The organism is Burkholderia theae, assembly GCF_048565265.1.
Lineage (GTDB): Bacteria > Pseudomonadota > Gammaproteobacteria > Burkholderiales > Burkholderiaceae > Burkholderia > Burkholderia theae.
In genome coordinates, this window is the sequence record NZ_CP183461.1 from 2771840 (window position 1) to 2828437 (window position 56598).

Consider the following 56598-nt stretch of genomic DNA (forward strand, 5'->3'; position numbering starts at 1 on the left):
CCACCACCGACACCACAAGGTTCACGATCAGCGACCACACGGCCGCGTAGCCGGGAATCGCGAGGCCGAACAGGTGGATCGTGAAGATCGAGCTCGCGAGCTTCAGCGAGATCGCCATCCACGTGCCGCACACGATGCCGGCCGCCCAACCGACCAGCAGGCCGCGATGGTCGAGCACGCGCGTGTACAGGCCGAGCACGATCGCGGGCAGCGTCTGGATGATCCAGATTCCGCCGAGCAGCTGCAGCTGGATCGCGTAGGTCAACGGCAGCCCGAGGATGAACGCGACCGCGCCGACCTTCACGATCAGCGACACGAGCTTCGCGACGTGCGTCTCCTGCTCGTGCGACATGTTGCGGTTCACGAACTCGCGGTGGATGTTGCGCGTGTACAGGTTCGCGGCCGCGATCGACATGATCGCCGCCGGCACCAGCGCGCCGATGCCGATCGCCGCGAACGCGACGCCGACGAACCACGACGGGAAATACTCGAGGAACAGCGCGGGCACCGCGAAGTTCGGACCGAACGCCTTGAAGTACGGCGCGTACTGCGGCATGTCCTTCACGCCGGACGCGAGCGCCATGTAGCCGAGCAGCGCCAGCAGGCCGAGCACGAACGAGTACGCGGGCAGCATCGCCATGTTGCGGCGGATCGAGTTGCCCGACGACGACGACAGGATCGCCGTGACCGAGTGCGGATACAGGAACAGCGCGAGTGCCGAGCCGATCGCGAGTGTCGCGTACGCACTGTAGCCGTTCAGGCTCATTGCGTCCGGCGCCTTCAGCAGCAGCTTCGCGGGCGGCACGCTCGCGAAGATGTGCCCGAAGCCGCCGAGCTTCGCGGGGATCACGACGACCGCCGCGGCGATCGTGATGTAGATCAGGACGTCCTTCACGATCGCGATCATCGCGGGCGCGCGCAGCCCCGACGTGTACGTGTACGCGGCGAGAATCGCGAATGCGATGATCAGCGGCAGGTCGCCGACGAAACCGGTCGTGTCGAAACCGAGCGCGCCGATCACCACTTCGATACCGACGAGCTGCAGCGCGATGTACGGCATCGTCGCGACGATGCCCGTCACCGCGATCGCCAGCGCGAGCATCCGGCTGCCGTAGCGCGCGTTGACGAAGTCGGCGGCCGTTACGTAGCCGTGCCGCTTCGCGATGCTCCACAGCTTCGGGAACACGACGAACGCAAACGGATAGATCAGGATCGTGTACGGCAGCGCGAAGAAGCCCATTGCGCCGGCGCCGAACACGAGTGCGGGCACCGCGACGAACGTGTACGCCGTGTAGAGGTCGCCGCCGAGCAGGAACCACGTGACGATCGTGCCGAAGCGGCGTCCGCCGAGGCCCCATTCGTCGAGATGCGCGAGATCGCCGCGACGCCAGTTCGCGGCCAGGAAACCGATGATCGTGACACCGATGAACAGCAGGACGAAGACGAAGGTTGCGCCAAGATTCATTGCGCACCTCCTTGCGGACCGCTCGCCTTCCACGCGTTCTTGGTCTTGAAATACACGAACGCGGTAATCACCGCGCTAATGAAGACCCAAAGCAGCTGGTACCAGTAGAAAAACGGAAAACCCAACCATTGCGGTTCGATCTTGCTGTACGACGGTACCCAGACCATCGCGATCAGCGGCAGTACCAGCAGCCAGAGCCAGCGCTTGGCGGCCCGGTTGGCGTCGGCATCGTGAGCCATGACGTCTCCTCATCTTTCCCGGTTATCGATCTTGTTGAGCGGGTACGGCGGCGAGAGGAGCGGCAAAACGGGTAAGCTGCGGCCCCCCTGGCTTCGCGCCAGTATAGGAGCCGCGGGCACGCGGTCAAGCGGGGGCGAACCCGAGGTGATCCGCCCCTTGTCACACGGTTGCACCGGCATGTCGCCGGTGCATGAAGCGTCAGATCGCGAACGCGGTGTCGCGTGCTCCGACCGTTTCTTTCAAAGCTTTCACCCACTTGCGTGCGGGCAGCTTCAGCGTGTCCTCGATCAGCTTCGCGCGCGCGTCGAGCTGCGCGAACGGCACGTCGAGCGCGGGGCCCGAGAACGCGATCGCGATCCGGTTGCCGTCGTGCACTTCGGGCAGCGCGATCACGCGGTGATCGAACGCCGCGTTCAGGTGCTTCATGTTGCGCACGAAGCTCGGATGATCGCCGAACAGGTTGATCGTCGCGATGCCCGCATCGGCGAGGCAGCCGCGCACCGCACGGTAGAACGCGACGCTGTCGAGCACGGGGCCGCGCGCGGTCGCATCGTACAGGTCGATCTGGATCGCGCCCGTCGTGCCGCGGTTGGCCGGGTCGTTGACGAAATCCCATGCGTCGGCTTCGTGCACGGCGAGGCGCGCGTCGTCGGGCGGCAGCGCGAACATCGTGCGCGCGGCAACGATCACGGCCGGGTTCAGCTCGACGGCCTCGACCTTCGCGTGCGGCAGGAAGCGGTGCGAGAACTTGGTCAGCGCGCCGGTGCCGAGCCCGAGCTGGACGATCCGCTCGGGCGTTTCGAGGAACAGCAGCCACGCCATCATCTGCTGCGCGTATTCGAGCTCGATATGCAGCGGCTTCGAGATCCGCATCGCGCCCTGCACCCATTCGGTACCGAAGTGCAGGAAGCGCACGCCGCCCTCTTCGGAGAACGTGACGGGCGCGAAGCGCGGCTTGCGCGGTGCCTCGAGCACCGGCACGTCGTCGTGTTCGTCGATTTCCGGGCGGCGCTTCACGCGCGGCGGGTGGAGTTTTTCGGAGCCGTTGTAGGCGGACGCCTTGCCATTCTTGAACGCACGTGCCTCGGCGGACGCGCGCTTGATCAGTCGGGTCATGATTGAATCTCGCTGGGTGATGCTGGATGAGCGGACGAGAGGATAGCATTGGTCACGTCTCACGGCGGGCCAACCGCCCCCCGTACGCGTTATCCAGAACGCGCAGCAAGCCCTCTCTGCACCCAATTCAATTACGACTTGGGCAAATACTTCGACGCTCACGTTGTTTCACGCAACCGCTTCATCAGCACCCTCGGTCGAATCGCTATTTCACTCGTGTTGGCCGAGGAAACAGCCACTGATCCACTTTCCACATCGAGTTATATATTGATTGCCAACAACTGAACGCCACTTCGGACGCCAATACTCGTTGCTGGTCACTCGACATTCCGTGCTGCTGCACAACCGCCGACAGCGCACCGTCTACAACATCAGTAAGACCTCTCATTCTCGCATTCTGTCGCTTGTAGGTCCGCACGCACCCCACCAAGAACACTCCGATCGACACAAACACTATCGATAAAAATATCAGGTATGCACCGTATTTATCAAACCAAGAACGCTTAGCCTGCTCAAGATCACTATAGTGAATATATTCAAATGATCGCCCCTCAAATCCGCCACCATTTACAGTAACACTAAGATTTGGCATCGACACACTTGAGAAATACAACGAAATTGCCCGCCCGGGCTCAAGAGAATTTTTTCTATTAAATCTAGAAATTTTAAATTCAAGAGAAAGAGTATCACCATTAACACGCTGGACGACAGTTTCTTCCGAGCCAAAATCCTCCACAGCCCCGTTGGCCACTCGAAACCCGAGAAGCACCGGCGGCTTCCCGCTAGTTCCAACAGCATCGATCTGAACGTGCAAATCGGTCGTATCACGGTCAGAGAAATTATACAAGTTCACTCGCGCACCGCTAATATTGTCAATCCTCTTTCCCGCTTTATCCGTATATGAGAACTGAACGCCTGGAACTGGAGATTTTGGACTCCAAGACGCCTCGGGGAAAGTTTGATAGTCAATATATCGCGTAGCAAACTCAGCATCCGTAGCCGATACCTGTGCGTTACGCGTGGAATAATATGTAACGACAAACGTTATCATGGCGCTCAACAGCGCCGTACAAACATAACCAAGGATTTTTACGATTCCAGATTTCATACCATCAACCTCAATGACGATACACTTCATAACGGCACGAATCAGCGAACCTTTAGCCCCATCCGCACTGCTACACAATCTAAAACGGCCGTCATTCAACCCGCTGGCACAATCGTGTTACGCCATCACAGGAAATTCTTACGAAATCCAACAAGAAAATCTGGTTTCCGGCCACGCACCACGGATGGGGATGGGGGTGTGGCAGGGCTGGGTCGTGATGCTGTTCGTAATCGCGGTCATCGCGAGCGTGTGGCTGGTGTCTCCGCATCAATCGCCATTCGCGTCCAGTGCGTGCATCGCGGTGTTGGTCGCGCTGCTAACCGCCGTGTGATGGATCAAGGGCGAGAAGCCCGGGTGGAGATGACGCAAGGACGAGTGAGTTCATCCGAATGCATCGCGATATGACACGGACCGTTTGCAAACGGCCAATTTGACAGGGAGCGGCAATCACCGCACGGTAGTAACGAGACGCGCGCTACTCCATCCTTCCGGCGAGATACTGCCATCCAGTCTTTCGTGATTGCACGAGCAAACTTCGGGTAGAAACCTGCCAAAGGCGAATCTTTACTGATCTCGACCCTATCGCCGCTTTTGGACGGTTCGCCGCAGCTTTACCCGATGTCCACGTAGCAGCGCCTTGCGCGCGAGGAGCCTAGCCCTCAGCGAATCTCCTGAGATGTTCTTTTTTGTTTCCTCGATCTGCTCGCGGATCTCGTTTGCACAGTTATGAACGACCATGCTCATTGCGAGCAAATCAGCACTTTCTACGTCCAGACAGAGTTCTGCAACCATCATCGATAGAGATGCTGTCACGTACGTTATGGCCACCTCGCACCCATAAGCCGGTGGAACATCCGTGCCATCGATCGACTCTGGTCCAAGGCTGATCCTGGTAAGCGTTGCGAGAGCCCCACCGTGAACCGTACTATTCGCCCGCTGATATCCACGCCGTAACGTTTCCAACCCGACATGCGCCTCGATGTCTCGAAATGTCGTTTTGGCTCGACCAAGCTCAACAGACGCCCATCCGTAGTCGCTAACAAATGCTTTCCCGAACGTGTTGACCAACGCAGCCTTCTGGGCGCGAAGATCGCGGATACGGCGATCATTATGTGTGTCTCTGACTCCTGCGGTACCGCTAGCCTTGTCGATTTCAAGTAGCCGGAGCTCTTCAACCTTGTGATGTGCAAGATACATCTGCGCGCAACTGTCTGATCGTCTAGCCAAAAACATGGCAATAACGCCGACTTCATGGAGCGACCGCCACCTTGCCAGTGCGCCATCGGCATAACCAGCTCTTGCCAGGGCAATAATCTCACCTACGACTTCGTACGCTCGAACAACAAGCCTGTCTAATGCGAATGAAGAGTTGGGATTGGCATATGCGCCCTGGCGGTACCCTAGTGCATCGCGATTCCACTCCCATACGAGATGCCTCAGGATATCCAATTGATCAAGCGCATCGCCCCATATGCGCCGAACTGTTTCAACGCGGTTTGAATGCACTTTCCTCAGATGAAGTGCATGTTCGAGCGCCTGTTGTGAAATATGATTGCCAACGATTTCAGCCGCCACCCCCAATGCGTCAGGGATGGCTCGTGACATAGCTTCTGCTAGGTCTTCTTGCACAGCAACCGCAGATGCCTCGAACTCGTCGAGGAGTCCTTGCACCGTCGCCTGAATTTCCCTCTCAGTCTCCCCCAAAGCGCAAGGTGGATCTAGATCGAGACAAATTGAGTTTCCGTTTGCGTTGAGGAGTGCAGTCGCCAACCGCTGTATTTCCAATTCTGAGAGATTGAGATTTCGCCGCTTTGCGGCTTTGGCAAGAACCCGTGGAAGCAGTTTCTCCTGCGAGGTAACTTCCGCTAGAGAGCGATCGAGTGCATTCTGTACCACGCTTTGCTTCTTCACTAGAAGGACTCCAAGCCAAATGCAGTACCGCGCAAACTCAATCGGATGATCGCTTGCTGAAAGGAACTGAAGCGCTAAGCGACAATGCAGGCGCACTATCGTTTTTCCGATAACGGCCAGTGAGCATCAATAGGAAATCTGCTGCCAAATAGCCAGCTTCTGCTCGAACGACAGCATCGCATTCGCCGGACTCGATGAAGGCAGCACGAGCGTTTCATACCCGGCCCTGCCGATCACGTCGGCAAACCGCCCTGCCGTCTTGCCGTTGAAGCACACGCGCTTCAGCAACGGCGCATGTTCCCTCAACGAATCGAAATCGTTCGGCTCCGCGTTGCGGATCGCCGAATCGAGGCTGCCCTCGCGATGGCACGCAGCCAGCACATCCCAGATACCGATCCCATGCGTCAGCACGCGCTCGAGCCGCGCGTCGTACGCCAGCTCGTGCAACCCGTGCTCGCCGAGCACCGTGCCGAGCAGCCGCCAGAACTGGTTACGCGGATGCGCGTAATACTGCGCGGCGTCGAGCGACGCCTCGCCCGGAAAGCTGCCGAGGATCATCGTATGCGTATTCGGCCCGACCACCGGCCCGAAACCCTGCAGCATCACGCGCCTCCGCCCGGACTGCCCGAACGCAGCCCGTCGCTGTGCGCGTCGAGATGACGCCACAGCGCCGGCAGCATGCACTCGGTGACCATCAGCGGTTTGCCGTGACGCTGGAACACCGAGCGCCGCGCGACGAACGCGTGCGGTGCTCGCGCGCCCTGCAGCGCATGAGTCGCGAGCGCGTACAGCGGATGCCCGGCGATCACGCGCCGGCTGACGAGCGCCGAGCGCTCGACCTGCGGATCGCTGTACAGCAGCTCCGCCAGCGGCCGCGTGCGCAGCCGCCGCATCGCCTGCCACACGCCCTTGCTGGCGGCGAGCGGCGCGATGCTGTGCGCGGCGACGTACGGCGTACCATCGACCGACAGGATCACCTCGCGCACCCACATCGGTGCGCGCGGCGCACTGGCGACCGCATCGGGCTCGTCGAACCACGGGCAGTCGACGGCCTCCCGCGTCACGCGCACGTTCACGCGGCCGAGCCGCGCGAGATGCGCGGTCAGCGATCCGCCGCGCGTCAGCCAGTCGCGCTGGTCGAGCGTGCAGCCAGGCCGCGGCGTCTCGCGCCAGCCGGCCTGCCCGCCGTCGAATCGCATGCGTGCGTTCACGCGGCGCGCGACAGCAGCAGCGCGTTGGTCCGCTTCACGAAGCTCGCCGGATCGTCGAGCATGCCGCCCTCGGCCAGCAGCGCCTGATCGAACAGCAGATGGCACCAGTCGCCGAAATCGGCGCTGTCGGCCTTCAACTGCTTCACGAGCGCGTGCTCGGGATTGATCTCGAGGATCGGCTGCATCGCCGGCGCGTTCTGGCCGGCCGCCTTCAGCATCCGCTGCAGGTAGCCGCTCATGTCGTTGTCGTCCGCGACGAGGCACGACGGCGAATCGGTCAGGCGGAACGTGACGCGCACTTCCTTCACCCTGTCGCCGAGCGCTTCCTTCATTTTGTCGACGACCGGCTTGATCGCTTCGCCCGCTTGCTCCTGCGCCTTCTTCTCTTCGTCGTTCAGCTCGCCGAGATCGAGGTCGCCGCGCGCCACGCTCGCGAGCGGCTTGCCGTCGAATTCCTGCAGGAACGACAGCATCCATTCGTCGACGCGGTCGGTCAGCAGCAGCACCTCGACGCCCTTCTTGCGGAACACCTCGAGATGCGGGCTGTTCTTCGCGGCCTGCCATGCGTCGGCCGTCACGTAGTAGATCTTGCTCTGCTCGGGCTTCATGCGCGACACGTAGTCGGCGAGCGACACGTCCTGCGCGTCGGTGTCGCCGTGCGTCGACGCGAAGCGCAGCAGCTTCGCGATGCGCTCGCGGTTCGCGTGATCCTCGCCGAGACCTTCCTTCAGCACCTGGCCGAACGCGCCCCAGAACGTCTTGTACTTCTCCTTGCCGGCATCCTCTTCCGCGTTCGCAAGCTCTTCGAGCATCGACAGCGCACGCTTCGTCACGCCTTCGCGGATCGCCTTCACGTCACGGCTTTCCTGCAGGATCTCGCGCGACACGTTCAGCGGCAGGTCGGCCGAATCGACGACCCCCTTCACGAAGCGCAGGTATTGCGGCAGCAACTGCTCGGCGTCGTCCATGATGAACACGCGCTTCACGTACAGCTTCAGGCCGCCGCGATAGTCGCGGTTCCACATGTCAAACGGCGCGTGCGCCGGCACGAACAGCAGTTGCGTGTATTCGCTGCGACCCTCGACGCGGTTGTGGGTCCACGTGAGCGGATCCTGGTGGTCGTGCGCGATGTGCTGGTAGAACTGCGTGTACTGCTCGTCGGTGACGTCGCTCTTCGAACGCGTCCACAGCGCGCTCGCCTGGTTGACGGTCTCGTCCTCGTCCTTCAGGACCATCTCGCCCTTTTCCTGGTCCCACTCTTCCTTCTGCATCAGGATCGGCAGCGCGATGTGATCGGAGTACTTCTGGACGATCGACTGCAGGCGGTGCGACGACAGCAGCTCGTCCTCGCCTTCGCGCAGGTGCAGCGTGATCGTCGTGCCGCGCTGCGCGCGCTCGATCGCGTCGATCGTGAAATCGCCCTCGCCCGCGCTTTCCCAGCGCACGGCTTCGTTCGCCGGCAGGCCCGCGCGACGCGTCTCGACGGTGATCCTGTCCGCGACGATGAAGCCCGAGTAGAAGCCGACGCCGAACTGGCCGATCAACGCCGCATCCTTCTGCTGGTCGCCGGACAGTTTCGTGAAGAATTCCTTGGTGCCCGAACGCGCGATCGTGCCGAGGTTCGCGATCGCCTCGTCACGGCTCATGCCGATGCCGTTGTCGTCGATCGTGATCGTGCGCGCGGCCTTGTCGTAGCCGATGCGGATGCGCAGGTTCGGATCGTTCTCGTACAGCGCGTTGTCCGCGAGCCCCTCGAAGCGCAGCTTGTCGGCCGCGTCGGACGCGTTCGACACCAGTTCGCGCAGGAAGATTTCCTTGTTGCTGTAGAGCGAATGAATCATCAGGTGGAGGAGTTGCTTGACCTCTGCCTGAAAGCTCATCGTTTCGTGTGCCATGGATGCTGTTTCCTCTTACTTGAACTTGAATGGTGTGGCGCAGGCGCCCGGCGCGCGATGCCGGCCAGCCCGGGACGGACGACCGCCTGGCGCAAGCGGTTTGCGCGCGTATCTGGGGACCGCGCGCGCGATTTCAAGGGCCGGCATGCCGCGCCGCGTCACGACGCGCGCCGCACGGCCGAGTCGATGTAGCGCGCGAGAAACCCCGGCAGCGCCGGATCGCCGCAGTTCGCGACGTTGAAGCGCGTCCACGTCGACGACGACTGCTGCGGCGAAAACAGGCTGCCGGGCGTCAGCAGGAACCCCTGCTCGTGCGCGGCGGCCGCGAGCGCATCCGAATCGACGCCGGTGTCGGCCCACAGGAACATCCCGGCCGCCGGCATCGTGAACAGCCCGAGCCCCGTGCGCTCGAGCATCCGCGCGGTCTTGTCGCGCACGCCGTCGAGCCGCGCGCGCAGCCGCTCGACGTGGCGCCGGTAATGCCCTTCGGTCAGGATCTTGTAAAGGACGCGCTCGTTGAGCTCGGGCGTCGTCATCCCGACCAGCATCTTCTGGTCGGTGATCGCCTTCGCGATCTCCGGCGCGCACGCGACGTAGCCAACCCGCAGGTTCGCCGCGAGCGTCTTCGAATAGCTGCCGAGGTAGATCACGCGCTTCAACTGGTCGAGGCTCGCGAGGCGCGTGGCCGGATAGCTCGGCGGGCACAGGTCACCGTACACGTCGTCCTCGACGACGAGGAAGTCGTACGCCTCCGCGAGCTTCAGGATCCGGAACGCCTGCGCGGCCGACAGCGACGTGCCGGTCGGGTTCTGCAACACCGAGTTGATCACGAGCATCTTCGGCCGCCACATCTGCACGAGCGTCTCGAGCGCGTCGAGATCGGGGCCGTCGGGCGTGTAAGGCATCCCGATGAGCTGCGCGCCCTGCGACGCGAAGCGGCCGAACATCTGGAACCAGGCCGGATCGCCAACGATCACCGCGTCGCCGGGCCGCACGTAGATCCGCGAGATCAGGTCGATTGCCTGCGTGATTCCCGATACCAGCACGAGCTGGTCGGGCGTCGCGCCGATCTCGACCTCGGCCAGGCGCGTCTGCAGCTGCTGGCGCAGCGGCAGGAAACCCTGCGCGGTGCCAAAGCCGAGCATCTGCGCGCCGGACTGGCGCCCGAGCGCACGCAGCGCGCCGGTGATCAGCTCGCCGTCGAGCCAGCGGCCCGGCAAGTAGCCGAGACCGGGCCCCTTTTCCGGGCTGACGGTGTGCAGCATGTTGCGCAGCAGCCAGACGACGTCGATCGTGTTGTGCACGGGCGCGGCCTCGGACACGCGCGCCACCTTGTCGGTCGGCTGCGGGCCGGCCGTGCGCTCGCGCACGTAGAAGCCCGACCCGCGCCGCGAGTCGAGGTAACCCTGCGCGACGAGGCGCTCGTACGCCTCGACGACGGTGAAGCGCGACACGCTCTTGTCGAGCGCGAGCTTGCGGATCGACGGCATCCGCATGCCGGGACGGAACACGCGTTCGTCGATGCGCCGCCGTGCCCACTGGACAAGCTGGTCGACGAGCGTAAGCGTGGCCGTGTCGTGCGGCACGGGAATCTGGGCGAGTGGAACGGTGGACATGGGCGGCAGCTCCAACTGTACCGAAGGCTATCGCGCCGATTGTACCGTTACTGTGCCGGTATCGACGATTACAGTTGACCGGAATGGCGACCGTGCGGCCGCCGTTCCGGCCCCGCCGCACCTGGCGCCACGCCGGCCGGCCTGCGTCGCGGCTCGTGCGCCGGCCGGTCTGGCAACCGCCCGGCGCATCACCCGCCCACCATGACACTTTCGCTTCCCGACCGACGTTCATGCCAGTCCGCTCCCTGACACTCGACCATCTCGTGATCGCCGCGCGCACGCTCGACGACGGCGTACGCCATGTCGCCGACGCGCTCGGCATCGAACCGGCCGGCGGCGGCCGGCACCCGCTGATGCGGACCCACAATGCGCTGTTCGGCGCGTGGGGCGGGCTCTACCTGGAAGTGATCGCGATCGACCCCGATGCTGCCGACCCGGAAGATACCGATACGCCGCCGCGCGCGCGGCTGTTCGCGCTCGACGATCCGGCGATGCACGCGCGGCTCGCGCAGGGCCCGTTTCTCGCGCACTGGGTCGCGCGCGTCGACCGCCCGCGCCAGCTCGCGCTGTGGCAGAGCCAGTACCCGGCCCGCATCCCGCCCGTCGTACAGATGCGGCGCGGCGAGCTGACCTGGGGCCTCACGGTGCCCGACGACGGCGCGTTTCCCGCGTGGCAGGGTTCGGGTGACGGCCTCGTGCCGTCGCTGATCCAGTGGGACAGCCCGCGCCACCCGGCTGAATCACTGCCGCACGACGGCGTCGCGCTGAAGTCGCTCAAGGGCACCCACCCGCGTGCGGACGCGATCCGCGAGCAACTCGACTGGCTCGGCGCCGCGCATCTGCTCGACCTCGAATCCGCCGACGGCCCGCCCGCGCTGGTCGCCGAATTCGATACCCCGCAAGGCGCGCGCACGCTGCGCTGAACGCCCCTCGATTACAACCACCCTGCAAGACGGAGACACCCACGACATGAATTCGCGCGAAACCCGGGGCATGCTGCTCGGCCTGATCGGCGTGATGATCTTCAGCCTGACGCTGCCGATGACGCGTATCGTCGTGTCCGAACTCAATCCGCTGCTCAACGGGCTCGGCCGCGCGCTCGCCGCCTCGGTGCCGGCCGGGCTGCTGCTGTGGTGGCGCCGCGAGGCGCTGCCGACCCGCGCGCATCTGAAAAGCCTCGCGATCACGTCGGCCGGCGTGATCATCGCGTATCCGGTGTTCTCCGCATGGGCGATGAAATCGGTGCCCGCGTCGCACGGCGCGGTCGTCAACGGGCTGCAGCCGCTGTTCGTCGCGCTGTACGCCGCGTGGCTGTCGCACGAGCGGCCGTCGAAGGCATTCTGGGCCAGCGCGGTGGCGGGCAGCGCGCTCGTGATCGCGTTCGCGCTGCGCGACGGCGGCGGCACCGTGCAGGCCGGCGATGCGCTGATGCTCGTCGCGGTCGGCATCGGCGCGCTCGGTTATGCGGAAGGCGCGCGCCTCGCGCGCCAGATCGGCGGCTGGCAGGTGATCTGCTGGGCGCTCGTCGTGTCCGCGCCGTTCCTCGTGCTGCCGGTCGGCTGGCTCGCGTGGATGCAGCATGCCGCGCATCCGGGCCCGCTCGCGCTGCGCACGTGGCTCGCGTTCGGCTACGTGACCCTCTTTTCGCAATTCATCGGCTTTTTCGCGTGGTATGCGGGGCTCGCCATGGGCGGCATCGCACGCGTCGGCCAGGTGCAGCTGCTGCAGATTTTCTTCACGATCGCATTTTCCGCGCTGCTGTTCGGTGAAACGGTGACGTCGACGACGTGGCTGTTCGCGGCCGCCGTGATCGCCACCGTGGTGCTCGGGCGCCGCTCGGCGGTCGCCACCGCCGCGCGACCGGCTCGCGCCGGCTGAACAGGTGCGCCATAATGGCTGTTTTGCCTGATCGGTTTGCCCACCCGGCCGCGAAGGCTCGCCCGCGCTCGCGCCTGCCCACCCGGCAGCGTCGAGGCGATCGGCCCGAACGACCTTTCTTGACTGACCACGATATCCGAACGAGGAGACTATGAATCCGAGCGACCTGCATCCGCCGCACTGGCAACTTTCCGAACGCGCCCGCAAGCTGACGAGCTCTGCGATCCGCGAGATCCTGAAGGTCACGGAGCGCCCCGAGGTCATCTCGTTCGCCGGCGGCCTGCCCGCTCCCTCGACGTTCCCGGCCGAGCGCATGCGCGACGCCGCCGACCGCGTGCTGCGCGACGCACCGGCCGCCGCGCTCCAGTACAGCGCGACCGAAGGCTACCTGCCGCTGCGCGAATGGATCGCCGAGCGCTACAGCGTGCGCGTGTCGCAGGTGCTGATCACGACCGGCTCGCAGCAGGCGCTCGACCTGCTCGGCAAGGCGCTCGTCGATCCGGGCAGCCCGATCCTCGTCGAAACCCCGACCTACCTCGGCGCGCTGCAATCGTTCTCGCTGTACGAGCCGCGCTACGTGCAGGTGCCGACCGACGAGCAAGGCCTGCTGCCGGAAGGCCTCACGCCCGAACTCACCCAAGGCGCGCGCCTGCTGTACGCGCAGCCGAACTTCCAGAACCCGACCGGCCGCCGCCTGCCCGTCGAGCGCCGCCGCGCGCTCGCCGCGTTCGCGCAGACGAGCCCGTTCCCGGTGCTGGAAGACGACCCGTACGGCGCGCTGAACTACCGCGGCGAACCGCTGCCGACGATGCTGTCGATGGCGCCCGACCACGTCGTGCACCTCGGCACGTTCTCGAAGGTGCTCGCACCGGGCCTGCGGATCGGCTACATCATTGCGCCCGAAGAACTCCACTTCAAGCTGGTGCAGGCCAAGCAGGCCACCGACCTGCACACGCCGACGCTCACGCAGCGCATCGCGCACGAAGTGATCAAGGACGGTTTCCTCGACGAGCACATTCCGACGATCCGCGAGCTGTACAGCGCGCAATGCGACGCGATGCTCGCCTCGCTCGCGCGCCACATGCCGGAAGGCGTCACGTGGAACCGCCCGGAAGGCGGGATGTTCATCTGGGTGAACCTGCCCGCGCAGATCGACAGCATGAAGCTGCTCGCCGCGGCCGTCGACAACCACGTCGCCTTCGTGCCGGGCGCGCCGTTCTTCGCGGACGACGCACAGCAGAACACGCTGCGCCTGTCGTTCGTGACGGTGCCGCCCGAGAAGATCGAGGAAGGTGTCGCGCGGCTCGGCAAGCTGCTGCGCGAACGCCTCTGATCCCCTTTTTCCTGTCACGACTCTCTACGAGGAATCGAACACATGGCTAACGTCTACGACAAACTGAAGTCGCTCGGCATCGAGCTCCCGACCGCCGGCGCACCGGCCGCCGCCTACGTGATGAGCGCGCAAAGCGGCAACACGGTCTACCTGTCGGGCCACATCGCGAAGAAGGACGGCAAGGTCTGGGCCGGCAAGCTCGGCGCGGATCTGCAGACGGAAGACGGCAAGGCGGCCGCACGCTCGATCGCGATCGACCTGCTGGCGACGCTGCACGCGCACACGGGCGACCTGAACAAGGTCACGCGCATCGTCAAGCTGATGAGCCTCGTCAACTCGACGCTCGACTTCACCGAACAGCACGTCGTGACGAACGGCGCGTCGGAACTGATCGCCGAAGTGTTCGGCGACGCGGGCAAGCACGCGCGTTCGGCCTTCGGCGTCGCGCAGATCCCGCTCGGCGCGTGCGTCGAGATCGAGCTGATCGCCGAAGTCGCGTAACCGGCGCAGCGCGATGCCGGGCCGTCTCGTCCGTTTCAAGCAGGTCGACGTGTTCACGTCGGTGCCGTTCAAGGGCAACCCGCTCGCCGTGATCTTCGACGCCGATTCGCTCGGCGACGACGACATGCTCGCGATCGCTCGCTGGACCAACCTGTCGGAAACGACGTTCGTCTGCACGCCGACCGATCCGGAAGCCGACTATCGCGTCCGGATCTTCACGCCGTGCGGCGAACTGCCGTTCGCCGGCCACCCGACGCTCGGCACCGCGCACGCGTTCCTGGAAAGCGGCGCCCGGCCGCGCACGCCGGGCCGGCTGATCCAGCAATGCGGGGTCGGACGGGTCGCGCTGCGCGAGCAGGCCGACGGCTGGGCGTTCGCCGCGCCGCCGGCCCGCGTCACGCCGCTCGACCGTTCAGACTACGCGGCGCTGGCCGCCGCGTTGCGCAGCGACGCGATCGATCTGGATGCGGAACCGTGCGCGGTCGACAACGGCGCGCCGTGGCTCGTCGTGCGGCTGACGTCGGCCGACGCCTGTATCGGCCTGTCGCCCGATCCGGCCGCGCTGGAGGCGATCACACACCGCTACGGCACGGACGGCCTCGCGGCCTACGCGCCGCATGCCGAAGGCGGCCCCGCGACGTTCGAAATCCGCTGCCTGATGACGGGCGGCAAGTTCGGCGTCGGCGAAGATCCCGTTACGGGCAGCGCAAATGCCGCGCTGGCCGGGCTGCTGACGCGCCAGGCGCGCCGCCCGGGCCCGTCTTACACGGCCCGCCAGGGCACGGCGATCGACCGCGACGGCCGCATCTTCGTCAGCTACGACGAAGACGGCACGACCTGGATCGGCGGCCACGCCGTCACGGTCGTCGACGGCACTTTCCGGTCACCTGTCTGACATTTCGCGATGTGCGATGGCGCCGGCCCGTCCGGCGCCCCTACGATTCGCCCAACTATCGCAAAAACCTTCCAGCCAGTAATATCGGGCCTAATCCGTCGTTTCGGAGGTCTGTCGCTGGTTGCGCATCCCGCGAACGAACAGACGCCGGGGCGACTCCAACCATAGCCCGCCATCCCGAAGGATGGCGCACGCGAGCAGGACGCCACCCTCTTCGATGAGCTCCGCCCGGTCCAACCACACGCCGCCGACCCGGCCGCTACGCGCGCCGCGCAAATCGCGCCGGCGTGCGCTGTTCGCGATCCCGCTGCTCGGGATGCTGGCGCTCGCGCTGCTGTGGGCCGTGATCATCGCTCGACTGTCGGTGGAAAAGGACAGCGCGTACAAGGAAGCCGCGGCGTCCGCGGCGATCCTGTCCTCCGCGCTCGAACAGCACACGGTCAAGGCGATCCACCAGGTCGACCAGATCACCCGCTTCGTCAAGTTCGAGTTCGAGAAGTCGCCCGCGCGCTTCAACCTCGCGAGCGCCGTCGAAAAAGGCGTCGTACCGAGCGACACGCTGATCCAGGTGTCGCTCGTCAACGCGAAGGGCATCCTGTTCGCGAACACCGCCGAACTCCATCCGCAGCCGATCAACCTGTCCGATCGCGAGCACTTCAAGGTTCACCTCGCGAACAACGACGACCGCCTCTTCATCAGCAAACCCGTGCTCGGCCGCGTCTCGAGCCACTGGACGCTGCAGATGACACGGCGCCTGAACAACCCGGACGGCAGCTTCGCGGGCATCGTCGTCGTATCGGAAGACCCGAGCTACTTCACGAACGACTTCTACAACAACGCGGCGATCGGCAAGGAAGGCGTGATCGCGGTGGTATCCGACACGGGCACGGTGCTTGCGCGGCGCACGGGCTCGGTCAGCAACGCGCCGGGCGCGTTTTCGGCATCGGGTGTTTACCCGATCGCCGAGCGCGTGACGGGCACGATCATCGACCCGATCGACGGCGTGACGCGCATCGTGTCGTACCGCCACCTCGACGGCTACCCGCTCGCGGTGATGGTCGGACTGTCGCAATCGGAAGAGTTCGCGGACTACTACCACACGCGCAACGTCTACCTGCTGATGACGAGCTTCATCACGCTCGCGATGCTTGCGTTCTTCGGCGTCGCGACGGGCCTGATCGGCAAGCTGCTCGGCCGCGAGCGCGAGATGACGCAGCTCGCGGAGTACGACCTGCTCACCGGCCTCGCGAATCGTTATGCGACGCTGCGCGGGCTGCGCAACGACGTGTCGATGCCCACGAGCCTGTCGCGGCTCGGCCTGCTGTTCATCGATCTCGACAACTTCAAGACCGTCAACGACACGCTCGGCCACAACGCCGGCGACATCGTGCTGCAGATGACCGCGTCGCGCCTGTCCGATGCGGTCGGCGACGAAGGCTCGCTCGCGCGCATCGGCGGCGACGAGTTCGTCGTCGTGATGAAGGGCGACGACGTCGAGCGGCGCGCGGTGCGGCTCGCGGAAGCGATCATCCGGATGTTCGGCGAACCCTTCGACGTGCGCGGCAGTTCGTTCGTGCTGCATGCGAGCATCGGCATCGCGCTGCACAGCGTGGCGAACGAAAGCGAGATCGACCTGCTGAAGAAGGCCGACCTCGCGATGTACAGCGCGAAGGACGCCGGCAAGAACTGCTACCAGTTCTATGCGCCGCACCTGTCGCACCGTGCCGACCACCTGATGCGCTGGGAACAGCAATTGCGCGTCGCGCTCGCCGAGGGGCAGCTGTTCCTCGCGTACCAGCCGAAGATCGACCTCGCGCACCGCTACATCACCGGCTTCGAGGCGCTCGCGCGCTGGGATCACCCCGAGCACGGGATCATCTCCGCGAACGAATTCATTTCGATCGCCGAATCGACGGGCCTGATCGTGCCGATCGGCGACTTCGTGATCCGCACCGCGTGCGAGCAGATCGCGCGCTGGCGCGACGACGGCCACGACACGCTGACGCTCGCGGTCAACATCTCGCCCGTGCAGTTCTGGCGCGGCGACCTGATCGAGACGATCTCGCGCACGCTGCAGGAGACCGGCATCGACGCGAACCGGCTCGAACTCGAGATCACCGAAACCGCGATGATGGAATACCCGGAGCTCGTGTCCGAGAAGATCGTCGCGCTGAAGAAGCTCGGCATCCGGATCGCGCTCGACGATTTCGGCACCGGCTATTCGTCGCTGTCGTACCTGCACCGCTTCTCCGTCGACACGCTGAAGGTCGACCGCTCGTTCGTGCAGGCAATCCCGAACGATCGCAGCGTGTGCGTGATGGTGTCGTCGATCGTGCATCTCGCGCGCTCGCTCGGCCTGACCGTCGTCGTCGAAGGCACGGAAACGGAAGAGCAGATCACGTGGTTGTCCGCGCTCGGCGAGATCGAGGCGCAGGGCTTCCTGTTCTCGCGCCCGGTGCCGGCCGACGCGATTCCCGCGCTGATCGCGCGCTTCGGCGTGCGCGGCGACCATCCGAACGTCATCGCGCATCGCGCCACCGGCAGCACCGGCGCCTGAGCGCATCGGGGCCGCAACGCGCGTTGCGCGCCGCCGCAATTGTTTCGTTTTCCGATCCGATTGTTTATTCCATTAACTAGCGTTTTCGCGCATGGCAGTGTCATCGTGCGCGGCGGACAATCGGGAGGGCCAACGTGTCGGCGGGCCGCCGGCATGTCCACACATGAGAGATCAGGCCCTGCGCCGACAGCACCACCATGACAACCGTAGAAGTCGAAGCGACCGCTCCTATCGAACAGGCACAGGCCTCCCTGTGGGCCTTGTTCAAGGTCGTCGCCGGCATTTCGGCGGTCTCGTGGGGCGGGCTTTCGATGATGGCGCAGCTCGAACGCCACTACGTGGAACGGCTGCAGCGCATCGAGCCGCACGTGTTCGGCGATCTCGTCGCGCTCGCCTGGCTCGTGCCGGGCCCCGTCGGCTGCAATGTCGCGGTGCAGGTCGGCCAGACGCTGCACGGCCGCGCCGGCGCATGGGTCGCCGGTATCGCGAGCGTGCTGCCATTCTCCATACTGATGACGCTGTTCGCGATGTTCTATCGCACGCCGCTCGTGCGCTCGCTGGCCGATCCGATCCTGATCAATCACTTCGGGATGGTGCTCGCGGCGCTGATCGGCGTCACGTGGGTCAGGCAGTTGCGCTCGCTCGCGCGCACCCGGCTCGAACAGGTAATCGCCGCACTATCGACGATTCTGCTCGCTTTCGCGCATAGTCCGGCCGCTTTCGTCGGAATTCTTTTCGCCGCGTTTGCAGCGGGCTGGCTGACGGGGCCGCCGCAACGCAACGCGGTCGACTTCACGCTGTCGACCCGCGACCGCAACCTGCTCGTGCTGCTCGGCGTACTCGTCACACTGTTCGCGGTCCCGTTGCCCGGCGATTACCAGGCGCAGTTGCTGTGGCCGCGCCTCGCGGGCGCCGGCATGACATTGTTCGGCGGCGGGTTTTCCGCGCTGCCCGTGCTCAAGACGCTGTTCGTCACGCCGGCCACCGGCATCTCGGATCACGACTTCACGCTAGCGTTCGCGCTGTCGCCCGTGGCGCCGGGGCCGCTGCTCAATGTCGTGCCGTTTCTCGGCTACCTGACCGACGGCTGGGCCGGCGCGCTGCTCGCCACGGCCGCACTGTTCATTCCGTCGGGCTGCCTCGTCGTGTTTGCGCAAAACCACCTGTTCCGCCTCAAGCGTCATTCGCGCTTCGAGCACGGGATGCGCCTGCTGCGCGCGGCGACGACGGGCTTTCTCGTCGTCGCCGTCGTGAAGATCCTGCATCGCGAACCGGCCGACCCGATTTACTGGCTGACGGGCGCGTTCGCGACGCTGTGCTTCGCGCGCTTCAAGGTGCCCGTTTATGCCGTCTACGGCGCGGTCGCGGTTGCCTGCGGCGTGTGGCTGTGGGCCGCCGCGCGCTGAAGAGCGGCGGCCGCCCCACCTGGCTCAACCGGCATCAACCAACCTCAACCCGCCTGTACCGCGACCCGGCGTGCCATCCAGCGGGCGCGCAGCGCGTCGTACGCGAGGTTGAAGCAGAACGTGTAGGGCAGGAAGAACAGCACGATGCCGAGGTCGAGCAGCAGCGCTTCGACGAGGCTCACGTTCAGCCACCACGCGGCCACCGGCACCACCATCGCGACGAGACCCAGCTCGAACAGGCCCGCGTGCGCGATCCGCATGCCGAGCGTGCGCGACAGCCCCGCGCGCCGCTCGAAGCGATCGAACAGCGTATTGAAGGCCATGTTCCAGGCCATCGCGATCAGCGACACCATCACCGTCAGCACGCCGACGTGCGACACCGGCATGTCGAGCAGCCACGCGCCGATCGGCGCGCACAGCGCGATCGCGACCAGCTCGAACGTCAGCGCATGCAGCAGCCGTTCCGTCACCGTTTTGTTCATCTGTTTCATGATTCCCTCCGATTCGTGTCCTTCATTCATGCCGACCATTCTGATCGGCATAACCGTATGAATCCAGTTTGATATCATCGGTTTTACCGATATAACGCCATCAGGAGTGCCGCATGCGCCACGCCCCCGAAGCCCTGCTCGCGTTCGCCGAAGCCGCGCTGCTCGGCTCGTTCACGGCGGCCGCGCGCAAGCTCGGCAAGCGCCAGTCGACCGTGTCCGAGGCGATCGCAAACCTCGAGATCGATCTAGGCGTGCAGTTATTCGATCGCTCGACGCGCGCGCCGACGCTGACCGACGCCGGGCGCGCGCTGCTGCCGCAGGTGCAGCGCGCGCTCGAGGCCGGCGCGGCGATCGACCGCACGGCCGCACGGCTCGCCGGCGGCGAAGAAGCGCGGCTGACGCTCGTCGTGTCCGATACGTACCAGTCGAAGCGCTACGAGGAAACCTTGATGGCGCTCGAGCGGCGCTTTCCGGCGCTCGAGCTCGAATGCCAGATCGCCGAGCACGAAGACGTGCTCGACCTGATCCAGCAAGGCCGCGCGCAGCTCGGGCTGATGGCCGCGCGCGCGGCCTACCCGGCCGATATCGGCGCGGCGACGGTGGCGGAGGAATCGGAGATCGGGCTGTTCGTCGGCCGCACGCACGCGCTCGCGGCGTACGGCGAGACGGAAGTGCCGCACGCGGCGCTGCGCGACGTGCGCGAACTGCGCCTCAACACCTATGTGAAGACGGAAGGCCGCGGCACCGACGACCGCATCGTCGTCGGCACGCAGCACTGGCTGGCGCCGAGCTACCTGATGCTGCTGGAGATGGCCGTGCTGGGGTTCGGCTGGGCCGAGCTGCCGCGCTGGATGGTCGAGCACTTCGCGCGCGATCGCCTGTGCGAACTGCGTGCGCGCGGCTGGCCACGCCGCGTCCGGGTGGATGCCGTCTGGTCGCGCAACCGGCCGCTCGGCCCGGCCGGCTCATGGCTGCTCGACGCGATGCTGGCGGCGTAGCGGCGCATGCTGCTGCATCCACGGTTGGCGCCTGACGGCGCCGGAAGATCAGAAGCCGCGCGACAGTACGGCCGCGCCGACCGTGACGACGCCGAGCACGAGGTTCACGACGACGAGCAAGCGCACCGCGTTCACCGCGCGCGCACCGTCCGGCCAGTTCTGCGCCTGCACCGCACGGCGGATGCGCGGGAACAGCGCGAACCGGATGTGCCCGAAGATCAGCATCATCACGACGCCGAGCCCGGCCATCGCGTGCAGCGACCACGTCGCGTGCGCGCCGCCGAATTCCACGAGCAGGAAGCCGCCGGACAGCAGGATCACGATCACCGAACCCGCCACCCAGTTGAAGAAGCGGCCGAACACGCCTTCGATCAGCGGCAGCCGAAGCTGCGGCGACAGGTCGGACAGCGCCGGACGCAGGCAGAAGTTCGCGAAGACCATCCCGCCCACCCACACGGCGACGGCCAGCAGATGAAGAAACAGCGCGACGGCAACAGCGTGGGACATGAGGGCAATCCTGTGATGGGTTGGGTGCGGCGAACGGCCGCGTCGCACGCGGCATCGAACATCGTTCGACCCGCTTGGCGCCATGCGGTTCAGACCCCGAACGGGATTTCACAATATTTTGCAAGTTCCGCGTGACGGCGCCACGCTTGCTTACCCGAATCCCGAGGCCAAAAGAAAAGGCCGCACACCCGCCGAAGCGGACGTGCGGCCTTCGATCGCGGCCGAACCGGACGAGCTTGCCCGGCGTCAGCCGAGCAGCGGACGCAGCTCGCTGACGACCTTGAGCTTCGTATCCGGCGCGCGGCCCTTGCGTGCACGCTTGCCGATGTGCGGCGCGAGCCCCGCGTACGACAGCGTGTCGTCCTGCGCCTTGCCGCCGCGGCCGGTGCCGATCAGCACGACGCCCGCCGGATCGATCGCAAGCGCCTGCACGAGCGTTTCCTTGTCGTCGAGCGCCATCAGGATCACGCCGCGACCGCCGCCGGACAGCGTCTTCATCTCGTCCATGCCGAACACCAGCAACCGCCCGCCGCTCGACAGGCACGCGATCTGCGTCGCATTCGGCAACACGGGCATCGGCGCGAGCGGCACCGCGCCCGCATCGATCGTCATGAACGCCTTGCCAGCCTTCACGCGGCTCACCATGTCGCCGACCTTCGCGAGGAAACCGAAGCCGTTGCTCGACGCGAGCAACAGCTGCTGGTCTGCCGGCGCCGCGTAGTAGTGCATCAGGTGCGAGCCCGATTCGAGCTCGATCAGCGACGTGACCGGCACGCCGTCACCGCGCCCGCCCGGCAGCACCGACACGTCGACCGAGTACACGCGGCCGCTGCTGCCCCACGCGATCAGCCGGTCCGGCGTGCGGCACTGGAACGCCGCGTACAGGTGATCGCCGGCCTTGAACGTGAAGCCGGCCGGGTCGAGCCCGTGGCCCTTCAGCGCGCGCACCCAGCCCTTCTGCGACACGACGACCGTCACCGGTTCGTCGACCACCTTCGCCTCGAACGTCGCGCGCTTCTCCTGCTGGATCAGCGTGCGGCGCTCGTCGCCGTACTGCTTCGCATCGGCCTCGATCTCCTTGATCATCAGCCGCTTCATCGCGCTTTCGTTCGCGAGCAGTTCCTCGAGCTTCGCCTTCTCGTCGCGCAACGCTTCGAGTTCCTTCTCGATCTTGATCTTCTCGAGCCGCGCGAGCTGGCGCAGCCGGATTTCAAGGATGTCCTCGGCCTGCCGGTCGGAGAGGCCGAACGCGCTCATCAGCGCGGCCTTCGGCTCGTCCGATTCGCGGATGATGCGGATCACCTCGTCGATGTTCAGGAAGACGATCATCCGCCCTTCGAGGATGTGGATCCGATCGTCGACCTTGCCGAGACGGTGGCGCGTGCGCCGCGTCATCGTCAGCTGGCGGAACTTCACCCACTCGTCGAGGATCGTCAGTAGCCCCTTCTGGCCCGGCCGGCCATCGGCGCCGATCATCACGAGGTTCAGCGTCGCGTTCGATTCGAGGCTCGTGTACGCGAGCAGCGTGTTCACGAATTCCGTCTGGTCGATCGTGCGCGACTTCGGTTCGAACACGAGCCGCACCGCCGCTTCCTTGCCCGACTCGTCGCGCACCGCGTCGAGCAGGTCGAGCATCGCCTTCTTCGTGTTGAGCTGTTCCGGCGTCAGCGTCTTCTTGCCGAGCTTGAGCTTCGGGTTGGTCAGCTCCTCGATTTCCTCGAGCACCTTCTGGCCCGACGTGCTCGGCGGCAACTCGGTGACGACCAGTTGCCACTGGCCGCGCGCGAGATCCTCGATCTTCCAGCGCGCGCGCACCTTCAGGCTGCCGCGGCCCGTTTCGTAGGCCGCCGCGATTTCCGTGTCGCTCGAGATGATCTGCCCGCCGCCCGGGAAATCCGGGCCCGGGATCAGGTTCATCAGCTCCGCGTGCGTGAGCTTCGGATTGCGGATCAGCGACACCGCCGCGGCCGCGACTTCGCGCAGGTTGTGCGACGGGATCTCCGTCGCGAGGCCGACCGCGATGCCCGACGCGCCGTTCAGCAGCACGAACGGCATGCGGCTCGGCAGCGTCTTCGGTTCCTCGAACGAGCCGTCGTAGTTCGGCATGAAGTCGACCGTGCCCTGGTCGATTTCGTCGAGCAGCAGTTTCGCGATCGGCGTGAGGCGCGCTTCCGTGTAACGCATCGCCGCCGCGCCGTCGCCGTCGCGCGAGCCGAAGTTGCCCTGCCCGTCGATCAGCGGGTAACGCAGCGAGAAATCCTGCGCGAGACGCACGAGCGCGTCGTATGCCGACTGGTCGCCGTGCGGGTGGTATTTACCGAGCACGTCGCCGACGACGCGCGCCGACTTCACCGGCTTCGCGTCCGGGCCGAGGCCCATTTCGTTCATCGCGTAGAGAATCCGGCGCTGCACCGGCTTCTGGCCGTCGCACACGTCGGGCAGCGCGCGGCTCTTCACGACGCTGACCGCGTAGCTGAGATACGCCTGCTCCGCGTAGTTGCCGAGCGTCAGCGCTTCGGCATCCGGTGCGTCGGGCGCGGCGAAGAGATCGGAAGTATTGTCGTCCATCTGAATTCCGTATTCGTAAGTGGCGTAAGGCCGGGCCGGGCATCCTGCCCGGCCGCGCTCGGGGCGCTTATCGAGTCAAGCCTAGATATCCGCTTCGACGTCGTTGCCCTTTTCCTCGAGCCAGCCGCGCCGCGCGGCTGCCTCGCCCTTGCCCATCAACATCGTCATGCGCGCAACGGTCGCCTCGTAGTCGAGCTCGCCGAGCTTCACGGGCATCAGGCGACGCGTGTCGGGGTTCATCGTCGTGTCCCACAGCTGCTCGGCGCTCATTTCGCCGAGACCCTTGAAGCGGCTGATGCTCCATTGGGTCTCGCGCACGCCGTCCTTGCGCAGCTTGTCGAGGATCGCTTCCAGTTCGCCATCGTCGAGCGCATAGAGCTTCTGCGCGGCCTTCTTGCCGCGCGCGGGCGCGTCGACGCGGAACAGCGGCGGTCGTGCGACGCACACGTGGCCGCGCTCGATCAGTTGCGGGAAATGCTTGAAGAACAACGTGAGCAGCAGCACCTGGATGTGCGAGCCGTCGACGTCCGCGTCCGACAGGATGCAGATCTTGCCGTAGCGCAGGTTCGACAGGTCGACGCTGTCGTCCGGGCTGTGCGGATCGACGCCGATCGCGACCGAGATGTCGTGCACCTCGTTGTTCGCGAACAGCCGGTCGCGCTCGGTTTCCCACGTGTTCAGCACCTTGCCGCGCAGCGGCAGGATCGCCTGGTATTCCTTGTCGCGGCCCATCTTCGCGGAGCCGCCTGCCGAGTCGCCCTCGACGAGGAACAGTTCGTTGCGCGCGATGTCCTCGGTCTCGCAGTCGGTCAGCTTGCCGGGCAGCACCGCGACGCCCGAGCTCTTGCGCTTCTCGACCTTCTGGCCCGCGCGCGTGCGCGCCTGCGCCTGCTTGATCACGAGTTCGGCGAGCTTCTTGCCGTGCTCGACGTGCTGGTTCAGCCACAGTTCGAGCGCGGGGCGCGAGAACGACGACACGAGCTTCACCGCGTCGCGGCTGTTCAGGCGTTCCTTGATCTGCCCCTGGAACTGCGGATCGAGCACCTTCGCCGACAGCACGAACGACACGCGGGCGAACACGTCTTCCGCGAGCAGCTTCACGCCCTTCGGCTGCAGGTTGTGCAGCTCGACGAAGCTCTTCACGGCCTGATACAGGCCGTCGCGCAAGCCCGACTCGTGCGTACCGCCGGCCGGCGTCGGGATCAGGTTCACGTACGACTCGCGCACCAGCGAGCCTTCCTCGCTCCATGCGACGACCCACGATGCGCCCTCGCCTTCGGCGAAGGTATCGTCGCCCGAGCGCGAATCGGCGAAACGCTCGCCCTCGAACAGCGGGATCAGCAGTTCGCTGCCGTTCATTTCGTCGAGCAGGTAGCCGCGCAGGCCGTCTTCGTATTTCCAGGTCTGGCGCTCGCCCGTCTTTTCGTTGACGAGCACGACCTCGACACCCGGCAGCAGCACGGCCTTCGAGCGCAGCAGGCGCTGCAGCTCGCCGAGCGGCAGGTTCGGCGAATCGAAATACTTCGGATTCGGCCACACCTGCACGCGCGTGCCGGATTTCTTCTCGCCGCGACCCGCGCCTTGCGTCGTGAGCGGCTTCACCACGTCGCCGTCGGCGAAGCCGAGCTCGGCGATCTTGCCTTCGCGCCAGACCGTCACGTCGAGGCGCGTCGCAAGGGCGTTCGTCACCGACACGCCGACGCCGTGCAGGCCGCCCGAGAACGTGTAGGCGCCGCCCGCGGCCTTGTCGAACTTGCCGCCCGCGTGCAGACGCGTGAACACGATCTCGACGACCGGCACGCCCTCCTCGGGATGCATGCCGAACGGGATGCCGCGGCCGTCGTCGTCGACCGATACCGACTGGTCGGCGTGCAGCGTGACGACGATCTGCTTGCCGTAACCGCCGAGCGCCTCGTCGGACGCGTTGTCGATGACTTCCTGGATGATGTGCAGCGGATTCTCGGTACGGGTGTACATGCCGGGCCGCTGCTTGACCGGCTCGAGACCCTTGAGCACCTTGATCGATGCTTCGCTATAGGCCGCGCTGGGTTTCTTCGTTGACATAGGCGCTGAATTTCGTCATTCATCGGGACGTTGTCCACACCTCGTGTGGATAACGTCGTGGACAAAACGTTGAGTTCCGTAAAAAAGCGAATCGAAACAACGGTGTGCTTGGACTGCTCCGAAAGCGGGCGCGCGGCATGCGCTGCGCGGCCCGGGACGCGCGGTATTCTACTGGTTCCGCGTGGCGCGCCAATCGCGAGATGGGTGCACGGCCGCCGCCGGCCGCGCGACGCGTCACGCCGGCTTGCGCTTCGCCTCGAGCGTTTCCCACCGTTCGAGCGCCTCGAGCAATTCGTCGTCGATCGCCGCGAACCGCTCGGTCAGGCGCGTGCCTTCCTGCGGGTCCTTCGCAAAAATCGAACCGTCCTCGAGCTGTGCGTTGATCGTCTTTTGCTCCTCTTCGAGCGAGGCGATCTTCTCCGGCAATGAATCCAGTTCGCGCTGCTCGTTGAACGACAGCTTCACCGTGCGCTGCGCGTTGCGGCCCGCGGCGCTCTTCGCCGACTCGTCCTTGACGGGCGCCGCTTCCTTGACCGCGCGCTTCGCGGCTTCCTGCTGCGCGAGTTGCTGCGAGCGCTCGCTCTGGATCTGCCAGTCGGAGAAGCCGCCGACATATTCGCGCCACTTGCCGTCGCCTTCGGCCGCGATCACCGACGTCGCGACGTTGTCGAGGAACGCGCGATCGTGGCTGACGAGCAGCACCGTGCCGTCATAGTCGGCCAGCAGCTCTTCGAGCAGCTCGAGCGTCGGGATGTCGAGGTCGTTGGTCGGTTCGTCGAGCACCAGCACGTTGGCCGGGCGCGCGAACAGGCGCGCGAGCAGCAGCCGGTTGCGCTCGCCGCCCGACAGCGACTTCACCGGCGAGCGCGCGCGTTCCGGCGCGAACAGGAAATCGCCGAGATAGCTCATCACGTGCTTGCGCACGCCGCCGATCTCGACCCATTCGCTGCCGGGGCTGATCGTATCCGCGAGGCTCTTCTCCTGGTCGAGCTGCGCACGCATCTGGTCGAAATACGCGACCTGCAGGTTCGTGCCGGTTCGCACCGTGCCTTCGTCGGGCTTCAGCTCGCCGAGAATCAGCTTGAGCAGCGTGGTCTTGCCCGCGCCGTTCGGGCCGACGAAGCCGATCTTGTCGCCGCGCATCACCGTTGTCGAGAAGCAGTCGACGACCGTGCGGCCGCCGTAGCGCTTCGTCACGTCGGTCAGCTCCGCGACGATCTTGCCGGACTTCTCGCCCTGCGCGACGTCGAGCCTCACGTTGCCCTGCGAATTGCGGCGCTCCGCGCGCTCGTGACGCATCTGCTCGAGCCGCGCGATGCGGCCGACGCTGCGCGTGCGGCGCGCTTCGACGCCCTTGCGGATCCACACTTCTTCCTGCGCGAGCAGCTTGTCGAACTTGTCGTTTTCCACGCGCTCGACCTCGAGCTGCTGCGCCTTGCGCGTTTGGTATGCGGAGAAATTGCCCGGGTACGACAGCAGCCGGCCGCGATCGAGTTCGACGATGCGCGTCGCGACGCGGTCGAGGAACGCACGATCGTGGGTAATGAACAGCAGGCCCGCGCGCTGCGCGACGAGCAATTCTTCCAGCCAGCGGATGCCGTCGAAGTCGAGGTGGTTGGTCGGTTCGTCGAGCAGCAGCACGTCGGGCTGCAGCACCAGCGCACGCGCCAGCGCGACGCGCTTCTGCATCCCGCCCGACAGCGCGTCGACGCTCGCATCGCCGTCCGTCAGACCGATCTGCGCGAGCGTCATCGACACGCGCGTACGCCAGCTCCACGCGTCGTGCGCGTCGAGCGACGACTGCAGTGCATTCATCCGCGCGAGCAGCGCATCGTGCTCGGCGCCTTCGGGCGTATCCGCGAGGCGGTGCGCGATCGAATCGTATTCCTCGAGCAGTTCGCGCGTGTGCGCGAGCCCCGACGCGACCGCGTCGAATACCGTCGCGCCCGGCTCGAATTCGGGCTCCTGCGGCACATAGACGGTCACGAGTTCCTGCTGGCGCGTGACCAGCCCGTCGTCGGGCTTCGCAAGGTCAGCGACGATCTTCAGCAGCGACGACTTGCCCGCGCCGTTGCGGCCGATCAGGCCGACGCGCTCGCCTGCTTCCAGCGAGAAATCCGCGTGATCGAGCAACGCGACGTGACCGAACGCGAGCTGCGCGCCGGTAATGGAGTAGAGCGACATGGGGAGACGGCGGAGAGAGGAATCGGAAGCGCCCATTGTACCGGTCGCGGACGCCGCCACCGGCATGGCCAGATGGATAATGCCGCAAGACCGGCCGCGACGGCCGGTGGGCGGCCGCCGCGCGCGGGTCGCAGGCACCCGGCAGCGGGCGGGCGCGTCCCCGTTGCAGGGATGGCCGGGACGCCCGCGCGGGTGTGACCGCTTATTTGACGTTGACGCTGATGGTCTGGCTCAGTTCGGGGCCGTACGACCGATGAATGCCGTCGCCGAACTGCAGCGTCAGCGTGTGCTGGCCCGGCGGCAGCTTGATGTCGGTTTCGGTCTGTGCCTTGCCGAAGTGCAGTGAACGTTCGCTCGCGGGAATCACGTCGCCCTTCGGGATCGGCCGGCCGTCGATCAGCAAGTGGTGATGGCCGGAGTTCGGCGTCATGTCGCCGGCCGGCCGAAGCTCCATGCCTTCCAGACCGAACTTCACGTGCACCGGGTTCGACACCGTCGCGCCGTCCGACGGCTCGACGAAAAACACGCGCGCCTCGGCCCGCGCGACCGTCGACACGGCCATCGCCGCCACGCACATCGCACCCGCGATCCACTTTCTGTTCAGCATCGCATTCTCCTTATGATTGGACAGCCCGGGAAGCATACACCGCACACACGGCATGCGTGTTTCGGTTGCCTTGTTCGCGATGCGTACGTTTAAAACGACGTTGCGCAGGCGTTCGGCGAAATTCCGGTACCATTGCGCCTTTCGTCCGCCGGCGAGGCTGCGGACGGCATCACCGAGTTTCCAATATCCCGAGCACCACATGAGTGAAGTCACCGAATACCAGAGCTGGGTCTGCCTGATTTGCGGGTGGGTCTACAACGAAGCGGAAGGACTGCCCGACGAGGGCATCGCAGCCGGCACCCGTTTCGCCGACATTCCCGCCGACTGGCGGTGCCCGCTGTGCGACGTGGGCAAGGAAGATTTCGTCGTCGTCGATTTCTGATCGCGGCTGACCGCGCGACAAGCGCGTCGGCGCACTGTCCACATCGCCGTCCGGTTCGCGATTTTTCGCGCGATCATCCGGACATGGCTCTCCCCGTAGTTCAGGGGATGGAATGAGAGGTGGAAGCTTTATCCGGCACGCCTCTCGCCCCATGCCGCAGCAAATTCGTGGCAAAAAAAACCGCTCACGGCGGTAATGCCGTTCAGTTAAGGCACCTTGAGGTGCCGTCTCGGGCGCACATCATTTCGTTGGTGTCATAGGCACCGAAGTTGATATCAGCCACCAGATGCGTCGGGATGGCGGTCAGTGTGACAGCCCGCACCTGCGGGTAGCTGGCCGCCTTGCCACTGGCATAACGTTTCGCCCCAAAGTGCTCACGATTGGCCTGGCTGTCAGCCGTGCGCAGCGTGCGTCCATCGCCCGCAGTGCTGACGAAGGAAGCGGTTTCGTTGGGCAGCGATCAGGCAGCATCGCACCAAAAGCTGACACCTCAGCGCTGCGTTTACAACCACGCCTCCTCCAAAACAAAAATGCCGTTCAGTTGCTTAACTGAACGGCATTACGTTCAAGGCAGGCTTTGTTATTTCTGAGCGCCCGTCATATGGTTAACCCGTGGCGAGCTCGTTTGGGTGACAAACATTGAGACCTCGCATACCTCTAGCTACTACTTGGCCTGGCCTCACTGCTCACACCAGTTGACAAAGGGACAGCGCTTTCTGAAATGGCTCGAGGACCAAACCAAAATATTCACCGATGAGCCCTCGTACTGAAACCGGAACGTCAATCTTGTGGCGCACCATTACAGACACTTGGCTGATGCAGGCAGGTCGCGAGATGTGTGGCGCACGATTTTTCCGAATTCCGAAGTCACCCCTGATATCCTGATCGCACGCCTTTGACATGCATGCGAAGCTGGTAGGGTAATCCCGCCCCCTAAGGCGACGGCGCACGGTCACTCCACGACGCCCTTGAATCAGTGGAGCATCGGTGCATTAGAGACTTTCTTGCAACGGAAAGCATAATGAACGGCCATTTCAAAGATGAGGTTCAAGCAACAGACGCTATATTGCATGCTGACAATGCCAATACCAGGCGACATGGAAACATGTTTGTGCTCGAATTTGACTCATGCGATCGTTTCACACGACCCGTTAGCCGCGGCGAGCGCTTCACCTTCATACAAAGCGGCTCGCAAATATCGGAAAAGGTAGTTTTGCTCGATTCAGGGCAAAATGTGACTACCAGCGTCGTTTCCATTTCGCAAGAGCATGTTCTGGTGCTGGAGTTTTTTTTGCTCACCCCGTTGGATCGAGCCAAAGATGCGGTTATCGAAGTGTACTCACGCACGGGGAAATTCAGTTCCTCATTGTTGACCACCTTCCATTTGCTGGCGTGCAAGGTGCGTCACCGTCAGACGATTCATTTAGGGTTGTCCCAGTTTTCAGGAGCCGCGCTATCGTTCGAGCTTGCTTTCGTCTCGCCGAACCGGAGATGCTCAACGATAGGAATTTCCCGCTTCGTTGTTGGAAACCAAAACGAACTATCCCGCATCAACGCTCTATCGAACTATGAATCCCGGTTGGAGAACGAGGTGTCGCATTTTTCCGGCGCAGCCTACACACACTCGATGTACGGCACCCAAAGCGGCAGGGCTAAAAAAGTCAACCTGGAAAAGAGCAGCGCCACTCAATCTCGCTCCCCTTCCGGTTTCCGTTACATGCAGGAGACTGAACTGCGGCGAGCTATCTCTCAGATACAGCCTGACCCAGGTGAGCCCGTGTTTGGTTTCGCGCAGCGCTGTCTCGGCAGCATACTTCCACTGACCCCACCGAACTTCTACGCGCGTGCCACTGACCTCAGCCGAGGTCGCTCGCTCCGGGTTTTGTCGCTCTGCGCCGGCGCAGCACGAATCGAGGAAGAGATCGCGAAACATTGCCTTTCCCCGATTGATCTTACCCTGCTCGATGCCAGTGAAGACCTGATCCAGCGTGCGGCAGCCCGGTTTTTAGAGACGAAGAGTGGCCACAACGTGCGATGCCTGATTGGGGACATTAATGATGGCCTTCCCGGGGAAGACTCCTTCGACCTGATCATCTGCGTATCAGCTCTTCACCATGTCGCGAATCTCGAACTGGTTCTGACCCAGATCAACGAACGCCTTACGCCCGATGGCGAGTTCTGGAGCATTGGCGAGCAGATCGGAAGAAATGGAAATCGTCTTTGGCCCGGAGCGATATCTGCAGCCAATCGTGCTTTCAAAAACCTGCCTAAGCGGTATAGAAAAAATGCCCACACTGGAAAAATTGACGACTCAGTTCCTGATGATGACTTTTCAAGCGGCTGCTTCGAGGGCATTAGAAGTGAAGAACTCGAATCAGCGCTGGAAAACTACCTCATTCCGGTCGACGTCTACAAAAGAAATTGCTTCCTTTGGCGATTGACCGATGCAACGTACTGCGACAATTTCAATCTCGATTCCCGGGAAGACTTACTCCATGTTCGCGAACTGGTTATTGAAGAAGCCATGCACTGGGTGACAGGAGGACGGGGGACAGAGATGCATGGGGTATTTCGCCGCAAGCAGTTCAAGTCGTAAATCGCACTTTGCAAGGTGCAGTTCCTGCCAGTTGCTCTGACAGGAACTGCTGGCAGGTATCGTGCCTGACGCAGCAATACTTCGAGCGAGTCGCCGATCAGCAGCACCCACTCGCCGTTGCCTTTCCTCTGTCGCGGATGTTTGCGATCACGGACGAGCGCGAGCCTACGCTCGACTTCAAGGTCTGACCACATCAATCGGAGCAGCTCGCCTCGCCGGAATGCGCCTTTCATCGCCACGCGAATTACATCGGGCACCACCTGCTCGCGCTCCGGATGCTCTGCAAACCACTGAAAGATTTTTACGATTTCGCCGCGGGTCGGCCAGTGATCGCGATGCTTGCCGGGGCCGATGAGCTGGATCAAGTGTCGGACGCGCAATGCTCGGGGCATGCGGCAATCGGAGATCGAGTAGTGACGCCATGTGCTTGTACACGGTCCCGAGCTTGCGTATGTCCGTGTTGATCGTGTACTGGCCGGCCCCTCTTTCTTGCGCTCCTGCGCGAACTTGACCAGCCGCTTGGTCGACAGCTTCGCCACCACTTCATCATCAAAGTGACATTCCAGCGGCTTGAGCATGTAGTCTTCATTCGATTTCTCGGCGACCGGCGGGCCGGAGTCATTCCGCGCGCTTCGATACAAGCGCACCAGCTGGCCGACGGTGATCGTCTGCTCGTCGACGGCACGCTACCCCTTGTCGATACCGCCTTCGATCTCGCGCGCTCATGCTTCAGCCGCGCCCTTGGTTCGAAATGTCTTTGCTATACTCTGTCCCCGCTGGCGGACTTGAGCCCGCCAGCTGTCGCCGATCTTGAGGATCGAAGCCATGAAATTCCCCGTTTGTGGACTGAAGCAATGCGTCATCCACATACGCTGCTACAGGGTCGATTTGTAGCAGGCGGGGCGTTAAACTATGCTTCACAGCCTGTCACTCCGCGTCATGCGCGAGCAGGTAGAAATCACGGAAACGCACACGGGACAAGACCAAGAGCCTGATTCACAAGGGTTCGTCCTCCCCGCTCAAACTATCCGCTCCCCGTAGTTCAATGGATAGAACAAGCGCCTCCTAAGCGCTAGATACAGGTTCGATTCCTGTCGGGGGGACCAGCCAAGCCCCAAACCTCCCCCAAGATTCACAAGAAACTCCCCGCTCAAGCCCGTCTGGCGGCCTTCTCGCGCCCATCGCTACCCAACGTTGCTCAGTGACAGCCGGAGAAAGTGTTGGTATTTTTGTTGGTATCAGCAGATACCAACAACACAGATACCAACAATGCCTCTCACTGACATACAGGTACGGAACGCAAAGGCCAGCGCCGCACCGTACAAACTCACGGACGGCAACGGGATGTTCTTGCTCGTCCAACCGAACGGCGCGAAGTACTGGCGCTTGTCCTACCGCTTCCTTGGCAAGCAGAAGACGCTCGCCCTCGGCGTGTATCCGGCCGTCACGCTCGCGACGGCACGGAAGAAGCGCGACGAGGCACGCGAGCAGATCGCGGCCGGCGTCGATCCGGGCGAAGCGAAGAAGGACGCGAGACGGGCCGCCGAGATCGCGGCGGCCAACTCATTCGAAGCGGTAGCCCGCGAGTGGTTCGACTCCCAGCGCCCGGGCTGGAGCGACGGCTACGCAGAGAAGGTGCTGAATTCGCTTGAGGTTGACGTGTTCCCGAAGATCGGCCCTCGCCCGATCGCGGAGATCGACTCGCCGCAGATGCTCAGCATCGTTCGCGAGGTCGAGGCGCGCGGGGTGCGCGAGACGGCGAAGCGAATCCTCCAACGCTCGCGCGCAGTCTTCCAGTACGGAATCATGACCGGGCGATGCTCCAGGAATCCGGCGGCCGACATCGACGCGCAGACGGTCTTGAAGAAAGGCCCGGGCGTACAGCACATGGCACGCGTCAAGGCGACGGAGATTCCGCAGCTCATGCGCGACATTGACGCCTACCAAGGCGACCTAGTTACCCGGCTCGCGCTCCGCCTTATGGCGCTGACCTTCGTGCGGACAACGGAAATGATCCGTGCGGAATGGTCGGAGTTTGACGAAGCCGCCGCAGAATGGCGCGTGCCTCCAGAGCGCATGAAGATGCGCGACCCGCACATCGTGCCTCTATCGCGACAGGCGCTCGACGTACTCGCTCAGCTCCGCGCCCTCAACGGCCAGCATCGATTCGTGTTCTACAGCGTGCAAGGCCGAAGCCACATTTCGAACAACACGATGCTCTACGCGCTCTATCGCATGGGCTACAAGTCGCGGATGACCGGGCACGGCTTTCGCGGGCTGGCGGCTACGGCTCTGCGTGAACTCGGCTTCGGTCGGGACGTTGTAGAGCGCCAGATGGCGCACGCCGAACGCAATCAAGTGACGGCGGCCTACGTCCATGCTGAATATCTGCCGGAACGCAGGCGAATGATGCAGGCATGGGGAGATCATCTCGACCACCTCAAGGCAGGAGCGGCGGTCGTCCGTATCGCGTCAGCCCGCTAGTGTCCCAATGTCGCCCGCCCCCTCGCTACCACCAAAGGAAGCGGGGGTTCAGTTGCTCGTATATTTGGCTAGGTTCCTGTCGCTTACTGCCCCTCAACGACTCCTCAACCATCGCATCAGGGATCTATCGCGAGCAAGGGTGTGCAAAATTAGAGTACAGGGTTATGGAATGAATATTCGGGGCCCTCTCTGTCTTTATCATCTCCAGTCACGATGCCGAAATGACGGTGTTGACGTTCGTCCCAACTCTCACATCGCATCTCGAATGAAAGGTTGACTCGTGTATAGAGCACCTTCGAGAAACACGGATCGTGTTGGCCGGGCAAGTTTGTTGGGTACGTCCAATATGGCCCGCTAACCGTGAACAAAGGCCAATGTTGTGTCTGCGCAATCGACTGCATTGACACAACAATGCATGCGACAAACGCATATGCATTTTTCATGGAGGAGACTTTCTTAAAGTGTCGATCGGACATGATTTTGCATGAATCGCTGAAGGTCTGGGGTCTACCGACCTACTCCCGCTGATCGCCGAACGCGCACGACTTCATCGCACTCCCCGAACGCCTACAGCAAACCTTTGTTACGTCGCGAGGGCTCGGCGTCGCGGGACATTGCCCAAAATCTGCCCCCTGCGTTCCGGCTATAGCTTCCCTGCATGGTTATGACCCCCTTCCGTGCGTTTCCCACCAGTAAAACGCAAGCGGTCTAGGCATAGGATCACCGAGTGATTTGGCCCCTTATTATTATGTGCCCCCCCTATGTTTGCCGTCAGTGGAGAAAAGACGCGGGTGTGAGCCCCCGCGTCTTTGGCCGAGACGCAGGGTCCCCCGCTTTCCGCCCGCCCCGATACTTGCGACGGGCGCAACAATGCCCGATCGGGGCGCATCGCGGACACCCCCCTCGAAAACACGTCTCCGACGCCCGTCAAATCCCGGAGAGCCGCGCCCCGTCCGACTTCGCGGTCGCTGCGGTCGGTCGACGCCTGTCCGCTCAGTGCAAAACGAGTTGGAGATTTGGAGATAAACGCCTGAATCGGCCGCAAAGCCTTATGGGGTAAGGCTTCGCGTGTCTCCAAACGATTTGGAGAACGCTGGAGATACTGGAGATAAACCGGGCTGGATTGTTACGGAGGCAGCAAGATTCGCGGCAGCCGCCGGCCCGGTTCCATCTGGAGCGGGTCGCTCAAAGTAACTTTGACGCGCGGGCCAAAATGCCGCGCAAAGGAATGTCCGCCACCGCCCTCCCGGACGGCGGCGGTGCTTTTCACAGCTCAAGCGTGAAAATGGACGGCAGCACGCGATAGACCATGAACTTGCCGTGGCCGGGGATGTACTCCTGCCGGTACGGGTAGCCGTCACTACGTGGCATCAACACGCCCCGCTTCATCAGTGCCTTCGCAACGATCTTGTGATCGAAGCCGGCGCACACGTCCTTGCGAAACACGGCCGCTTCGATCAGGTATTCCGTCTCGACGCTTTCCGCATCGTCGGCGCTCATCTTGCCGCCGAACTCGGCGTAATACTCGCGATCGGATGCAATGGGTGTTCGCCGCTCGTCGCGCTTCACGTGCTGCTTGAAGCCCGCTCGATGCGGCACGTTCGGCCGATGGTCGTCCTGCGCCCGGTTCATCCACACGAAACGGTTGTCGCCGTGCGCGGCGAGGAAATGCTGTACCTGCCGCACGGCTTCCGCCTCGTCCGAGTTGCCCGTCCCGCCGCGCAGTTCAAGCCAGCCTTCGAAGCAGCGACGTGCTGCCTCGACCGCTTCGCCCTGCGGCCAGCCGGTCAGCCCGTGCGCCGTCGCCAGCTCGCCGGCCACCGCGACGAGGCAGAACCGCTTGGCGACGCGTGCGACCTGCGAATGTGAGCCGTCCGGCACCCATTGCCCGACCAGCTCATCGACGCGCATGCGCAGGTGCTCGGCCAGCTCGCCGGCCTGCGACGACGCCCACTCGATGAACGCGGGGCCGGCCGTGCCGTAGTGCATGCCGGCGTGCCGCTCTAGATGCTCGATCAGCGCGGCAGGCGTCGGGAACCCGTGCAGCTTCTCCACGACGCCCATTTCGCCGACCTCGGCCGGGATCGCAGGCAAGCGCACCTCGATACCGCCTTTCATCGGCTTGTTACCCTCGGCCATCAGTGCGGACACGCTCTTTTCGCCGTTCGACAGGAACAGCAGTCGCCACGTGAGCACCGGCTTTGCTGAGCCGCTACGTGACGCGCGAGCCTTGCCCGACTCGTTCGCAAGCATGTAGATCACGTCACCAACCAAGCGCGGCTCGACCTGCCCGATTTCGTCGAGGATCAGCAGCGCATCGCTATGCTGCGTGGCGACGGCTTCGAGCGCGTTGTCGGTCGCCTTCCAGCTCCGCACGTAGTCCGGCGAGCCGAACACGGAAGCGGCGATGACGCCGCCCGTCGATTTGCCCTTGGACGTCGTGCCGAGCAAGTGAAAGCCGCCCGACTGAAGCCCGGAGAAGTGCAGCAGCGGACCAGCGAAGGCGGTAGCGATGCAGAACAGCAGCCGGCTATTGCCGACGCAGTAGGCGGCGACCTCGCGTTGCCAGTCGTCCAGCGTGCCGCGCTCCTTGAACTGACTCTGGATCGGCGTGTCGGCCTGATAGATCAACGCCTCTTTGCCGGTGCCGATCACGCGATCGGGCAGCACGAACGCGCCGTGATGCCAGCCAACGCGCGGCACGCAGCGCACGCGCTCGTCCGGCTGCGCCATCTGCACATAGTTCGCGATCTGCGTGCGGGCGATCTGCGTCACGCCGAGCTTCACGCCCATGTCGAGCAGCATGCGGCGCAGCTCCGTGCCGTCGCCGGCAAACAGGCCGGCCGGCACCGCCCACCGTTTCAGGATGCCGTCGCGGTCAGTGAATTCGAGCAGGTAGCCCCACTCGCTGTTCATCTCGTTTCGCGTCTCCGCGATCACGTCGATCCGCGTGCTGACCCAATGCGGCGGCAGCGGATCACCTTGATTGTTGAAGCCGTGAAACCACACGCCCTTGTCGTCGACGACAAACCGCGACTTGCCGTCCTGCGCGCGGGCCGTTTTCGGGCGCTTGGCGGGCCTCGCGGCGGGCAGTGCTGCCTTGGCCTTGCCGGCATCCGACGAGCCGGCCGGCGCGACCGCAGCGCGCACGGCGGCGGCCACCGCTTGCGGGCCGACGTGCGCAGCCAGGTCGTTGAAGTCTGTCCCGGCCGCCGGGCGGTTCGGACCGAAGTCGGGCACGGCGACTATGCCGGCGACCGCCTCGGCCGCCGCGCGGGCCTTCGTCACGCCCGGATTGCCCTTCGTCGTGTGATCGTCGTCGGCGCATACGACGATGCGCGCGTCCGGATACTGGCCGCGCAGTGCCGTCGCGACCGCGTGCAGGTTGCCGGCGTCGAACGCGACGGCGGCCGGGTAGCCGGTCGCGGCCGCGAGCGTCGCGCATGTGGCGTAACCCTCACCAATCAGCAGCGTGGACGATACCGGATCGCCGATCAACGAGAAGCAGCCCGCCTTACGGCCGTTCGGCAGATAGCGTTTCTGGCCGTCCGTCAGGACGAATTCCAGCGTCCACAGCTTGCCATCCGCGTCACGGGCCGGGATGAGGAGTGCGCCGTCGCATGCGGCCGTGCCGATGCACAAGCCGCCGCGATAGACGCGCAGCGCGTCGACCGGGATGCGCTTGCGAACGAGGTACGGGTGATCGGCCGGCGCAGGCTCGGCCGCCGACCAGATCGATTCGGCAAGCGTCGACGCGGTTTGCTGTTTCTCGGTCAGTTCGGCCAGCTCAGCGGCTTCACGAGCCGCACGTTCGGCTTTCTGCCGCTCGCGCTCCGCTGGATCGACCGGCTTCGCCCGATGCGCGCGCGGATCGAAGCCGCCGAGCTTGGCGAGGTGAAACAGCGTGTTGATGGTGATCTTGCCGCCCTTGAACGACTTCCACACATCGCGCGCGTCCTTGCCGTTGTAGTTCTGCGCGCCTTGGCTCCATTCGTTCCAGAGGGCGAAGCCCTCCTCGTCAAACTCGGCCTTGAGCGCCATCCCCACCTGACGCCACGTGTCGCGGTCGTCGGGCGGAACATAGCCGAGCGCGACTCTCGCCCGCTCGAATTCGGACATGGGTGCGTTACTCATAGGTTCCCACTGGACGCGCGTCGGTCTACTTCCGATTAGTAGTCCATATCGGGCAAGCAGCTACCCGACGCGCGAAGAATTGAATGATTCGACGATGCCTAGCGGCGGAGCGTCAGCCGGCCGCGCGAGGCACCGACAGAACCGCACCGCCAGCCGTGACGTCGTTGCTGTAGACGTAGCGGCCGAGCCGCGACTCGCCGAGCGCATCGTTGGCCGCCTCCAGCGCCGCGCCGATCGACGGCAGGGACGCGCGGAACAGGCTCAGCACAAGCCAGTAGTCGTCATCGGACATGGCCCTGTCGGCCGCCCAATGCAGGCTGTCCAGCAGCTCCATCGCATCGCTGATCCGCGTACCGATGCGGTTGCGATCGGGGCGGTTCACCTCGGCCACGAAGTGCGACGCGAGCGGTTGCACGGCATTCTTGTTCGTCTTTGCCATGGCCGCGCCCTCAGTGCGTCGTGCGCGGTTCGCGCGTGACGAGGCCGAGCGCTGCGAACAGGTGTTGCTGCACACGCCCCATCAGACCAGCCGCGAACGCTTGGCGGCTGATCGTCACGCGGTGCGCGTCGACGTCGCCCGCATCCTGCATGGCGGCTTCCATGCCGCGCGCGAACGCAGCGGCTTGATGCGCCGCGTAGTCGTGCAGCCGCACGTCGCCTTTCAGGTCGAGCCATGCGTCGGCGCAGATCGCGCCAAGGTCGACGGCGAATTGCAGCTCGATCGGTGCGCCGGTATCGAGCGGCGGCGCATTGTCGAATCCATTGATAACCGCGGTTCGCAAACGCTGATCAGTCATGGCACACCTCCGGCTGCGCGGTACGGCGCATTTCGGCCGAATACCGGCTCGCAACGCTTTGCCCCATGTCGACGAGCGAGCGCTCGTAAGTGCCCTCGGCAAGATGCGAGCGGACAGCATCGAACAGGGCTTCGAGCTGGGCGAACTGATGGGCCGCACACATGGCGATCATCTTGACTTCGTTCGGCAGGCGGAATTCAGACATGGCGCACCTCCAGAATCGACGCGAGGAGTTGCCCGACGTCGATCGTGCAATCCAGCTCCGCTTCGCCGCGAATCGGCGTGAGGTTCCAGTCGTGGACGGCTGCATGCGTGAATTCGCCGAACCGCCGGTCATAGACGCTGCGCCCCGAGACGGGGCCGCCCAAGATTCGCACGCACCAATCGTGATCGGGCGTCGGTCGAGCCGACGCCACCTCAACCAGCATGCCGATGCGAGCGCGAGCGTCGCATTTCGTGACGATCGCCAGATCGCCAATCTTGCAGCGCAGGTCAGCCATGACGCACCTCCGCACGGACGAGCGCCGCGATCGCGGCCAGTGCCGCGCCGGTTGCATCGAGCGCGTCTTGATACGTATTGGCGGTTGCTGCGTCGCGCAGTGCTGTGCGGACGATGGACTGAATGAGGTGAGATTGCTGCCCGGTACGGGCGTGCGAGGGCTGGCGCATTGGGTGCGACCTCCTTTTGCTGGGTTCGGGACCCGGCCCCATCGCCAAATGGGGTGGCCGGGCACATGACAGGGTTGGCGAACCGGCGCAAAAGGAAACCGGCGTGCCCGAAGGCACCCCCGCCAAGGCCCGACCATTGAAGGCGCTTAGCGTGCGGACGTAAAAAAACCGCGCAGCGGCGGTTGTCCGCCTTTTGCAAACTCCAGTCGCCAAACCGGGCCGCTGCTGTTTCAGCGACGCACACAGCATACTGCGCACCGCCGCGATGCGCAAATCGTTGAAGGGACGGACCAGTGACAGCGACGTCACGCAGCCGACGTCCCGCGCCTTCCATCACGGCAAAGTGACTTTGGAACAACGTCATGCCGGGGCCTTCGGATCGAGCATGAAAACGGCGTGCTTGAGAAGTTCGACGGCACGCTTGGCACGCGACGGCATGCGTTCGGCATCACGTTCGAACACAGTCGCCGCCGCCGCGATCCAGCAAGCTGCCTCGCGCCGGGCTTCGTCAACACTACGCCCGAGCGCGTCGGCGAACCGCTCGCGCTGACGCTCCAATTCGCTCTCGTAGAATGCCGCATCGGCGTCTCGTTTGGCTTCTCGCGCTGCCACGCGCGCGCTCGTCACATTCACGCTATTCGTCATCACGCGCCCTCCGTCACTTCGCAAGCCATGTCGGCAGTGCGATAAGTCAACGGGTTGGCCATCCAGCGGTGAATCTCTCGATTCGACCAGACGGTGCAGCGCTGCGTCAAACGACTTGCACGCGGGAAGCGCCCTTCCAGCTCGCGCTGTCGGATCGTCTCGCGGGACAACGGGATGAAGGGCCGCAGATCACTCCAACGTGAAAAGCCGTCAAGCGGCAGTCCGACCGGGGCCTGTGATGCGAATGTGTTGCTTGCAGACATTTGTGCTCCCTGAGTATGGCTGTGTCACCATCGACACAACCGGGAGCGTGAAGCACGAAACGCGACCGACGTATCGACAGTCGCGTTTGGCACCGCGCAAAACAAGACTGTCGTTACCTCAATCGCGTTTTGCCGATTCACCCTGCAAGCCAAGCCCGCTTCAATTTGCGCACGTGATCCGCTGTGACGCCGAAGCGAGTCGCAATTTCTGAGCAAACGTTGCGGCCCTGAAAGTCTTCGCCATTGCGCCGACGTCGATTAAATTCTTCGATAATCTTCGAATTTTTCGCACCGGCAAGTCGCGCTGCCTGAGCCGGCTTGATAGCCTTTTGCCTTTCTCGCTTCGCTTGATCTTGCCGCTCTCGTTGTTCAGCCTGGAGCATTGCCAGATGCGCGAGCGACATGTCGCGCTCTTCAGCACGCTCGGCAATCTGCTCATGCAACGCATTGATTCGTTCTAGTAGCGCAGATTCAGTTTTACGCCGCGCGTAGAGCACGACGCCTTCTAATGTGCGGCTGTTGAACAACTCGTGCTTCATCAGCTCTTGCGCGGTGCGCAAATCATCCTCGTCGATACATTTGACCAGTAGGCCGGCCAGCAAGGCCATCGCCTCACCAACAGGCACGTCACGTGGAATGATGTCTTGCATCCGCCCAAATGGACTTTCACCATCCTCCGCAGCAAATGGCTGAGACGCTCGGTGTTTTGCGTCTGCGGCGGCGAAAGAAAGAATACTTCTTCTGACACATTGCCTTGCACGCCGCGAACGAAAACCGGCGCGTGGTTTGTGCGTGAGAACTGGATTAGGTGTCTTTGTACGTAGCAATAGCGCACCCTTCTGTGCGGCCTTCACGAAGGACGTCGAGCCAGCCGGTGAAGGTGTCCGGTTTTCGGGTGGCCGCCCTAGGCTCGACTTCCGCTATTTTCTCACGACGACATTGTGAGAAACATGCTCTTTGCCCCAAAGCTGCCATTGATTGCAACATGGCCAAACCAACGCCACATACCGAACGGATTGCCCTAAGTTCAAGTATCGACCGACCTTCGAGCCACGCCTTCATCAAAAAGGGTTATTGCCTTCCGTTCGTCCTCGCTCAGATCAGCTCGCGCGCGGAGACTCGCCATTCGAGAGGCAAACTCTGGCGACAGCACGTCGATGAAGGCCGTGAGGTCATCGGGATTAATTGATTCGACACGTCGGGAAAACGCATCAGACAAGTTATGCACCGTCGAAACGCGAATGGCACTCTTCAGCAGAAGCAGGCACTCCGTATCGTCTGCTGCAACTTCGCGAACCCACGTACGCACCTCGTCAGCATCACCCCATTCGTTCCATCGATGCAGAAAAAATAGGAGGTCAGGTTCAGACAGAAGGCTTCTGTTGTAGGCCGCATCGCGAACTCGGCCGAGTGCAATCTGCACAATTTCTTCCACATTAGGCGCGGCAAACCCCTGAAACACTGACTCCCGATGCTCTGCCTCTGGTCGATTCATGGCATCAATACTCGTCGCTAGATGGCAGAGCCACGTCACCGACGAAGACCGACGCAAAACCTCCATAAAGTCGCTCTCGCGTGACACTTCTGGCAAGCATGTCGCGAGGTGATTCGTCAGCCAATACAGCCGGATATATGGCGGCACACCAAAGAATCCTTGTGGTCGATTGGCCAAATCCGCCAGGAAGGCATCGCCCACGCGAAATACCGCTTCGAGGCAATTTCGCGCGAAGGTGACGTCCAAATTCTCCCGCTCTAACAGAGCTTCGATCAAATCATCCGCTTTCGTCACTCCGTCGTCGCGTCGCTCTACCATTGCCGTTCGCCAACGTCCCTCAAGCGCATCGACATCTACACCGGTTGCGATGAACGCTCGGATCTCAGCGCGACTGAGCGTGTTCTCTGGCACGTTGAACTCGAAATACTTCGGATAGTGATCTGGAACGGCAACACGAGCGTCCGCACTCCATCGGCGCAGCTCGGTCGCTTCGAACTGGACATTGCTCCAGATAGACTGCAGACGGGGGAAGAGTCGCTGCACCACGTTGCGAACGGCATCTTGTTGCTCGCGGGGTATCGCATTTAGCCATTCATCATGAAACTCGCGCTCCACTGCGCGAGCATCGCGCCCCGCATCGCGCCCCGAGGTCCCGACGAACAGTTGCTCGTTGTTCTTAATTGCGCTATGCACTGCGGGGGCAAATACTCGCAAAAACTCCAAGGCGATGAAATCGACAACGTTCACTTCGCCCAACAATGGGCGCACCGTGACAGAGAGTGCGTTGATAATGCGGACGATATCGCGCGGCCGCCTGACGAGCCGGTCCAGTCCCTCATGGAATACATTGAGCCAACGATCATTGTCGAACTCACCGACACCTATCTGTGCAAGCAGTGCATCGAGATCGCTGGTCAACTTTCTCATCAACTTTGATCGCGCCACCGTAGGCAACGAAAACTGTGCCTGCACGATCTTTTCCATGTACGCTCGCCCATCACGAATCCCCATCGAACTCTCAAGTGACTGGGAAATCACGGAACCGTCATACGCCAGAAGATAGACAACGTTAGGGAAATCGGCGATTGCCTTGATGACCCGAAACACTTCATTTATTTCATGCGGCCTGAGTCGATCGATATCGTCGACGATTACCGCGAATCGCTTTCCAGAAGCATGCAACGACTTCGAAATGGATTGCTTCAGCGCAGCGACATCCTTCTCACGGGGCGCGATTTTACGCAGCATGCCAGCCACGACTTCTCGAACGATCGGTAGTTTGGCCCCCGTCTTTAGCGCGACACCCCAACTCGCCGCCTCGCCTATCGCATCGGCATAAGCCGCAATGGACGATTTGAGCACATTGAGGCGCGCATCCATGCCAACCGGTAGCTGCGCAGCAAACTGCTGTAGAAACTGCCGGGCCAACTGCTCACCGTCAGCGAACCACCACGGATTGAAGTCAATTTGGATCAGTTTCTCGTCTGTCCCGGCTGCCGCGTCGTCTTCAACCAGATAGTGCTTGACGAAGTTCAGCAAGGTCGTTTTTCCGGCTCCCCAAGGTCCGTCGATCGCGATAACAAGCCCCGAAGGACTTGGCGTCGTACGGACCGCACGCGCTATCACCTTCGCAAATGGCGCGTAACCGAATGCGTCTCTGTGTGGGTGAACTTCGGCGAGGTCGCTTCCGAGTGGCACACCCAACGAAGGATCTGATGGATCAGCGGATGCGGCATTGTTGTTCATGATCGTCCCCGAGTGATTTTTTGCATAGCGCTCAGCTTAATCCGAAACCTAAGTCAAACATCCGGCTGGTGCCCGGCGATGGTGCATCCGAACAAAAGCGGAAGTAGTGAAAGGCGGTGCTTCCCCGTTGATAGATCGCACCTCCGGGACATTCGACACTTGCCATGTCCGAAACCGAACCCTTTCGGACATACCACCCCGATTATGTACGAAAGTAAGGCAACACGAATTTCGTACATAGTCTAAAATTCGGACACCCATTTCGAACACATTGAGCACGCTACATGGCACGAACCTTCGCTTACGCCCGCGTCAGCACGACCGATCAGACGGCGGCGAATCAACTCCGCGAAATCGAGGCGGCCGGCTTCTCTGTCGAAAAGCGCCGGATTGTCACGGAAAGTATTTCTGGTAGCGTCAGTGCGAACCAACGACCGGGCTTTGCCGACTTACTCCGCAGAATGGAGGAAGGCGACGTTTTGATTGTGACAAAGCTCGACCGGCTTGGACGAAATGCCATGGACGTGCGAGCGACGGTGGAGGCACTAGACAGTCGCGGCATTCGCATTCATTGCCTCGCACTCGGCGGCGTTGACCTGACTAGTGCTGCCGGCCGGATGACGATGCAGGTTTTGAACGCCGTTGCCGAGTTCGAACGTGACCTGTTGATCGAACGGACACATGCAGGTATTGCAAGAGCGAAGGCGGAAGGAAAAGCCATGGGCCGACCGACCGCCCTCTCCGAGCAACAACAGAACGAGGTCCGACAGCTATTGAGCGAAGGGGCAAGCGTGGCCGGCCTTGCAAAGCAGTACGGCACCAGCCGCCAAACGATTATGCGGATACGCAACGCAACGTAATACCGCCACTCAAAGGTGCGATTCATGAGCCGCATTGCCTACTTTGCGCTCCGTACCAGACCGCCCCTATCCGTGAGCGACGACTGTAATCGTCAATCTGGTACAAATTCGCAACAATATACGCCCCACAAAGCAGCATAACCAATCACTACATTACCCGGCATCACGCAACACACAATTGACACCTAGATACCGAGCCCCCTCCAGACCAAATAGCGCAGCTATACGATTCGCGTTCTCCGTTGATTAGCTTCATGAGCGTGATCCCCAAGATGCGTCTTTCCCTTCCAAATAATGAGAACACAAAAAAATAAGGTGAGACTTGCAATAGCCACATGCCTGATGCTAACAGGATACTCAAGACCAATAACATCCAAAGAAAAATAAGCCAAAGCCAACCAGATACACAGCGTAAAAAGGTTAACAATTTGATTTGTCTTTGACACCGATATATTACTCGGCCCAGTCACATGCCTCTCAAAGAAGCCATCTTCGCGCGGACGACTTAAAATGGTCTTATAAAGAGGTCCAGTAACATTATCCTCAAGAGCATCTACGTGATTCTCCCAATTTTCCTGCCACTGCTTACTACCTCGATTTACCTGAAACCACGCGAACGTGAATATAAAACCAACACACGCCACAACGAATGCAAAGAATTTTTTATTATCCAAGTTTTGCGAATTCAAGATAATAAAATAGGCAGCAAACGCAGCAGCGATAAGCGTCCAAAAATATGCCGCACGTTTCCAGTAAAGATCAATCTCGAATTTTCTAATATCAAGAGCTTTATCCAATGCAGCCTTCAACTTATCCTCATCCGGCGGATCGATACCAAAGTCACTTTTATATTTTTTCTCATCTATCCTCATAAAACCCCCGAAACCGATGCCAAGAAAACCAACGGACTCCAATACATAATTGGAGCAAATACAACTCCACAACCCCAACGGAACGCCCCAACCCAGCACTTCCTGACGCCTACACCACATTCGAAAATCAACTTCCCTTACAACCCAACCTAACCAAATGCTTCATAAATGATGACGTGATTTCAAAAATAAACTCAACCTCCTCCTCGATCACCGCATCATCATGCTTCACATAGCTGTTGTGATATTTCGCGTAATAATCCAAGAGCTTTACAAACATGTTCGAAAGCTCCGGCGAACCGCCGCTCGACTTTATATACTCCCCAACCAACGACACCTGATTTTCTAAAGATTTATTATTATCAAATATCGAACGCAGAAGTCTTTCAAGAGAAAGACGCAAATCATCCAACAAATTCCTCTGAAAAACTCCGTGATCATATTTCTCTAGCGCCTGCGTATAAAGCGAGAGTGCCTCCGGGTAGCCATGAAGCCAATGCTTGGTTTCCTCGATCAACGTTTCATTGATTTCAGATGGCACATCCCTAGGATCAAGGTTTGAATATCGAGAAATCAGACGAAGTTTCAGTTCCTTACGCGCGGGATTCGGCTTCAAGGAGAACGAGCGATGATCACATAGCTCCTTTATAATTCGATATTGCTGTGATGGCGAAAATTCCATCAGATTCTCATACAGTGCCGTTCGCTTGTTTCCCGCTTGAAATGGGTACGTCGGATGAGGCAAATTCACATCGTATTCAATTGCATAAGCGCCCGTTACCCGAATAATATCGGGACCACTTAGACCAGCACTTGTATCACCCAAAATGTCTGCCGCGTATTGAATAAAGTTGGGCGGGATTTCGTCAAACATCTTAACCTCGCAAGTTTTGGTGTCGCAGCTTGCACGATTTTTTGCTCAAGCGACCAGCCAATCGTGGGGGAGCAGCCGAGGAGGCACAGATTATCGAGCGTCCGTCCGCTCAACAAGTCTCCAAAACGCCGGCATCAGATCGCACATGCACGCGGACGCGCTCCCGCGATCGACAGCGTATTCTCAAGTCCATCGACACGGAACTAGGCCTCTCCTCGAACGGAGACAGGGGGCATTGGAGCCTCATATTCCCAGCAAGCACATTCGTCCAACATTTATATCGTGCCCGGGAGGGCGGCGGCACGGGAGTCTCTTTGCGCGCAGCGTCCCAGACGCACGGGTAGATCGCAAAACGGTTGAGTGACCGCTGTTACCATGCCCGCTTATCTCCAAGATTATCTCCAACCAAATGTGCGTTTTGGAGACATACTTGGAGATAGGCACTGCCTTGCTGGACAAGGCTGACAAGCCGAAACGGATACTTGTCTCCAAATCTCCAGAAATTTTTGCTTCTGGTCACGCGGCATGGATGCGCTTAGGTTGCGTCCCATCGATTGAGCCTATACCTAGACACCTGTTGGTATTTCTGTTGGTATCTACGGGGAGCCCACGTCGGAAATGCTCTTGCAGCCGTCAGATATGAATTCTGTCGGGGACCAGATATTCTCCATCGTTTCACCCACCTCCCCACGATCAGCTACCGCACCGACGGCAACCACAAGCGCGTGACGTCGAAGCAGATCGCGAACCGCAAGCATTCAACGCACACATCCACAATCAAGCCGCCGAACCCCGCGAACCCCACGCTTCGTTCAAAACAAATCACGGATTGATTGACTCTGCGCAGCGATGCAAGATACACTTCGCGCCGCGGGGTGGAGCAGTCTGGCAGCTCGTCGGGCTCATAACCCGAAGGTCGTAGGTTCAAATCCTACCCCCGCAACCAATACCGAAGCCCGCTCTGCGAAAGCAAGCGGGCTTTTTGCTGTCTGGGGCCCTGCGCGCGTGCACCGTCGCCGACGAAAAGCGCGTGACACCAGCTACGACATGCGACACACAATCGCACCTCGCCCGATCACCCCGAACCAGCGCCGCACATTGCGTAGAATTCCGAACCTTCGTCAGCATACGGATTCCGACAATGATTCGAGCGATCGCGGCACTGGCCGCGCTTTCGGCCCTGACGGGCACGGCGAACGCCGCTGATACAGATACCGGCACCGCGCCCGCCAAGCAGCGCTACGTCAGCCCCGGCATCGCCAACGTCACGGGCGCAGCCGCACCGCGCCCGGAAAACGCATCCTCTGATGCACGCTGCAGGGAACTGGCCGCCGGCATCGATGCGGTGACGCATACCCCCGACCGCGGCCAGAAAGTCGTGCGCGGGTTCGGCCCGGACGGCAAACCGCGCAACGAACTGCGCGCTTACGACAAGCGGGCCGACCTCGAAGCCGCGCATCAACAGCTCGGCTGCCGATAACGCACGTCACGCCGCCCGGCCGCATCACGCTGCCGGGCATCGGCGATCACGCATTCGCGCCGCCATCGATGGTCAATCCGGTCCCGTTGATCGACCGCCCTTCCGGCCCGACGACGAACGCCACGAGCGCCGCCACGTCATCTGCCTTGCCGTACTGCGGGATCGCCATTCGCGAACGCTGCGCACTTGCATGGTCGCCGTCGGCCGGATTCATGTCGGTATCCGTCGAACCCGGATGCACGATATTCACCGTGATGCCGCGAGAACCGAGATCGCGCGCGAGCCCCTGCGTCCAGCCAATCAGCGCGGCCTTGCTCGCCGCATAGAGGCTCATCCCCGCATCGGGCACGCGCGTCGCGAGGCAACTGCCGGTCGACACGATGCGCCCGCCCTCCCCGAGATGCCGCGCCGCCGCCTGCGACGCGACGATCACCGCGCGCACGTTCACGTCCAGCGTCGCGTCGATATCGTCGAGCGTCATCGTTTCCAGCGTCCCGGCGCGGAAAATCCCCGCATTGTTGACCAGGATGTCGAGACCGCCGAACGCCTCCGCGGCACGATCGACCGCGGCGCGCACGGCAACCGGATCGGCGCTGTCGGCCTGGATCGCGACCGCGCGACGGCCCAGCGCCTTGATACCGGCAACCACGGCCTGCGCCCGCTCGGCCGATTTTTCGTAAGTGATCGCGACGTCCGCACCGTCGGCCGCCAGCCGTTTCGCAATGGCCGCGCCGATGCCGCGGCTGCCGCCCGTGATGAGTGCACGCTTGCCCTGAAGTCGATTCATGTTCGTTCCTTTCCTCATTTATGTAACGGTCGACACAGAATGTGGCAAGTTGCGCGGCACAGTCAATTGATTTATTTTATCGATCGATACAGATATCGACGAAGGATTGGACACCATGGCTGAACGGGGCCGACCGAGAAGCTTCGACAAGGAAGCGGCGCTGGATCGCGCGATGGAGGTGTTCTGGCGCCTCGGCTACGAGGGTGCGTCGATGACAGACCTGACGGCTGCGATGGGCATTGCGTCACCGAGCCTGTATGCGGCATTCGGCAGCAAGGAAACGCTGTTCCGGCAGGCGCTCGAGCACTACCGCGCCACGGAGGGACGGGAAATCTGGGATGGTGTCGAACAGGCCGGCAGCGCGCACGACGCCGTGCGGAACTACCTGATGGATACCGCGCGCGTGTTCACGCGGCGCTCGAAGCCGGCCGGCTGCCTGATCGTGCTGTCGGCGCTGCATCCGGCCGAGCGCTCCGATACCGTCCGGCAAACGCTGATCGCGATGCGCGAGCGCACGGTCGACGCGCTGCGCGAGCGCCTCCGGCAAGGCGTCGCAACCGGCGAGATCTCCGCACACGCGAACCTCGACGCGATCGCGCGGTACTACGTGACGGTTCAGCAGGGAATGTCGATCCAGGCGCGCGACGGCGCGAACCGTCGCAATCTGGAAGCCATCGCGCAGGCCGCGCTGGCTGCGTGGCCTGCGCTCGTCGGCGCAAGCGGCGCGTAGCAGCCAGACGCCGCCACGCACGGCCGCGCCGGCACGTTACTGCTTCGCTGCGTGCTGCACGTCCTTCGACGCGTGCCACACGCGATAGCGCACCTCGAAGCCATCGGGCACATAGACGACGAGCGGCAGGCGGCTGTTGTAGCGCAGCAGCTGGCCGTCGCCGCGCACCTGCACGAAGCGTTGCTGCGGCGCCTGGCCCGGGCACGCCATCAGCGTCGACGCGGGCCCCTTCACGTCGGTGAGCTGGTAGTACGTATAGCCCCACCCCTTCACGTCCTCGGCGGTCAGCTCGCCACCGAACCACTGCTGATTGCAGTCGGTCTGCAGCGTCTTGCCGATCATCAGCTCGACACGCGCATCGCCTTCGTTCTCGAGCGCGGGCAGCGCGATCACGACGCGCTGCTGGCCGGCCGATGCTTGCGGAAACATCTTGATCGACTCGGCCGGCACGGCGGGCGCGGACGCCGGCCCGGCCGCATACGCTGCGGCAGTCGTCACGCAGAAGGCGGCCAGCACGGCCCGGATCGCGAATTTCATCGATGTGCCCCAGAAAAACAAATGAGCCCCGGATGCTAACACTTTCGCCCCAGGACCTTACGGCGCTGTAATTTGGCGACACAATTCCGAACAGCCGGCAATCCCCTTGCGCGGTACTTATAGGGGAACCAACGGAGAACATCATGCTGAAGCTCATCACCGCCGCCGGTGTCGCGACCCTGCTGGCCGGCTGCGTCGTCGCTCCCGACGCCGGATACGGCTACGGGCAGCCCTACTATTCCAGCCCGGGCTACGCGTACGGCCCGTCGCCCGTGTACGGCACGGTCAACATCTGGGGTGGTGGCGGCGGACGCGACTGGGATCGCGGCCGGCGCGACTACCACCACTGGGACGGCGATCGCGGCAATCGCGGCGGCAACGGGTGGCACGGCGGCGGACGCGGCGGCGACTGGAACGATGGCGGCGGTCGCGGCGACGGTGGTGGCGGTCATCGCCACTGACGTGCAATTGCAACCGTTTGTATCCACGCACGGCCCGCCGACAGCCGATGCGTCACGCAGACGAACGAACGGACGGCCGCGCAAACGACAAAGGCCCTCGCACGAAGCGAGGGCCTTTTGTTGTCCGGTCAGGCGAAGCGAACTCCGATTGGTGCCGGGCGTCCGGCACCGAACCCGCTAATGCGTCGCGCGCTCTCCCGCTTACCAGCCGGCCGGTTGCGCGTAGCCACCCGACACGGGCGCACCGCACACATACGCGCGCTGGTAGCGGTCGTAGCAATAGTTCGGGCCGTCGTCCTGGTACTGCGCCTGCTGGTAGGTCGGATAGGCAGGCTGCTGGTACGCGGGCGCCTGGTAGTACGTCGGCGGCTGATAGGCCGGTGCCTGGTATGCGGGCGCCTGATACGCGACGGGCGGATTCATCGCGGACGTCACGATCGCGCCCAGCACCGCGCCGCCGATCAATGCGCCGATGACGGCGCCGCCGTCGTGGCCATGCGCGGACGCCGGGCCCGCCACGGCGAGCGAACCGGCGAGAACACACACTGCGGCAATCTTTTTCATGATGGACTCCCACGCGAAGTGGTACTGGATGCGATGCATTGTGGCGGCACGCGGCCGTAATAGATGCAGCAAGTGGTAACGCGCCATTACGCGTGTCACGCGTGCCGAAACGCGGCGTCGCCGTGCTACGATTTTCGGCACACAGGAGACGCCTTCATGCAGCCCGAAACCGCCCGCCGTTTCGATACCGAATTCGCGCCGCGCATCGCGCAGGCCATCGCCGCCTTCTTCGCCGATCACGTACTGACCGACGTCGTCCCGTACGGCGGGCACGGGCACCCGACGCGCGTGCAGATCCGCAGCGCGCCGCACGAGCACGTGAGCGGCTTCGTGCATCCGCTGAATCTCGAGCTGACCTGGGACACCGACGAAATCGAGCGGCTGATGGAGCCGGACGGCCCGCAGCGCTTCGAGCACTACCTGGCCGCGCTGCCGAAAAAGCTCGGTGCGTGGCAGGGCGCACGCGATATCGATCTCGCATCGCGCACGCAGGCCGACTCGCTCGTGCGGCTCGGCGGCCTCGACTTCGAAGGCTGAGTGTCCGCGCCGGCCGGCAGCCGGGCGTGCCGGCGTCGCGCAATTCGGCCCGGTGATACACTCGACCGGCCCCGTCCCGGCGCAGCCGCACCGGCCGGGCCGTTCATCGCCGCCTCCACCCTTCCGCATGGTTGCGCACGCAACCGGCAACCGGGCGCGCGGACAACCACGCTTTCGTTCCCGCCATGAACGCCGATACCGGCCTGCCGCTTCCGCAACGCTACTGGGCGATCGTCTGCGTCGCCCTGGGCATCACGCTTGCCGTGCTCGACGGCGCCATCGCGAACGTCGCGCTGCCGACGATCGCGCGCGACCTGCACGCGTCCGACGCCGCATCGATCTGGATCGTCAACGCGTACCAGCTCGCGGTCACGATCACGCTGCTGCCGCTCGCGTCGCTCGGCGAGCGCATCGGCTATCGCCGCATCTACATCGCCGGGCTCGCGCTGTTCACTGCGGCGTCGCTCGGCTGCGCGCTCGCCGGCTCACTGCCGATGCTGGCCGTGATGCGCGTGATCCAGGGATTCGGCGCGGCCGGCATCATGAGCGTCAACGCGGCGCTGGTGCGGATGATCTATCCGTCGTCGATGCTCGGGCGCGGGCTGTCGATCAACGCGATGGTGGTCGCGTTGTCGTCGGCGATCGGGCCGACGGTCGCGTCCGCGATCCTGTCGTTCGCGTCGTGGCCGTGGCTGTTCGCGGTCAACGTGCCGATCGGTATCGCCGCGGTACTCGGCAGCCTGCGCGCGCTGCCGGCCAACCCGTTGCACGACGCGCCGTACGATTTCCCGAGCGCGCTGATGAATGCGTGCGTGTTCGGCCTGCTGATCACGGCGGTCGACGGGCTCGGCCACGGCGAAGGCCATGCGTACGTCGCGGCCGAGCTGGGCATCGCGTTCGTCGTCGGTTATTTCTTCGTGAAGCGCCAGCTGTCGCAACCGGCGCCGCTGCTGCCGGTCGACCTGATGCGCATTCCGATGTTCGCACTGTCGATCTATACGTCGATGGCATCGTTCACGTCGCAGATGCTCGCGTTCGTCGCGCTGCCGTTCTGGCTGCAGAACTCGCTCGGCTTCTCGCAGGTCGAGACGGGCCTCTACATGACGCCGTGGCCGCTCGTGATCGTGTTTGCCGCGCCGCTCGCGGGCGTGCTGTCGGACCGCTATTCGGCCGGCATCCTCGGCGGGATCGGGCTCGCGCTGTTCGCGGCCGGGCTGCTGTCGCTCGCGACGATCGGCGCGCACCCGGGTACCGTCGACATCGTGTGGCGCATGGCGCTGTGCGGCGCGGGCTTCGGGCTGTTCCAGTCGCCGAACAACCGCGCGATGTTGTCGTCCGCGCCGCGCGAACGCAGCGGCGGCGCCGGCGGCATGCTGAGCACCGCGCGTCTGACCGGCCAGACGCTGGGCGCCGCGCTTGTCGCGCTGATTTTCGGGCTCGCGCCCGATCGCGGGCCGACGATCGCGCTTTATGTCGCCACGGCATTCGCGGCGGTGGCCGCCGTCGTGAGCATGCTGCGCATCACATCGCCGCGGCCGGACACCGCAACCTGACGCCGCCTTCCGCCGCACGTCATGCGGCGTCGAGCGCGTCCATTACAAAGCGCACGCGCGCCTTCACGTTCACGCACGGCAACTCGATCAGCCGATAGCCGTATGACGTGTAGCACTCGACCATCGCGTCGTAGGTGCGCACGGCTTCCGCGAAATCCTGTCGGCGCTCTGTGTCCTGCGCATAGATCTCGGGCCACGGCGGCGCGATGAACACGCGCCGGTGATAGCGGAAACGGCGGGCCGCGGCTTCCGCGTGCGCGGGCACCGCCAGTCCGGTCAGCCGCAGGTAGCCGACCACGTCCGGCACGCCGCGGTCGAAGAACACCGGCCCGCGTGCATGCCGCGCGAGATGGTACGAGCGCATCTCCCAACTCAGCATCAGTTCGGCGAACGCGGCCGGGTCGCGCCACGGCAGCGCGTGGCCGTCGACGGCCATCTGGTCGCGGATCACGCCTCGCCCGGCCTCCTGCGAGCGCGCGAAGCCGGCACGCTCGAGCGCATCGAGCAACGTACTCTTTCCCGAACCCGGGCCGCCCGTCACGACGAAGAAACGGCCGGTTGCGTCGTCGGTCGCGTCGTCCCCGGCACCGGCCCGCTGCGCGGACTCACACATGCGCAGCCCGCCTGCCCGCACGTCGCGTGACCGACGCGGCCGCCGCGACACTGCGCAAGTCGGCGACGAACGTATCGCGCCAGACCGACAGGTCGTTCTCGCGCAGCCGCGCGAGGTTCTCCTCGTGACGCGCCTGCCGTTCCGCGAGCGGCATCGACAGCGCGCGTTCGAGCGCCTCGGCCATCTGAGACAGGTCATACGGATTGACGAGCAGCGCGCCGGTCAGCTCGGCCGCCGCGCCCGCGAACTCCGACAGCACGAGCACGCCCGGATCAGCCGGATCCTGCGACGCGACATACTCCTTCGCGACGAGATTCATCCCGTCGCGCAACGGCGTCACGAAGCCCACCTGCGACATCCTGAAGAATGCCATCAGCAGGTTGCGCTCGTATTTGCGGTTCAGGTACTGGATCGGCGTCCAGTCGAGTTGAGAAAAGCGGCCGTTGATGCGGCCGGCCTCGCCTTCGAGCGTTTCGCGAATGTCCTGGTAGGTCTTCACGTCGGAGCGGGTCGGCGGCGCGATCTGCACGAGCGACACGCGCCCCTGCCAGCCCGGCGCGTTCGCGAGCATCCGCTCGAACGACTGGAAGCGCTCGACGAGCCCCTTCGAATAATCGAGGCGGTCGACGCTCATCACGAGCTTGCGGCCGTCGAGCGCCTCGCGCAGCATCTTCACCGGCTTGCGCGTGCCGTACTGGACGGCCACCTGCGCGATCGCATCGGGATGCACGCCGATCGGATAGGCGGCAACCTTCACGACGCGGCCATGCGCATGCAGCATCCCGTCGTCGCTCGCCGCACCGATCCCGCGCCGCTCGATGTAGTCGGTGAATGCCTGCTTGTCGGTCTCGGTCTGGAAGCCCGCGACGTCGTACGCGCACATGAACTTCACGAGTTCCTCGTGCGGCGGCACGAGGCGCAGCATGTCCGGCGACGGAAACGGGATGTGCAGGAAGAAGCCGATCGGGTTCTTCACGCCGAGTTCGCGCAGGTAATGCGCGAACGGCAGCAGATGGTAGTCGTGCACCCAGATCAGGTCGTCGGGCCGCAGCAGTGCGGCGAGCTGCTTCGCGAGCATCGCGTTCACGCGCAGATAACCCGCATATTCCTGCCGGTCGAAGCGTGCGAGATCGCCGCGGTAATGGAACACCGGCCACAGCGTCGCGTTCGAGAAACCGCGGTAGTACTGGTCGTAATCGCGCCGGGTCAGCCCGACCGTCGCGTACGTGACGTTGCCGTCCCGCTGGATCGCGGGTTCGGCGTCGGGCGCACCGACGATTTCGCCATTCCAGCCGAACCAGACGCCGCCGGTTTCCTTCAGCGCGTCCATCACGCCGACGGCGAGGCCGCCCGCGCTGGGGCGCGTGTCCTCTCCGGCGGCGACCCGGTTCGATACCACGATCAATCTGCTCATCCGGCTTCCCCTCCTCGATTCGATTGACTGGCGCGCGGCGCGCGCCAACGCTGATGCAGCGGCCCGAAGGCAGCCGCGCGGCGATTCAGATCTGAGAAATGCAGTGAAATGCGACAGCGGAATGCGACGACGACGGGATCAAGCGTCCTGCTCCTGACCCAGGTCGCGTTGATAGTCGAGCCCTTCCGGGCGGGCGCCGCCCTGGTTGTGATCGCCGTCGGACGGCGACTCGCCGGGCGCACCGGCAGGCGGTGCGGTTGGCGCGTCGGTCTGCGGACGCGCACGGTCGGCCTCCGCGTCGGGCGACCGGGGTGACGACCGTTTCGAACGGCGCATGGCTGGGTGTCTCATATTCGGTGCGGCTCGAGGCCGTCGTAGAAACATTCCATAACAAAACAGTCTAGGTCGGTTCCTCGCACGCCGAGGTAACAATTGCCTTCAATTTGTAACGTTTCGACCCTTCGTCAGCCATCTGCCCGAGAATAGCGCCGCGCGCCCGCGCGACAAGCCGTTCGGCGATTTGTCAAAGCTTTGCATTTTTCCTATGACAATTGCGAAACAATGACGCGGCATGGAGGCGCGCATGCGTCGCCGCTCACCCAGACAGGACTTTTACTCAGGGATGAACATTCGTTTCGAATCGACGCGCCGGGCCATGCCGGCGCGCGTCGTGCTGGCCGCGATCGCCACGGCCGCACTGTTGTCCGGCTGTAACTCGCTGTACAGCGAAGGCGCGACAGCCGGCGCCGGTATCGCGGGCGCCGCGATCGCTTCCAAGGTCACCAACAACGCCGCCGTCGCGACGGGCATCGGCCTCGGCGCCGTCGCCGGCGCACGGGCGGGCGTCCAGTACTCGCAGCGCGTCGCGCATCGCTACACGCAGGAACAGATCGCGAAGGCGGCCGGCCCGCTCGACGTCGGCGGGGTCGCGCCGTGGTCGACGCACCACTCGTTCCCGATCGAGGACGACGAGCAGGGTCGTGTGACGGTCAGCCGGATGATCAGCATCGGCCCCCTCGACTGCAAGGAAATCGTGTTCGCGGTCGACACGCCCGCGAAGCCCGACAAGGCCGCGCAAGCGGCGTTCTACGTCGCCACGATCTGCCGCGACGGCCCCGTGTGGAAATGGGCGTCGGCCGAACCCGCGACCGAACGCTGGGGCGCGCTGCAATGAGCGTCGCGATCCGTATCGCGGCGATCGGCGCGCTGTGCGCGGCGGCGGCATCGCTGTCGGGCTGCGGGTCGGTCGGCGCGGCGAGCGGCGCGCTTGCCGGCGCGGCGACGGGCCTCGTCACCGCGAACCCGGCGGTCGGCGTCGGCGTCGGGATTGCCGTGCAGGCCGCGACCGACGAGGCCGTCAACCGCACGATGAAGCAACTCCATCAGAACCAGCAGGACGCGATCGCGAAGGTGGCCGGTGGCCTGGCCGTCGGTGAAGTGAAGCCGTGGAAGGTGAAGAACACGCTGCCGCTGGAAAACGGCGAAGGCGAAGTGCGCGTCACGCGCGCGTATTCGTCGGCGCTCGCGCTGTGCAAGGAATTCGCGTTCTCGGTG

Annotated in this window: 52 protein-coding genes, 2 tRNA genes and 3 pseudogenes (2 of these 57 only partly in view); 22 read left to right on the plus strand and 35 right to left on the minus strand. The window is 63.4% G+C overall.

The window, feature by feature from the left end; all coding sequences use genetic code 11:
- The 4 genes from mctP to ACN22W_RS13110 form a co-directional block, all read right to left on the minus strand.
- Positions 1-1465 carry the 5' portion of a monocarboxylate uptake permease MctP gene (gene mctP, locus ACN22W_RS13095; RefSeq protein ID WP_419684741.1) on the minus strand. Its footprint begins 86 nt before the window's first position, so 1465 of the gene's 1551 nt are visible here — the first part of the coding sequence; it begins with the start codon at positions 1463-1465; its stop codon lies off the left edge, out of view.
- The gene (locus ACN22W_RS13100; RefSeq protein ID WP_129512670.1) at positions 1462-1704 is read right to left on the minus strand and encodes a DUF3311 domain-containing protein; all 243 of its coding nucleotides are present in this window, start codon (positions 1702-1704) and stop codon (positions 1462-1464) included. Before ACN22W_RS13100 ends, mctP begins: the two co-directional genes overlap by 4 nt.
- 199 nt (positions 1705-1903) lie before the next feature.
- Positions 1904-2821, minus strand: a complete 918-nt coding sequence (locus tag ACN22W_RS13105; protein ID WP_419684743.1) for a spermidine synthase — start codon at positions 2819-2821, stop codon at positions 1904-1906.
- A gap of 205 nt (positions 2822-3026) precedes the next feature.
- The gene (locus ACN22W_RS13110) at positions 3027-3929 is read right to left on the minus strand and encodes a hypothetical protein (RefSeq protein ID WP_419684745.1); all 903 of its coding nucleotides are present in this window, start codon (positions 3927-3929) and stop codon (positions 3027-3029) included.
- A gap of 134 nt (positions 3930-4063) precedes the next feature.
- On the opposite strand from ACN22W_RS13110, the pseudogene ACN22W_RS13115 reads away from it, so the two are divergent.
- Positions 4064-4260, plus strand: a pseudogene (locus ACN22W_RS13115) (hypothetical protein).
- A 248-nt stretch (positions 4261-4508) separates the two neighbouring features.
- Here ACN22W_RS13115 and ACN22W_RS13120 read toward each other — a convergent pair.
- From ACN22W_RS13120 to ACN22W_RS13140, 5 genes are all read right to left on the minus strand, one after another.
- Complete coding sequence (locus ACN22W_RS13120) at positions 4509-5840, minus strand: DUF5677 domain-containing protein (RefSeq protein ID WP_419684747.1); 1332 nt, start codon at positions 5838-5840, stop codon at positions 4509-4511.
- 126 nt (positions 5841-5966) lie between these two features.
- On the minus strand, positions 5967-6443 hold the full coding sequence (locus tag ACN22W_RS13125) for a DNA-deoxyinosine glycosylase (RefSeq protein ID WP_419684749.1): 477 nt from the start codon (positions 6441-6443) through the stop codon (positions 5967-5969).
- Positions 6443-7039, minus strand: a complete 597-nt coding sequence (locus ACN22W_RS13130; protein WP_419684751.1) for a chorismate--pyruvate lyase family protein — start codon at positions 7037-7039, stop codon at positions 6443-6445. The genes ACN22W_RS13125 and ACN22W_RS13130 overlap by 1 nt, the downstream gene beginning before the upstream one ends.
- 8 nt (positions 7040-7047) lie before the next feature.
- Entirely contained in the window at positions 7048-8946 is a 1899-nt protein-coding gene (gene htpG / locus ACN22W_RS13135; RefSeq protein ID WP_419684753.1) for a molecular chaperone HtpG, read from the minus strand.
- A 158-nt stretch (positions 8947-9104) separates the two neighbouring features.
- Entirely contained in the window at positions 9105-10562 is a 1458-nt protein-coding gene (locus ACN22W_RS13140) for a PLP-dependent aminotransferase family protein (protein ID WP_193098811.1), read from the minus strand.
- 230 nt (positions 10563-10792) lie between these two features.
- On the opposite strand from ACN22W_RS13140, the gene ACN22W_RS13145 reads away from it, so the two are divergent.
- The 7 genes from ACN22W_RS13145 (at position 10793) to ACN22W_RS13175 (ending at position 19132) form a co-directional block, all read left to right on the plus strand.
- The gene (locus tag ACN22W_RS13145; protein WP_419684755.1) at positions 10793-11485 is read left to right on the plus strand and encodes a VOC family protein; all 693 of its coding nucleotides are present in this window, start codon (positions 10793-10795) and stop codon (positions 11483-11485) included.
- A gap of 46 nt (positions 11486-11531) precedes the next feature.
- Positions 11532-12440, plus strand: coding sequence for a DMT family transporter (locus ACN22W_RS13150; protein WP_419684757.1), 909 nt, complete (start codon positions 11532-11534; stop codon positions 12438-12440).
- Between the two features lie 151 nt (positions 12441-12591).
- Positions 12592-13773 carry a PLP-dependent aminotransferase family protein gene (locus ACN22W_RS13155; RefSeq protein WP_129512678.1) on the plus strand — a complete coding sequence of 394 codons (1182 nt, stop codon included), beginning with the start codon at positions 12592-12594 and terminating at the stop codon, positions 13771-13773.
- A 42-nt stretch (positions 13774-13815) separates the two neighbouring features.
- Positions 13816-14274 (plus strand): RidA family protein, encoded by a 459-nt coding sequence (locus ACN22W_RS13160; protein WP_006478174.1) that lies wholly within the window; start codon positions 13816-13818, stop codon positions 14272-14274.
- A gap of 13 nt (positions 14275-14287) precedes the next feature.
- Complete coding sequence (locus ACN22W_RS13165) at positions 14288-15169, plus strand: PhzF family phenazine biosynthesis protein (RefSeq protein ID WP_419684764.1); 882 nt, start codon at positions 14288-14290, stop codon at positions 15167-15169.
- A gap of 217 nt (positions 15170-15386) precedes the next feature.
- Positions 15387-17726 (plus strand): EAL domain-containing protein, encoded by a 2340-nt coding sequence (locus ACN22W_RS13170; protein WP_419684766.1) that lies wholly within the window; start codon positions 15387-15389, stop codon positions 17724-17726.
- Between the two features lie 197 nt (positions 17727-17923).
- Complete coding sequence (locus ACN22W_RS13175) at positions 17924-19132, plus strand: chromate transporter (RefSeq protein WP_419684768.1); 1209 nt, start codon at positions 17924-17926, stop codon at positions 19130-19132.
- 44 nt (positions 19133-19176) lie between these two features.
- On the opposite strand, the gene ACN22W_RS13180 is transcribed toward ACN22W_RS13175, so the two are convergent.
- Positions 19177-19623, minus strand: coding sequence for a multidrug/biocide efflux PACE transporter (locus ACN22W_RS13180; RefSeq protein ID WP_048249421.1), 447 nt, complete (start codon positions 19621-19623; stop codon positions 19177-19179).
- Positions 19624-19736: 113 nt separating this feature from the next.
- On the opposite strand from ACN22W_RS13180, the gene ACN22W_RS13185 reads away from it, so the two are divergent.
- Positions 19737-20621: a LysR family transcriptional regulator gene (locus ACN22W_RS13185; protein WP_048249217.1), complete on the plus strand. Its 885-nt coding sequence runs from the start codon at positions 19737-19739 to the stop codon at positions 20619-20621.
- Positions 20622-20669: 48 nt separating this feature from the next.
- Here ACN22W_RS13185 and ACN22W_RS13190 read toward each other — a convergent pair whose 3' ends face one another.
- The 5 genes from ACN22W_RS13190 to ACN22W_RS13210 all read right to left on the minus strand — a co-directional run bounded on the left by ACN22W_RS13190 (position 20670) and on the right by ACN22W_RS13210 (position 28551).
- A complete protein-coding gene (locus ACN22W_RS13190) occupies positions 20670-21128 on the minus strand; it encodes a CopD family protein (RefSeq protein WP_047898700.1) in 459 nt (152 codons plus the stop codon).
- Positions 21129-21374: 246 nt separating this feature from the next.
- Positions 21375-23696, minus strand: coding sequence for a DNA topoisomerase IV subunit A (parC, locus tag ACN22W_RS13195; RefSeq protein ID WP_419684771.1), 2322 nt, complete (start codon positions 23694-23696; stop codon positions 21375-21377).
- 81 nt (positions 23697-23777) lie between these two features.
- A complete protein-coding gene (locus tag ACN22W_RS13200; RefSeq protein ID WP_129512683.1) occupies positions 23778-25760 on the minus strand; it encodes a DNA topoisomerase IV subunit B in 1983 nt (660 codons plus the stop codon).
- 234 nt (positions 25761-25994) lie between these two features.
- On the minus strand, positions 25995-27980 hold the full coding sequence (locus ACN22W_RS13205; protein ID WP_419684773.1) for an ATP-binding cassette domain-containing protein: 1986 nt from the start codon (positions 27978-27980) through the stop codon (positions 25995-25997).
- Positions 27981-28146: 166 nt separating this feature from the next.
- Positions 28147-28551 carry a DUF4399 domain-containing protein gene (locus ACN22W_RS13210; protein ID WP_412023287.1) on the minus strand — a complete coding sequence of 135 codons (405 nt, stop codon included), beginning with the start codon at positions 28549-28551 and terminating at the stop codon, positions 28147-28149.
- A gap of 199 nt (positions 28552-28750) precedes the next feature.
- On the opposite strand from ACN22W_RS13210, the gene ACN22W_RS13215 reads away from it, so the two are divergent.
- On the plus strand, positions 28751-28933 hold the full coding sequence (locus ACN22W_RS13215; RefSeq protein WP_034190709.1) for a rubredoxin: 183 nt from the start codon (positions 28751-28753) through the stop codon (positions 28931-28933).
- Between the two features lie 229 nt (positions 28934-29162).
- Here the strand turns inward: ACN22W_RS13215 and ACN22W_RS13220 are convergent.
- Positions 29163-29357 (minus strand): annotated as a pseudogene (locus ACN22W_RS13220) (DDE transposase); the annotation flags it as partial.
- Positions 29358-29954: 597 nt separating this feature from the next.
- On the opposite strand from ACN22W_RS13220, the gene ACN22W_RS13225 reads away from it, so the two are divergent.
- Positions 29955-31529, plus strand: a complete 1575-nt coding sequence (locus ACN22W_RS13225) for a class I SAM-dependent methyltransferase (protein ID WP_419684776.1) — start codon at positions 29955-29957, stop codon at positions 31527-31529.
- Between the two features lie 41 nt (positions 31530-31570).
- Here the strand turns inward: ACN22W_RS13225 and ACN22W_RS13230 are convergent.
- Positions 31571-32398, minus strand: a pseudogene (locus ACN22W_RS13230) (site-specific integrase); the annotation flags it as partial.
- Between the two features lie 162 nt (positions 32399-32560).
- On the opposite strand from ACN22W_RS13230, the gene ACN22W_RS13235 reads away from it, so the two are divergent.
- Together ACN22W_RS13235 and ACN22W_RS13240 are read left to right on the plus strand one after the other, a co-directional pair.
- Positions 32561-32635 (plus strand) — tRNA-Arg (locus ACN22W_RS13235).
- A 163-nt stretch (positions 32636-32798) separates the two neighbouring features.
- A complete protein-coding gene (locus ACN22W_RS13240) occupies positions 32799-34013 on the plus strand; it encodes a tyrosine-type recombinase/integrase (protein WP_419684778.1) in 1215 nt (404 codons plus the stop codon).
- Between the two features lie 1266 nt (positions 34014-35279).
- Here the strand turns inward: ACN22W_RS13240 and ACN22W_RS13245 are convergent.
- From ACN22W_RS13245 to ACN22W_RS13290, 10 genes are all read right to left on the minus strand, one after another.
- Positions 35280-38132: a DUF927 domain-containing protein gene (locus ACN22W_RS13245; RefSeq protein ID WP_419684781.1), complete on the minus strand. Its 2853-nt coding sequence runs from the start codon at positions 38130-38132 to the stop codon at positions 35280-35282.
- Positions 38133-38259: 127 nt separating this feature from the next.
- Entirely contained in the window at positions 38260-38586 is a 327-nt protein-coding gene (locus tag ACN22W_RS13250; protein ID WP_028358604.1) for a hypothetical protein, read from the minus strand.
- 10 nt (positions 38587-38596) lie between these two features.
- Positions 38597-38944, minus strand: coding sequence for a hypothetical protein (locus ACN22W_RS13255; RefSeq protein ID WP_174904273.1), 348 nt, complete (start codon positions 38942-38944; stop codon positions 38597-38599).
- Positions 38937-39149 (minus strand): hypothetical protein, encoded by a 213-nt coding sequence (locus ACN22W_RS13260; RefSeq protein ID WP_419684784.1) that lies wholly within the window; start codon positions 39147-39149, stop codon positions 38937-38939. The genes ACN22W_RS13255 and ACN22W_RS13260 overlap by 8 nt, the downstream gene beginning before the upstream one ends.
- A complete protein-coding gene (locus tag ACN22W_RS13265; RefSeq protein ID WP_419684786.1) occupies positions 39142-39444 on the minus strand; it encodes a hypothetical protein in 303 nt (100 codons plus the stop codon). The genes ACN22W_RS13260 and ACN22W_RS13265 overlap by 8 nt, the downstream gene beginning before the upstream one ends.
- Positions 39437-39613 (minus strand): hypothetical protein, encoded by a 177-nt coding sequence (locus ACN22W_RS13270; protein WP_175863479.1) that lies wholly within the window; start codon positions 39611-39613, stop codon positions 39437-39439. Before ACN22W_RS13270 ends, ACN22W_RS13265 begins: the two co-directional genes overlap by 8 nt.
- Positions 39614-39973: 360 nt before the next feature.
- On the minus strand, positions 39974-40258 hold the full coding sequence (locus ACN22W_RS13275) for a hypothetical protein (protein WP_419684788.1): 285 nt from the start codon (positions 40256-40258) through the stop codon (positions 39974-39976).
- The gene (locus tag ACN22W_RS13280) at positions 40258-40521 is read right to left on the minus strand and encodes a helix-turn-helix transcriptional regulator (protein ID WP_419684790.1); all 264 of its coding nucleotides are present in this window, start codon (positions 40519-40521) and stop codon (positions 40258-40260) included. Before ACN22W_RS13280 ends, ACN22W_RS13275 begins: the two co-directional genes overlap by 1 nt.
- A gap of 137 nt (positions 40522-40658) precedes the next feature.
- Positions 40659-41171 (minus strand): DNA-binding protein, encoded by a 513-nt coding sequence (locus ACN22W_RS13285; protein ID WP_419684792.1) that lies wholly within the window; start codon positions 41169-41171, stop codon positions 40659-40661.
- 377 nt (positions 41172-41548) lie between these two features.
- On the minus strand, positions 41549-43762 hold the full coding sequence (locus ACN22W_RS13290) for a KAP family P-loop NTPase fold protein (RefSeq protein WP_419684795.1): 2214 nt from the start codon (positions 43760-43762) through the stop codon (positions 41549-41551).
- 284 nt (positions 43763-44046) lie between these two features.
- Here ACN22W_RS13290 and ACN22W_RS13295 point away from each other — a divergent pair, with 284 nt between their 5' ends.
- Positions 44047-44622 (plus strand): recombinase family protein, encoded by a 576-nt coding sequence (locus ACN22W_RS13295; protein WP_419684797.1) that lies wholly within the window; start codon positions 44047-44049, stop codon positions 44620-44622.
- Positions 44623-44843: 221 nt separating this feature from the next.
- On the opposite strand, the gene ACN22W_RS13300 is transcribed toward ACN22W_RS13295, so the two are convergent.
- Positions 44844-45593 (minus strand): hypothetical protein, encoded by a 750-nt coding sequence (locus tag ACN22W_RS13300; protein ID WP_419684799.1) that lies wholly within the window; start codon positions 45591-45593, stop codon positions 44844-44846.
- Positions 45594-45621: 28 nt separating this feature from the next.
- Entirely contained in the window at positions 45622-46368 is a 747-nt protein-coding gene (locus ACN22W_RS13305; protein ID WP_419684801.1) for a hypothetical protein, read from the minus strand.
- An 869-nt stretch (positions 46369-47237) separates the two neighbouring features.
- Between ACN22W_RS13305 and ACN22W_RS13310 the strand changes: the two genes are divergently transcribed.
- Both ACN22W_RS13310 and ACN22W_RS13315 read left to right on the plus strand, forming a co-directional pair.
- Positions 47238-47314, plus strand: a tRNA-Met gene (locus tag ACN22W_RS13310).
- A 195-nt stretch (positions 47315-47509) separates the two neighbouring features.
- Entirely contained in the window at positions 47510-47848 is a 339-nt protein-coding gene (locus tag ACN22W_RS13315; protein WP_419684803.1) for a hypothetical protein, read from the plus strand.
- 46 nt (positions 47849-47894) lie between these two features.
- On the opposite strand, the gene ACN22W_RS13320 is transcribed toward ACN22W_RS13315, so the two are convergent.
- A complete protein-coding gene (locus ACN22W_RS13320) occupies positions 47895-48635 on the minus strand; it encodes an SDR family NAD(P)-dependent oxidoreductase (protein ID WP_419684805.1) in 741 nt (246 codons plus the stop codon).
- Positions 48636-48750: 115 nt separating this feature from the next.
- On the opposite strand from ACN22W_RS13320, the gene ACN22W_RS13325 reads away from it, so the two are divergent.
- Positions 48751-49365 carry a TetR/AcrR family transcriptional regulator gene (locus ACN22W_RS13325; protein ID WP_419684807.1) on the plus strand — a complete coding sequence of 205 codons (615 nt, stop codon included), beginning with the start codon at positions 48751-48753 and terminating at the stop codon, positions 49363-49365.
- A gap of 36 nt (positions 49366-49401) precedes the next feature.
- Here ACN22W_RS13325 and eco read toward each other — a convergent pair whose 3' ends face one another.
- A complete protein-coding gene (gene eco, locus ACN22W_RS13330; RefSeq protein WP_419684809.1) occupies positions 49402-49902 on the minus strand; it encodes a serine protease inhibitor ecotin in 501 nt (166 codons plus the stop codon).
- Positions 49903-50045: 143 nt separating this feature from the next.
- Between eco and ACN22W_RS13335 the strand changes: the two genes are divergently transcribed.
- Positions 50046-50363, plus strand: coding sequence for a hypothetical protein (locus ACN22W_RS13335; protein ID WP_419684811.1), 318 nt, complete (start codon positions 50046-50048; stop codon positions 50361-50363).
- Between the two features lie 201 nt (positions 50364-50564).
- Here the strand turns inward: ACN22W_RS13335 and ACN22W_RS13340 are convergent, their stop codons facing one another.
- Complete coding sequence (locus ACN22W_RS13340) at positions 50565-50966, minus strand: hypothetical protein (protein WP_129512691.1); 402 nt, start codon at positions 50964-50966, stop codon at positions 50565-50567.
- Positions 50967-51083: 117 nt separating this feature from the next.
- Between ACN22W_RS13340 and ACN22W_RS13345 the strand changes: the two genes are divergently transcribed.
- Positions 51084-51464 carry a DUF5594 family protein gene (locus ACN22W_RS13345; RefSeq protein WP_419684813.1) on the plus strand — a complete coding sequence of 127 codons (381 nt, stop codon included), beginning with the start codon at positions 51084-51086 and terminating at the stop codon, positions 51462-51464.
- Positions 51465-51649: 185 nt separating this feature from the next.
- Complete coding sequence (locus ACN22W_RS13350; protein ID WP_129512693.1) at positions 51650-53017, plus strand: MFS transporter; 1368 nt, start codon at positions 51650-51652, stop codon at positions 53015-53017.
- 19 nt (positions 53018-53036) lie between these two features.
- Here the strand turns inward: ACN22W_RS13350 and ACN22W_RS13355 are convergent, their stop codons facing one another.
- The 3 genes from ACN22W_RS13355 to ACN22W_RS13365 all read right to left on the minus strand — a co-directional run bounded on the left by ACN22W_RS13355 (position 53037) and on the right by ACN22W_RS13365 (position 55380).
- On the minus strand, positions 53037-53630 hold the full coding sequence (locus tag ACN22W_RS13355) for an AAA family ATPase (RefSeq protein WP_419684816.1): 594 nt from the start codon (positions 53628-53630) through the stop codon (positions 53037-53039).
- On the minus strand, positions 53623-55044 hold the full coding sequence (otsA, locus tag ACN22W_RS13360) for an alpha,alpha-trehalose-phosphate synthase (UDP-forming) (protein ID WP_343493644.1): 1422 nt from the start codon (positions 55042-55044) through the stop codon (positions 53623-53625). The genes ACN22W_RS13355 and otsA overlap by 8 nt, the downstream gene beginning before the upstream one ends.
- Positions 55045-55182: 138 nt before the next feature.
- Positions 55183-55380 (minus strand): hypothetical protein, encoded by a 198-nt coding sequence (locus tag ACN22W_RS13365; protein ID WP_129512696.1) that lies wholly within the window; start codon positions 55378-55380, stop codon positions 55183-55185.
- A 286-nt stretch (positions 55381-55666) separates the two neighbouring features.
- Here ACN22W_RS13365 and ACN22W_RS13370 point away from each other — a divergent pair, with 286 nt between their 5' ends.
- Both ACN22W_RS13370 and ACN22W_RS13375 read left to right on the plus strand, forming a co-directional pair.
- Positions 55667-56218 (plus strand): hypothetical protein, encoded by a 552-nt coding sequence (locus ACN22W_RS13370; protein WP_048249196.1) that lies wholly within the window; start codon positions 55667-55669, stop codon positions 56216-56218.
- Positions 56215-56598 carry the 5' portion of a hypothetical protein gene (locus tag ACN22W_RS13375; RefSeq protein ID WP_129512697.1) on the plus strand. It continues 111 nt past the right edge of the window, so only the first 384 of its 495 coding nucleotides appear in the window; the start codon lies at positions 56215-56217; its stop codon lies off the right edge, out of view. The genes ACN22W_RS13370 and ACN22W_RS13375 overlap by 4 nt, the downstream gene beginning before the upstream one ends.

What these genes read in the sequence shown, in the direction of transcription:
- ACN22W_RS13250 (WP_028358604.1), bottom strand. Translation starts at nt 38,586, where the DNA reads ATGGCAAAGACGAACAAGAATGCCGTGCAACCGCTCGCGTCGCACTTC.
- ACN22W_RS13320 (WP_419684805.1), bottom strand. Translation starts at nt 48,635, where the DNA reads ATGAATCGACTTCAGGGCAAGCGTGCACTCATCACGGGCGGCAGCCGC.
- ACN22W_RS13225 (WP_419684776.1), top strand. Translation starts at nt 29,955, where the DNA reads ATGAACGGCCATTTCAAAGATGAGGTTCAAGCAACAGACGCTATATTG.
- ACN22W_RS13340 (WP_129512691.1), bottom strand. Translation starts at nt 50,966, where the DNA reads ATGCATCGCATCCAGTACCACTTCGCGTGGGAGTCCATCATGAAAAAG.
- ACN22W_RS13190 (WP_047898700.1), bottom strand. Translation starts at nt 21,128, where the DNA reads ATGTCCCACGCTGTTGCCGTCGCGCTGTTTCTTCATCTGCTGGCCGTC.
- ACN22W_RS13180 (WP_048249421.1), bottom strand. Translation starts at nt 19,623, where the DNA reads ATGAAACAGATGAACAAAACGGTGACGGAACGGCTGCTGCATGCGCTG.
- ACN22W_RS13280 (WP_419684790.1), bottom strand. Translation starts at nt 40,521, where the DNA reads ATGTCTGCAAGCAACACATTCGCATCACAGGCCCCGGTCGGACTGCCG.
- ACN22W_RS13275 (WP_419684788.1), bottom strand. Translation starts at nt 40,258, where the DNA reads ATGACGAATAGCGTGAATGTGACGAGCGCGCGCGTGGCAGCGCGAGAA.
- ACN22W_RS13350 (WP_129512693.1), top strand. Translation starts at nt 51,650, where the DNA reads ATGAACGCCGATACCGGCCTGCCGCTTCCGCAACGCTACTGGGCGATC.
- ACN22W_RS13285 (WP_419684792.1), bottom strand. Translation starts at nt 41,171, where the DNA reads ATGCAAGACATCATTCCACGTGACGTGCCTGTTGGTGAGGCGATGGCC.
- ACN22W_RS13155 (WP_129512678.1), top strand. Translation starts at nt 12,592, where the DNA reads ATGAATCCGAGCGACCTGCATCCGCCGCACTGGCAACTTTCCGAACGC.
- ACN22W_RS13105 (WP_419684743.1), bottom strand. Translation starts at nt 2,821, where the DNA reads ATGACCCGACTGATCAAGCGCGCGTCCGCCGAGGCACGTGCGTTCAAG.
- ACN22W_RS13245 (WP_419684781.1), bottom strand. Translation starts at nt 38,132, where the DNA reads ATGTCCGAATTCGAGCGGGCGAGAGTCGCGCTCGGCTATGTTCCGCCC.
- ACN22W_RS13170 (WP_419684766.1), top strand. Translation starts at nt 15,387, where the DNA reads ATGAGCTCCGCCCGGTCCAACCACACGCCGCCGACCCGGCCGCTACGC.
- ACN22W_RS13165 (WP_419684764.1), top strand. Translation starts at nt 14,288, where the DNA reads ATGCCGGGCCGTCTCGTCCGTTTCAAGCAGGTCGACGTGTTCACGTCG.
- ACN22W_RS13370 (WP_048249196.1), top strand. Translation starts at nt 55,667, where the DNA reads ATGAACATTCGTTTCGAATCGACGCGCCGGGCCATGCCGGCGCGCGTC.
- ACN22W_RS13140 (WP_193098811.1), bottom strand. Translation starts at nt 10,562, where the DNA reads ATGTCCACCGTTCCACTCGCCCAGATTCCCGTGCCGCACGACACGGCC.
- ACN22W_RS13210 (WP_412023287.1), bottom strand. Translation starts at nt 28,551, where the DNA reads ATGCTGAACAGAAAGTGGATCGCGGGTGCGATGTGCGTGGCGGCGATG.
- ACN22W_RS13125 (WP_419684749.1), bottom strand. Translation starts at nt 6,443, where the DNA reads ATGCTGCAGGGTTTCGGGCCGGTGGTCGGGCCGAATACGCATACGATG.
- ACN22W_RS13185 (WP_048249217.1), top strand. Translation starts at nt 19,737, where the DNA reads ATGCGCCACGCCCCCGAAGCCCTGCTCGCGTTCGCCGAAGCCGCGCTG.
- ACN22W_RS13130 (WP_419684751.1), bottom strand. Translation starts at nt 7,039, where the DNA reads ATGCGATTCGACGGCGGGCAGGCCGGCTGGCGCGAGACGCCGCGGCCT.
- ACN22W_RS13345 (WP_419684813.1), top strand. Translation starts at nt 51,084, where the DNA reads ATGCAGCCCGAAACCGCCCGCCGTTTCGATACCGAATTCGCGCCGCGC.
- ACN22W_RS13175 (WP_419684768.1), top strand. Translation starts at nt 17,924, where the DNA reads ATGACAACCGTAGAAGTCGAAGCGACCGCTCCTATCGAACAGGCACAG.
- ACN22W_RS13215 (WP_034190709.1), top strand. Translation starts at nt 28,751, where the DNA reads ATGAGTGAAGTCACCGAATACCAGAGCTGGGTCTGCCTGATTTGCGGG.
- ACN22W_RS13160 (WP_006478174.1), top strand. Translation starts at nt 13,816, where the DNA reads ATGGCTAACGTCTACGACAAACTGAAGTCGCTCGGCATCGAGCTCCCG.
- parC (WP_419684771.1), bottom strand. Translation starts at nt 23,696, where the DNA reads ATGGACGACAATACTTCCGATCTCTTCGCCGCGCCCGACGCACCGGAT.
- ACN22W_RS13100 (WP_129512670.1), bottom strand. Translation starts at nt 1,704, where the DNA reads ATGGCTCACGATGCCGACGCCAACCGGGCCGCCAAGCGCTGGCTCTGG.
- ACN22W_RS13260 (WP_419684784.1), bottom strand. Translation starts at nt 39,149, where the DNA reads ATGTCTGAATTCCGCCTGCCGAACGAAGTCAAGATGATCGCCATGTGT.
- ACN22W_RS13335 (WP_419684811.1), top strand. Translation starts at nt 50,046, where the DNA reads ATGCTGAAGCTCATCACCGCCGCCGGTGTCGCGACCCTGCTGGCCGGC.
- ACN22W_RS13150 (WP_419684757.1), top strand. Translation starts at nt 11,532, where the DNA reads ATGAATTCGCGCGAAACCCGGGGCATGCTGCTCGGCCTGATCGGCGTG.
- ACN22W_RS13240 (WP_419684778.1), top strand. Translation starts at nt 32,799, where the DNA reads ATGCCTCTCACTGACATACAGGTACGGAACGCAAAGGCCAGCGCCGCA.
- otsA (WP_343493644.1), bottom strand. Translation starts at nt 55,044, where the DNA reads ATGAGCAGATTGATCGTGGTATCGAACCGGGTCGCCGCCGGAGAGGAC.
- ACN22W_RS13270 (WP_175863479.1), bottom strand. Translation starts at nt 39,613, where the DNA reads ATGCGCCAGCCCTCGCACGCCCGTACCGGGCAGCAATCTCACCTCATT.
- ACN22W_RS13355 (WP_419684816.1), bottom strand. Translation starts at nt 53,630, where the DNA reads ATGTGTGAGTCCGCGCAGCGGGCCGGTGCCGGGGACGACGCGACCGAC.
- ACN22W_RS13265 (WP_419684786.1), bottom strand. Translation starts at nt 39,444, where the DNA reads ATGGCTGACCTGCGCTGCAAGATTGGCGATCTGGCGATCGTCACGAAA.
- ACN22W_RS13315 (WP_419684803.1), top strand. Translation starts at nt 47,510, where the DNA reads ATGATTCGAGCGATCGCGGCACTGGCCGCGCTTTCGGCCCTGACGGGC.
- ACN22W_RS13110 (WP_419684745.1), bottom strand. Translation starts at nt 3,929, where the DNA reads ATGAAATCTGGAATCGTAAAAATCCTTGGTTATGTTTGTACGGCGCTG.
- htpG (WP_419684753.1), bottom strand. Translation starts at nt 8,946, where the DNA reads ATGGCACACGAAACGATGAGCTTTCAGGCAGAGGTCAAGCAACTCCTC.
- ACN22W_RS13325 (WP_419684807.1), top strand. Translation starts at nt 48,751, where the DNA reads ATGGCTGAACGGGGCCGACCGAGAAGCTTCGACAAGGAAGCGGCGCTG.
- ACN22W_RS13290 (WP_419684795.1), bottom strand. Translation starts at nt 43,762, where the DNA reads ATGAACAACAATGCCGCATCCGCTGATCCATCAGATCCTTCGTTGGGT.
- eco (WP_419684809.1), bottom strand. Translation starts at nt 49,902, where the DNA reads ATGAAATTCGCGATCCGGGCCGTGCTGGCCGCCTTCTGCGTGACGACT.
- ACN22W_RS13200 (WP_129512683.1), bottom strand. Translation starts at nt 25,760, where the DNA reads ATGTCAACGAAGAAACCCAGCGCGGCCTATAGCGAAGCATCGATCAAG.
- ACN22W_RS13255 (WP_174904273.1), bottom strand. Translation starts at nt 38,944, where the DNA reads ATGACTGATCAGCGTTTGCGAACCGCGGTTATCAATGGATTCGACAAT.
- ACN22W_RS13305 (WP_419684801.1), bottom strand. Translation starts at nt 46,368, where the DNA reads ATGTTTGACGAAATCCCGCCCAACTTTATTCAATACGCGGCAGACATT.
- ACN22W_RS13365 (WP_129512696.1), bottom strand. Translation starts at nt 55,380, where the DNA reads ATGCGCCGTTCGAAACGGTCGTCACCCCGGTCGCCCGACGCGGAGGCC.
- ACN22W_RS13295 (WP_419684797.1), top strand. Translation starts at nt 44,047, where the DNA reads ATGGCACGAACCTTCGCTTACGCCCGCGTCAGCACGACCGATCAGACG.
- ACN22W_RS13145 (WP_419684755.1), top strand. Translation starts at nt 10,793, where the DNA reads ATGCCAGTCCGCTCCCTGACACTCGACCATCTCGTGATCGCCGCGCGC.
- ACN22W_RS13205 (WP_419684773.1), bottom strand. Translation starts at nt 27,980, where the DNA reads ATGGGCGCTTCCGATTCCTCTCTCCGCCGTCTCCCCATGTCGCTCTAC.